The organism is Colwellia sp. SU-HH00943 (assembly GCF_057546125.1).
In genome coordinates, this window is record NZ_BAAJLW010000004.1 from 403,701 (window position 1) to 461,371 (window position 57,671).

Sequence of the window (57,671 nt, forward strand, 5' to 3'; positions counted from 1 at the left end):
AGTTAATTTATATCGTGGTGGCAGAGATGAAAGTACCTTTGGCCCACACCTGTTATTCAGCAACAACAAAGTGTCTAATAGCTCACTGGGTAAACGCAATAAAACGGGCGCAAGTATTATGTTACATGGCACCCAAGCAACTCAGATTAAAGATAATATTTTTACAAATACAGCAAAAATAGATGTTGAACATACTGTTGGCGAACCTATCACATCAGTTACAGGTAACGAGTTTACTAATACGCCTGAGCCTATGGTTGTTGAGCTGTATGCGCCAATGCCGCACACAGCTATAATCAAAAACAATCAAGTTAAATAACTTTTTAAATCATTAAGAGTAAATTACGATAAATATGAATAATTCAACAGAACAGCTAGCAACCTTATGTAGTCAAAGCTTTTCCAAGTTTTGCTATCGATTAACAGTAAGTGCATTCATGTTAGCTAGCATTATCTTTATCAGTGCTAAAGCCAATGCGAGTAAGCACCCTAATTTAGTTATTAATCAAAGTGACGTGGTCAATATGAGGGCCGCTATTACCACGCCTGGTAAATTCCAAACAGCTTATTTAGCTCAACAACAAGCCGTTGACGCTGCCATAGCTTTGCCTATGGAAGTGCCTGTACCTAAAGATGGTGGCGGTGGCTATACTCATGAACGCCACAAGAAAAATTATCAGCTAATGTTCAATGCTGGCACTATCTATCAGCTTAGTCAGGATAAGAAATATGCTAACTATGTTCGAGATATGCTATTAGCTTATGCCGAGTTATACCCTACAATTGGCTTACACCCACAACGTAAAGTTAACTCGCAAAATCCAGGGAAATTTTTCTGGCAAAGCCTAAATGAAGCCGTTTGGTTAGTATATACAATCCAAGCTTATGACTTAGTTCATGATTCCCTATCCGCTGATGAAAGAGAAACAATTGAGCAACAACTATTAAAACCCGTAGCTATTTTTCTTTCTGTAGGGCAACCATCAACGTTCGACAAAGTACATAACCACGGTACTTGGGCTGCGGCTGGCGTTGGCATGACAGGCTACGTACTTAATGAATCAAATTGGGTTGAACAAGCACTCTATGGCTTAGATAAGTCAGGTAAAGGTGGCTTTATCAAGCAAATCGAGCAATTGTTCTCTCCGCAAGGTTATTATAACGAAGGTCCATATTATCAACGTTACGCTTTATTTCCTTTTGTTACTTTTGCCAAAGCAATCGAAAACAACCAACCTGAACGTAAAATATTTCAGCAACGTGACGGCTTATTGTTAAAAGCTATCGATACTACTATTCAGCTTAGTTACAACGGCTTATTCTTCCCTATCAACGATGCAATAAAGAGCAAAGGTATAGACACCATTGAATTAGTTCACGGTGTCACTATCGCCTATGGGTTAACTGGAGATACTGGTTATTTAGATATTGCTAAACAACAAAATCAAATTATCTTATCTGGCGATGGCCTTAAAGTAGCGAAAGCATTAGACAAACAATTAGCAACCCCCTATCAGTTCAACTCAGTCGCGTATGGTGATGGCCATGATGGAAAGCAAGGCGCATTAGTTATTAAACGTAGCAACCAACTCGGCGACTCTACTGTGTTATTCAAACCAGCTGCGCAAGGGTTAGGTCATGGTCACTTCGACAAATTAACTTGGCAGTTTTATGACAATGGTGAAGAAATTGTTTCAGATTATGGCGCAGCACGTTTCTTAAACGTAGAAGCCAAATACGGTGGTCGTTATTTACCTGAAAACGAAACGTACGCAAAACATACTGTGGCGCATAATACGGTTGTGGTTAACGAAGTTAGTCACTTTAACAAAAAGGTTAAAGTAGGTAATGCAAATCACCCAACACTTAACTTCTTTGCAACGAACGAGTTTGGCTCTGTATCTAGTGGTGAAATTTCAACAGCCTACGATGGAGTAGAGTTAGAACGTACCTTGGCGCTAATTGAATTACCAGAGCTTTCTAAAGCGGTTGCAATAGATATTTTCAATGTTAAAGCAGAGCAAGCTAGTCAGTTTGACTTACCTTTGCATTATCATGGGCAGTTGATTGAAACGAACTTCGACATTAAAGCTGTGACCAATGGTTTATCAGCGTTAGGTGATGAAAACGGTTATCAGCACCTTTGGAACAAAGGGCAAGCGACACCGCAAGCCGGCTTAGCACAAGTTACCTGGTTACGAGAGTCTAGTGACGCTACGGGCAAGTTTTATACTCAAACTACTGCAACTCAAGGCGATGAAACCTTCTTTTTCACTCAGCTAGGTGCTAACGATCCTAACTTTAACTTACGCAATGAAAGTGGTTTTATTCGCCGAGTGACGAACACAAAACAACATCAGTTTGTTTCTGTACTAGAGCCGCATGGTGAGTACAACCCAAGTAAAGAGTACACATTACAAGCGACCAGTCAGGTGTCTGCATTGTCCTTAACCCAACAGGAAGAACTATCATTAGTTGAGCTAACAATTGCAGATAGAAACTATTTAGTAGTAATTAATAAAGCTGGTTCAACAACCGAATTTACATTTAATAATAAAACATATTCAATAGACGGTCATTTAGCTGTCTACGGTCAATAGGAGTTAACAACATGAAATTGCAACACGAAAGCGCTATTTTTACCGACGGTAATGAAGAGCCAATTGAAGACATCGGTGAAGGTTTGAAACGCCAGATGTTAGGCTATAACGATGAGTTAATGGCCGTAAAGATCTGGTTTGCCGAAGGGATTACTGCCTATGAGCATGCTCATAGACACTCGCAAGTAACATACGTAGTTGAAGGTGAATTTCACTTTACTATTGATGGTGAAACGAAAGTGATGAAAGCTGGAGACAGCTGTTACATTCCTCCTCACGCTATGCATGGCGCAAGTTCTCCAACTGGCGGTATCTTAATTGATACATTCAGCCCAGCTCGTTTAGACTTTTTAGGGGAAGAATAAGATGCAAGTTAAAGGATTGCGTTGGTGGGTTATTGCGTTAATCGCATTAGCTACCGTAATAAACTATATTGACCGTTCAGCGCTTAGCGTACTTTGGCCTGACATTGTAGAAGACTTATTCCCAGATGAATCAGCGCTAGAGCGTAAGCAAATTTATGCCAACATCTCTATAGTATTTATCTTATCTTATGCGTTTGGTCAGGCAATATTCGGTAAAATTTTTGACTGGGTTGGCACACGTTTAGGTTTCGTATTATCTATAGGTGTTTGGTCAATAGCCACAGCTTTACACGCACTTGCACAAGGTGCGATGAGTTTTGCAATTTTCAGAGCTATTTTAGGTGTATCAGAAGCCGGTAACTGGCCTGGTGCAACTAAAAGTAATGCCGAATGGTTCCCAACTAAAGAACGTGCTTTAGCACAAGGTATCTTTAACTCGGGTGCAGCCATTGGTGGTATTATTGCTATTCCATTAATTGCTTATTTAACGGTATTTTTTAGCTGGCAAATGGTTTTTGTTGTTATAGGTTTAGTTGGCTTATTATGGCTTATCCCTTGGTGTATTCTTGTTAAGGCACCACCAGGTGCTCACCCATGGATCACTGAAGAAGAACGTGAATATATTTTAACAGGTCAACGTACAAGCGACACAGTTGAAGAAGCAGATGAAGATGAATACAACCCAACAACAGGTGAGTTATTATCACGCAAGCAAAGCTGGGGCGTAATTATTGCTTCTGCAGCAATTGACCCTATTTGGTGGTTATTTGTATTCTGGATTCCTATTTATCTTAATGAAGTTTACGCAATGGATGTTAAGTCTATTGGTATCTACGGTTGGGTACCTTACGTTGGCGCAATGATTGGTGCATGGTTTGGTGGCTTATTGGCTCAAAACCGCCTGAAAGCAGGTTGGAATACCGATAAAACGCGTAAACTAACGATTACCTTAGGTTGTTTAATTATGCTTCCAGCATTACTTGCTATGGCAAATCCTGGCGGCCCAACAACAGCAGTAATTATTATGGCTGTTATTCTGTTTGGTTTCCAAACAGCTATTGGTAATGTACAAACTCTACCAAGTGATTTATACGGTAAAAAAGCAGTTGGTACCCTAGCTGGTTTTGCAGGTATGGCGGCCAAATTAGGTGCACTAGGCCTAACAGCATTAGTACCTTGGTTAACAGCTGACGGTAACTATACACCCGCATTTGTCATTGGTGCTTCATTAGCAATTATTGCTATGGCTGCAGTTTGGATTCTTATTCCAAAAGTAGAGCCATTGAAGAAAGTACAATAGCTCGACACTTATCGAGTAATTTTTAATTAAAGTTAATAAGGCTTTGTAAATGAAAAACATTTTTTTATTCGGCGAATGTATGGTTGAATTGATGGCATCGAAAAAAGACGATGCAAGCAATACATTAAAGCAATCATTTGCCGGAGATGTTTTCAACACGGCTGTTTATTTAAAGCGCACTTTCACTGATGTGAAAGTGCACTTAGTAACAGCGGTAGGACAAGATAATTTTAGCCAAGATATGGTTCAATATTTCGAAAATGAACATATTGGAACCGATTTTGTTTTTAAATCAGAAACAAAAATACCCGGCTTATATTCTATCCAACTTGATGATGAGGGCGAGCGTAGTTTTACTTATTGGCGAAATGATTCTGCTGCACGTCAAGTGATGCAGCACATTGATGACAATGCTACTAACGCACTTTCTCAAGGTGATATGTTTTTCTTCTCAGGTATTTCATTAGCTGTGATAGAGCCTAGTGCCAGAGCGAGTTTTTGGGTCATGCTCGAAAAGCTTAAAGCAGCAGGCGTAACTATAGTATTTGATCCTAACTATCGCGCCCGTATGTGGGACAACCAGGCACAAGCTAAAGAGCAATTTGAACAAGCTTTCACGATTGCTGATGTATTGTTACCCGGCGTTGATGATTTTGAGCAACTATACGGACTAACAACTTCTGAACAGGTTTATGACTTTTGTAAACCCTATCAATTTAGCGAGTTAGTGATCAAAAATGGTGAAGCAGGCATCTACTGCTATGCTGAAGATCAAAGCTACCATTTTCCAATAACACCTGTAGAGAACGTCGTAGATACCACTTCTGCTGGCGATTCATTTAACGGCATCTACCTTGGCGCTCGTGTAAAAGGACATGATATTACCTCTGCAGTGTCATTAGCTTCAAAGGCTGCCGGCTTTGTTATTCAACATTACGGTGCTATTGTTGATCGTGATACATTTGCTCACTTTATCGAAACACTGAGCTAAACCAACGGAATTAGACCCATAGAGTTAAGTATCTAAGTACAGCCTCAAGCTAGCATCGACACTAACTCTATTTACCTTAGTACAAGGACACATTATGAATTCATTTTCCAACTTAATGGGAACACAAACTCTGCTACCTATCATTCAGGCAAACACTGTAGAACAAGGTGTAGAGATTGCGAAAGCAATGGCTGATGCAGGTATTCACCTCGTTGAAGTAGTGCTTCGAACTGAAGCTTCTATTGATATTATCAAAGCAATCAAAACAGAACTGCCATCGCTAAAAGTAGGCGCAGGAACAGTAATTGATGAAGATATTTTAAATCAAGCCATCGCGGCTGGTAGTGATTTCATCATCACACCAACGATTTCTAATAGCTTATTAACTAAACTTGCTGACTGCGCTGTACCTGTTTTACCGGGTGTTTCAAATGCGGCAGATATTTTAATGGCACGTGAATTTGGCTATAGCCAATTAAAGCTATTCCCAGCTTCATTATCTGGTGGTGCCCCCTTCTTATCTGCAATGTCTTCTATTTTTAGAGATATCAGTTTCTGCCCTACTGGCGGTGTAAACCAAGCTAATCAACAAGACTTCCTATCATTAAACAATGTGTTTGCGGTTGGTGGTACTTGGGTAGCTAAACCTGAATGGGTAGCCGAAGGTCAATGGCACAAAATCACTGAAGCCTGTAAAGAAGCATTAGGTAGTAAGTAACATGAAATCTTTATCTGACTTAATTGAAAGCGGCTTTGTCTGTGGCGATGATTTAAGTGAGCTTTTTAACTATGCAAAAGAAAATCAATTCGCCTTACCAGCTATCAATGTTGTGGGAACAAACTCTGTAAATGCTGCCCTAGAAGCTGCGAAAGAAGTTAACTCTCCGGTAATTATCCAATTATCCTATTCAGGAGCCGCTTTTTTCATCGGCAAAGGTGTGAATTTATCCGCGATGGATGCTGCGATTCAAGGTGGTATTGCCGCCGCGAAGTATATTAAAAGTGTTGCAAAATTTTATGATATTCCAGTCGTGATTCACACTGATCATGCGGCCAAAAAACTTCTTCCTTGGATTGATGGATTGCTCCTTGAAGGTGAAAAATATTTCGAAGAGACCGGTGAGCCATTATTTAGCTCTCACATGATTGATTTATCAGAAGAGACATTAGAAGAAAATATCGAGATATCTGCGCGTTACCTTAAACGCATGTCAGCAATGAACATGACGTTAGAAATAGAGCTTGGTTGCACAGGTGGCGAAGAAGATGGCGTTGATAATACCAACATTGATAATGCTAAACTTTACACACAGCCTGAAGATGTTGCTTACGCTTATGAAAAGCTAAACCCGATTAGTAGTAATTTTATTATTGCGGCTTCATTTGGTAATGTGCATGGGGTTTATAAGTCAGGTCATGTTACTTTAACACCGATGATTTTGAAAAAATCTCAAGCCTATGTAGCTGATAAATTCTCTTTACCTCACCACCCATTAAACTTTGTTTTTCATGGTGGATCAGGGTCTGATATTGGAGATATTAAAGAGGCTATTTCTTATGGCACTATCAAAATGAACATTGATACTGATACACAATGGGCATGTTGGGAAGGTGTTCACCAGTACTATCAGAAAAAATCTAAATACTTACAAAGCCAAATTGGTAACCCTAAGGGAGATGAATTACCGAATAAAAAATTCTATGATCCTAGAGTTTGGCTACGTAAAGCTGAGGAAAGCATGAGCGAAAGACTGCAAAAATGTTTCTTAGATTTAAACTGTATTGATAGGTATATCGCTAAAAAACAATAATTGATGCCTAGTCCTTAATAGCAGAAATAACTTATTAATTATTTCTGCTATTAACCTGAACTCAATAAAACAAAAGTTTATATATTGAGTTCAGGTACGCCTTAAAAAGCTATCAAGTTAAATTCCGACCACTAAAAAGAATATCAAACCTAATCCTGTATACTTAATTTTGTTTGTTAGACTTTCTCATTCACTATTTTTGTTCATCGATATCATCTACAATTGGGCGGCTTTTCCACCAAGAAGCTAAGCTAGAGCCCGTGACATTCATTAACGGTCCAAACACTGAAGGTGCTAAGCCAAGTGTTGCGACACGCCCCATTTCTAAAGCTATTCCTGACGCAAGCCCGGTATTTTGCATTCCAACTTCAAAGGCAATACTTCGGCGCGACTTTTCATCCATACCAAACAAACGACACACGTTATAACCCAAAAGATAACCTAATAGATTATGAATAAGTGAAGCCACTAATAACAACAACCCAATCTCTAGTAATTTCTCATGTCCTGCTGCCGTAATCACGGTAATAATCAAGCCAATAGCAAACATTGAAACATAAGGCATAGCTTTATCTAACCAATCAACCTTGCCATGAAGAAAGTGATTAAAAATTAATCCTGCAATTATGGGTAAAATAACAATTTTAGTAATACTCAACATCATTGCCCAAGAATCGATAGGGATAAATTCGCCTGCAAAGACTTCCATTAAAAAAGGTGTGGTAAAAGGCGCCAATAAAGTTGCTATAGCTGTTAGCGTAACGGACAGCGCTAGATTCGATTTCGCAATATAGGCCATAACATTTGATGCTAGCCCGCTCGGAGAGCAACCAACTAAAATAATACCTGCGGCAATTTCAGGTGCAAAGTCGAATGAGTAAGCGATACTAAAACCAACAATAGGCATAATAGTAAGTTGTAATGCTAAACCTATACCAACAGCTTTGGGCATACGAACTACGCCTGCAAAGTCATTTAAACTCATTGCTGTGCCCATTCCAAACATAATAATTTGCAGCAATGGCACAATTAAGTTTTTCAAATTAAACTCACCAATCTGAGTAAAATATTGTGGAAAAGAAAGTGCTGATACCACAGCACAAATTATCCAGAAAGTGTAAGCAAACCTGCGTAACTGTTGAATTAAACTAAACCCTGTTGCAACAAAAAGACTACTAAACAGAGCAAGAATAGGATTATTACTTGTACCTAAAACTAATAGCGCAATAAAACAGGCCGCTGAAAAAGCAAGACAAGCTTTTCCTAGAACCAAACTGTTTAAGCGAAATGACTGGAAATTTGACATAGTTATTCTCTTATCTTAGGTATTATTATTTTTGGCATCGCCAGATTCCCAAGTGCTGGTTTATCAGTGTGCTCAAATCAAACAATTAAATGTTAAACAAGAATAATACCACATACCGCTGTCCTTTCACCTTCATTTACTATTGAGATATCTGACTGAGATCGCAAAGAAAATATTGAACATTGCTGTGGGCAATTAGCACTAATGTATGCTCAAATACAAGAAACTATTTAGTCAATAATCTTGATGGCGACCTGCAATCATAAAGAAACTTCTAATGCCCGTGATGCGGATATTGAATTTAAATTTCGCGCTGGAGATATTTACACAGAAACTATTAAAGGCTTTGCTACAGAGGAAAGTTGGTGCCAAGTAGAAATGTTTACTTAGTATTAAGCCATAATTTAAATCGAGATGACATCAGTGACAGATTTAAATCTACCGAAACAGGTTTTACTGCTAAGGTAGATTATACGTTTAGGTTTTAGTTAGATTTTGTTTTAAAAATAGCAAAGCTTAATGGCGCAATACTGCCCTGCTGATTTTCTTCTGACTGAAAAATCAAACTTGCTTTACTAAGTTTCGGCAGCATAGTTAAGCTTTTAGCCTTTGTTGCCGTATTAAATACCACAATTAATTGATGCTGATTTTCCTCGCCCTTATACGCTCTTTGGATAGCAAAGATGCCTGGTTTAGCTTGCGAATAGAGCGTACTTTGCTGACCAAAGCGTAGCGCGGGATATTGCTGATATAAATCCGCAAATTGCGCAAAACTTTGGTAAAACAAATGGCTAGTATCAAAATTGTTATCGGCCGTGGTTTTATCGGTAGCTAATAAGTCATCATCATTATAACTGGCAACCATAGACGGCATCATATCTTGACGTGAAGCTTGATCGCCGCCATCTCCCACAAAGCCTTGTTCATCACCATAGTATATGACCGGTACACCTCGGCTGAAGTAGAGTAAAGCATGAGCTAACAAGTTCCGCTCAATTTGTTCTTGCTCACTATAATCATGGTCACTTTCTTTTAAAAAGTACGCAAAACGCCCCATATCATGATTACCGATAAAATTAACTAACTGATTAGCATCAGTATTTTCAATATCGCTATGCGCTGTAGTATAGAGATGATCTTGTGCGAATAAATTGGCTAATTCATCAGTTCCTTGTTGATCAACCAAAGCGCTCCTAATAGCACCTTGCAGGGCAAAATCCAATACTGATGGTAGTTTGGCTTCTGTAGTGAAATAACTTAATGCCTTAGAGTCAAAGCTATACACTTCACCAAACATAAAGAAATTATTTATGCCTATTTTCCTAGCGTGTGCCATCAATGCTGGGGAAAACTCTTGCCAAAACTCAGTGTTAACATGCTTAACTGTATCAATTCGAAAGCCATCAGGTCTAAACTCATCAATAATAGCTTTGTATATATCAATCATGCCATTAACAACATGATCGCTGTTGGTATCCAAATCATCTAAACCACTAAAATCACCACGAAGTGAGCTTTCACCTTGCCAAAAAGAATCACCTTGGTTGTGATAAGCGCTTATATCATTTAACCAACTTGGGGTTTTTAACTGTTCATTTCCTTTAGGAATAATAGGCGTGTATCGGTCACCTTTAGCCATTTGTGCTAATGATTTAAAAGGGCAAGCGTCTCCTTCAACAATCCAATCTAAACCGTCTTCGCCATGACACTCTTTGTATTTAATCACATCGGCAGTATGGTTCGTGATAATGTCAAAAAAAACTTTAATATTGCGTTTATGCGCCTCATCGATAAAGTGTTTTAAATCAGCATTAGAGCCTAAGTGAGGGTCAATTTCGGTAAAGTCTAAAATCCAATAACCGTGGTATCCCGAGCTGCCTGTTTGCACAGCTTGATTACGTAAAACAGGTGTTAACCAGATGGCAGTTATCCCCATATTATCTAAATAGGGTAGTTTTTCAGTCAAACCTACTAGGTCACCACCGTGATACATACCTTTATGGCTTTTGTCGAAACCGCCTCGTGATAAAGCACGTTTTTTATCATCAGGTGCAGCCCCTAAATCATTCGATTCATCACCATTATAAAAGCGATCAGGTAAGACAAAATAGAACACTTCTTCTTGAAAGTCTCGTTGTTGATAAGGAGCGAGTTTGCTCGCTTTCGCAACAAGCTTTTGCTCAGTACTTTTAGAAGCAGTATTGTCTGAGCTATGTTCAGAACTATATGGCTCAGAACTGTATGGCCCAAAGCTATATGCCGTGTGATGACTAACCAAAAAACTTAGCGCCAATAAAGCAGAAGGTAAAAACTGTTTTTTCATTATTATTCCTTGATTTATTACGCTAGCTTTTATGATAAAACCGCATAAAAACAACCAAAAGCGGGTAAAGAAATTTCGCCATCAACAATGTCTGTTGTCTGTAATTGATGATCGTTCAACACGGTTATATTTGACGTCAATAGCTCATGTGCAAAGTGCTGTGCTTGGTTAGTAAAATTAAAACACACTAATAGCTTTTCAGTCTTCTCTTGTCTAATGAACGCCAATATATCTTGTGGCGCGTCAACAAAACTAATCTCGCCGTATAATAAAGCACTGTGAGACTTACGCCATTGTGAAAAATGACGGTAAGCATTTAATACGGAATTAGCGTCATCCTCTTGTACATTTACAGCTTTTTCTTGCTGCGCTTGTGACACAGGTAACCACGGCTTAGCTTGGCTAAAGCCCGCATTAATTTGATCATGCTGCCAAGGGTGTGGGGTACGACAACCATCTCTGCCCTTAAACTGAGGCCAGAAGGTTATACCGTATGGATCTTGCAAATCTTCATAAGCAATATCAGCTTCTGGCAGGCCCAATTCTTCACCTTGGTAACTACAAATGCTGCCTCGCAGTGATGAAATCATTGCGTATAACATTTTCGCTAAATCTGGGTTATCTTCGGCATTTTGACTACTACCCCAACGACTAACGACACGCTGCACATCATGGTTCGATATTGACCAACAAGGCCAACCATCAGCAACATTCGCCTCAAGTGATTGAACAACCTGTTTAATATAACTGGCAGAAAATTCATCGGTGAGTAAATCAAAGCTGTAGCCCATATGTAGCCTTGCATCACCTTGGGTATATTCAGCCATGGTTTTTAGTGAATCTTCAGATGAGATCTCACCTAAGGCAACCGTTCCTGGGTATTGATTTAAAAGTGCACGAATAGACTCAATAAAGGCTAAGTTTTCATCCTGAGTATTATTAAAATAGTGATATTGATAGGCATAAGGGTTTTTCTCATCAAAACCGATACTTTGCCTTAGCTCTTTTGGTTTAGCTGGGTTATCTCTTAATTGTGCATCATGGAAACAAAAGTTAATTGCATCTAACCTAAATCCGTCAACACCACGCTTTAGCCAAAACTCCACATTATCAAGCACCGCTTGTTGTACTTGTGGATTATGAAAATTTAAATCCGGTTGACTTGATAGGAAATTATGTAAGTAATATTGCTGGCGGCGTGGCTCCCATGTCCAACCTGTACCGCCAAAAATAGATAGCCAGTTGTTCGGCGCAGTACCATCTTCTTTGGCATCAGCCCAAACATACCAATCCGCTTTATCATTTTCTTTATCTTCACGACTATCAATAAACCATTGATGTTGATCCGAAGTATGACTTAGCACTTGGTCGATCATAATTTTTATATTCAGGGCATGCGCTTTTTCAATAAGCTCATCAAAGTCCTCAAGGGTGCCAAAAATAGGGTCAATATCGCGATAGTCACTGATATCATAACCAAAATCTTTCATCGGTGATTTAAAGAAAGGAGAAATCCAGATAGCATCTACCCCTAAACTTGCTATGTAATCAAGTTTACTAATAATTCCAGGTAAGTCACCTATTCCATCTTGGTTAGCATCATAAAAACTTCGCGGGTATATTTGATATATTACCGCTCCACGCCACCACATTTGTTCACTCATCCTCAAACCCCGATTATTACTTAGCTTTGCTATCATTACTTAGATAGGTTTATATCCATTCATCTAAAGCAAGAATACGTAATAAACGAAACAGGTAATAGTCTTTGCATACGTATGTATAGGGTTTTTGGTAATGCATACGTATGTATTAATAAAAAACATCAAGTAAACATCACACTAGCATGTTAATACTTGCATACGTATTCAATAAGCGGCTTGGTTATCAGAAGGGTATTATCATTAACTATGTTATCAAGTCATATAATGTATGCATTTATTAAGGATTCACTTTGCGCTTTTCTAGACCTTTATCTTTTGTGAAAACTGTTCTCATTTTAGCGGTATTTTTTCTACAAACATTAAGCTTTGCTCAGGAAAAAAACCAGTATATTAGTCATAGAATAAATAATAATACCTTAACAATAACAACCACTTTAGGTACTGTAGAATTAACAGCCTACGGTGAACAGGCTGTTGAAGTTAGCTATACAGTTACCGCGCAAAATAAACAAAGCCTCCTTGATAAGAATGCTGCAAAATTACCTTCTTTTGCTATTAAAGAATCCGCAAGCAAACAAGCATTTACTTTGGAGGAGCATAAAGAAAGCCTTCATTATATTAGCCCTAAATTAAGGGTAATAATTACTAAAGCGCCTTTTAACATTGCTTTTTACCAATACAATAAAGAAAGCAAACAGTTACTTTTGTCTGAAGAAGCAGGCTTTTTCACTGGCAGCAAAATAGAAGAGAGCAAGCATTATCAAACTCAAGGCTTTCGTTTTAATTTAACATCAAAAGAAAAACTACTCGGTGGTGGAGAACGCGTACTCGGTATGGATAGACGAGGCCATAGCATGCCGCTATATAACCGCGCACATTATGGCTATGAAACACAGTCAAATCAGATGAACTTTAGTTTACCTGCCATCATGTCGAGCAAAAAATACCTGCTTTTATTTGATAACTCCGCCAAAGGTTGGATGGATTTAGGTAAATCTGACCCCGATGTCATGCAATTTGAAGCTGTTTCTGGCCGTATGGCATATATATTTTTCGCTGGTGATAGCTACCCAGAGTTGCTAAAAAACTATGTTGATGTTACTGGCACACAACCTATGCCGCCACGCTGGGCATTAGGTAACTACGCTTCAAGGTTTGGTTATCGAACCGAGCAAGAAGTACGCGATACAGTGAATAAGTTTATTGAATTAGATTTCCCATTGGATGCATTAATTCTTGATCTTTACTGGTTTGGTAAAGACATTAAAGGCCATATGGGTAATCTAGCGTGGGATCACGATGCCTTCCCAACCCCTATCGAAATGATTAGCGATATTAAAGCGCAAGGTGTAAACACAGTCTTAATTACTGAACCTTTTGTTTTAACCACATCAAAAAAATGGCAAGACGCGAAAGATAGCAACGCCTTAGCAAAAGCTGAAAATGGCGAGCCGAAGAAGTTTGATTTTTATTTTGGCAATACAGGGCTAATTGATGTTTTTAGTCAAGATGGCAAAAAATGGTTTAATAATATTTACAAAAGCCTCTATCAACAAGGTGTCGCCGGTTGGTGGGGTGATTTAGGTGAGCCTGAAGTTCACCCAAGTGATACTTTGCATACCTTAGCCAATGGAAATGTGGTCAATGCTGATGCCATTCATAATACCTATGGTCATGAATGGGCGAAAATGGTTTATCAACAGCAGTTATCACTAGCCCCAGAAAAACGCCCATTCATTTTAATGCGTTCTGGGTTTGCTGGTTCTCAGCGTTACGGCATGATCCCTTGGACAGGAGATGTGAACCGTACTTGGGGCGGCTTAAAACCACAAGTTGAGTTGAGCTTACAAATGGGCTTATTCGGTATGGCCTATACGCATTCAGATTTAGGTGGTTTTGCTGGTGGTGAAGTCTTTAATAAAGAAATGTATATACGCTGGCTGCAATACGGAGTTTTCCAACCTATTTACCGCCCGCATGCACAAGACAATATTGCCCCAGAAGTAGTGTTTCACGATAAAGAAACGCAAGATATTTTACGTAAATTTATCAAACTAAGATATAAACTACTACCGTACAACTACACACTGGCCTATCAAAATAGTACTACAGGCCTTCCACTAATGAGACCCATGTTTTTTGAAAATGAGCAAGACGCTGATCTAATTGATAACGCTACAAGCTATTTTTGGGGAGATGCTTTTCTCGTTACCCCTGTTACTGACGCTAAGGTTGACTCAGTTTCAGTCCCTTTGCCTAAAGGTGTTTGGTTCGATTTCTTTACTGGCGAAAGACATAAAGGCAAGCAAGTTATCTCGCAAACAACTCAGTTAGAAACCTTGCCTGTATTAGTGCGCGCCGGTAGCTTTATTCCCATGATTGACGATATCCAATCTACCCAAGAGTACGACAGCAGTAAGCTAACATTACATTATTATGCCGATAATTCCGTAACCTCTGCACATTATGAAATGTATGAAGATGATGGTGAAATATTTCAAGCTATCAAGCAGGATTCTTTTGAGCTATTATCGTTCACTGCTAGCCAGAAACAGCAACGTTTGACCATAGATTTAGCACATAATAACAATAAATATAAAGGTATGCCGACTAGTAGAGAGATGAAACTAGTCATTAATAATTGGCAAGTAAAACCTAAAAGCGTAACAATTGGCAATCAAAAAAATGTAAAAAGCACTTGGCATAAAGGCGATAAAACCTTAACCATTTCGTTTCATTGGCAGCATGAACCTTTAACGCTCTCTATAGATTAATTAGGTAATCTTTAACAATGAATACAGCAGCAACGAAAACAATAAAATTAATTGCCGATATTGGTGGTACCAATATTCGAATCGCTCAAGCAGACAAAGAAAGTGAGCAAAAATTTACTCACATTGAAACTTATCGATGTGGCGAATTTGACAGTTTAGCCGACGTATTAAGTCTTTATATTGCTAATAACCAGCTTGATGGTTGCACTATCAATGCCTGTTTGGCCATTGCCTGCCCTGTTGATAATGACATTATTTCGATGACCAATTTACCTTGGCAGTTTTCTCAAGCCGAGTTAATTAGCCAGTTAAAATTAAATAGTTTAACTATGCTAAATGACTATACCGCCATTGCGATGGCCATTCCGTTATTAAGTGATGAACAAAAAGTTAAAATTGGTGGCGGTGAAACTGTATCTAATAAGCCTATTTCAGTGTGTGGCCCTGGCACAGGTTTAGGCGTTGCCAACTTAGTGCCTGTTACTATTGCAGGAAAAAGCCAATGGCACTGTGTTAGCGGTGAAGGAGGTCATGTTGATTTTGCTCCTGTAGGTGAGCAAGAAATAGCTGTATTGCGCTATCTAAATACTATTAAAGCACGTGTTTCCTATGAACAACTACTTTCAGGTTACGGCCTTGAGCAAATTTATCAAGCATTAGCTAATCAAGCCAACAGTGAAAAAACGCATTTATCAGCGCAAGAAGTTAGCAAACAAGGCATTGAAAATAGCTGCCCACTTTGTCATCAAGCATTACAAATATTTTGCCAAGCACTAGGTAGTTTTGCCGGTAATTTAGCACTAATTATGAATAGCCAAGGTGGTGTCTATATTGCTGGAGGCATAGTGCCACGTTTTATTGATTTTCTTAAAGACAGTAAATTTAGAGCACGTTTTGAAAGCAAAGGTCGCTTATCTAATATCACTGAACAAGCGCCTACCTATGTGATTACTGAAGAGCAACCAGGATTGCTTGGCGCGGCGGCCTATTTACTGCAACAGTAAAAATATCTAGAGTGTTGTTCTAGTCATGAAATTGACTGAATACGTATGTAATAGATAGCTGTTAATTCTCATTATGGGTATATTGAAGAAGTTAAATACACTTGTTCAATATACCTTTTGTTTTATATACCCCTAAATATTTTAGCTTTATATAAAACAACTCGATGTGATTAATATAAGAGTCCGTTACATGACCACAAATAATACCTGTGCTACCTCAATAAAACCTCGCCTGAGTTTCTGGCAAATTTGGAATGTTAGTTTTGGCTTTTTAGGCGTGCAATTTGGCTTTGCACTACAAAATGCTAATGCCAGTAGAATACTATCAGACTTAGGTGCAGATCTTCACTCCCTTTCATTATTCTGGTTAGTCGCACCTATTATGGGTTTGATTATTCAACCCATTGTTGGCTCAGCTTCAGACAAAACATGGAACAAGTTTGGTCGTCGTAACCCCTATATTTTAGCGGGTGGTTTAGCCGCCGCTATCGGCATGTTATTAATGCCCAATTCGGCGACATTAGCGAGCTTTATTACCCCGTTATTTTTTGGCGCTATGATGCTGGCAATAATGGATGCTTCTTTTAACTTAGCTTTCCAACCATTTAGAGCGCTAGTTTCAGATATGGTGCCATCGGAGCAGCGTAATATTGGTTACTCTATTCAGTCTTTCTTAATCAATATAGGCGCAGTATTTGGTTCTATTTTACCCTTTTTATTAACCAATGTTATTGGCTTAGAAAACACAGCCTCAGCGGGCTCTGTTGCCCCGTCAGTTATCTGGGCTTTTTATATTGGCGCAACCGTTATGCTTGGCTCAGTACTCTGGACAGTATTTAGAACGAAAGAGTATGCACCAGGTACGAATGGCTTAGCTCCATTAGATAACAATACCGAAGAACACTCCGTCGCTGAAAAGTTATCAGGCTTTTTTGGCTTAATGAAAACCATGCCTACCACCATGAAACAATTAGCCGTTGTGCAGTTTTTCTCATGGTTTGCCTTGTTTATTATGTGGGTCTACACCATGCCTGCTATTACGCAACATATCTGGGGTATTGACGCCAAATGGTTTGACCCTACTCATTTATCATCAGTTCCGGTCATTCCTGAACATATTGCACAAGCCAAAGGTACGGCTGGTGATTGGGTGGGTATTATCTTTGCCGCTTACTCACTATTTGCAGCGATAGCCTCATTAGTTATGGCTAAAGTTGCTAATAAAATTGGCCGTAAGTTAACCTATTCATTATCATTACTAGCAGGTGGCATTGGTTATTTGAGCATTATGCTACTGCAAAACCCATCGCTAACTTTAGTAAACTTAGGAATTACTCAAATTGAAGTACCCCAAGGTGCAGTATCGCTATTCTTACCTATGATAGGTGTTGGTATTGCATGGGCTGCTATTTTAGCCATGCCTTATGCGATTTTAGCGGGCTCTTTGCCAGTTAAACAAACGGGGGTTTACATGGGTATTTTCAACTTTACCATTGCCGCACCTCAAATTGTCTCTGGTATTTTTGCTGGCTGGATATTAACCGCCGTGTTTGACAACCAAGCAATCTACATCATCATGCTTGCCGGTATTTCCATGGTATTAGCAGCGCTGTCAGTATACTTTGTAAAGGATGGAGTTGAGGAAAATAACACTGTTACTCAAAGTGATGAAGTTACTGCATAAGCAAATAACCTATATACTGGGAAAGTACCGGGAAAGTACCGATAAAGTACCAAGAAAATACCGAGAATATACTGAAAAAGGCGCTATCTAGCGCCTTTTTTGTTAAGTGACTCAGGTTAACTAACACTGAAAAATAAAGGCTAATCTAACTTCCGCAAGACTTCCTGATCACAAGCTCAGGTGGAATTAAGGTAGTTGAAATCGCTTCTCCATTGATAGAATCCAATAAAGTTTCTACTAAAAGCTCACCAGCTAACTTAGTATCTTGCTTAACCGTAGTTAATGGCGGAAAGGTAAAACTAGCAATAGCAATATCATCAAAACCAACCACAGCGACTTGCTCAGGGATAGCAATATTACGCTCTTTCAATGCTCTTAAAGCGCCAATGGCGATTAAATCACTGGCAGCACAAATGGCATCAAACTTTTCTCCACTTTTAATTAACTTACAAGCAGCCTCATAACCAGCTTCCTCTGTAAAAAAGGCATTGAACTGCGCATTCTCATTTATCTCAAGATTGTTATCAGTCAGTGCTTGGCAATGGCCTTTATAACGCTCAAAAAACTCTGGCGCATGACTTGAAGCACTGCCTAAAAAGGCGAAATGTTTTTTACCTTGTTTAATTACATGTTCAGTAATTTCTTTACCGCCAAGAAAGTTATCACAGCCTATAGAAACCACAGGTAAATCTTTAACTTCAGCTCCCCAACGAACAAAATGTGTACCTTGTTCACTTAATTTGACAAGCTTTTCTTCAAAATCAACAAAGTCGCCATAACCTAACAATATCAAGCCATCAGCTTTATTACTGTCTTCAAAGTCAGCATGCCAATCATTACTCGCTTGCTGAAAAGAAACCAAAAGGTCATAGCCTTTATCGGCACAGGCTCGAGTAATACTGCCTAGCATAGAAAGAAAAAATGGATTGATGGCAGAGTCGTCATTTGTCGGATCTTCAAATAACAAAAGCGCTATGGTGTCACAATGTTGCGAGCGTAAGTTACTCGCATTTTTATCAACCTTATAATTCAACTCTTTGGCAATCGCTTGAATTTTTAGGCGGGTCTCTTCGTTAACAAGTGGACTATTACGCAGTGCTCTAGAGACCGTTGATTGGGAAACACCAGCTTGATATGCAATATCAAAAGAAGTCGCTTTTTCTTTCACTAAAGTAAATCCTAACAAAGCCAATAATAACAAGAATATAACTTACTATAACCTTGAAGTATATAGATAAAATATTGAGCGCTTTTCCAACATGTATAGTTAAATTGCCAACAATAACCGCAAACAAAAAAAGCCTAAGTATTAATCAAATACTTAGGCTTTTTATACGATATTATTTAGTTAACTTAGAAAATAGAGCCTATTTCTAAGTGGATCATGCCCATGCTAAGATCACTAGAGTGGCTTAAGTCGACCCAGTTTTGTTGATAACTTGCGCGGAAAAACAAATTGTTGTCTAGCTCATATCGAACACCTGCACCGAGGTTATAAGAGAAGCGTGTATCATTATAAGTACGTTGGTAAGTATCACAAATATAACCCCACCATGGATCCCACCAACAAACAGTATTAGGAGGTCCGTCCGCTATATTACTATCAAGATAACTCCAACCAGCACCCGCTTGCACAAATGGCGTAAACTGCTCAGTAGTAAAATTATAAACAACATTGAACTGACTATTGATCATGCTCATTTTATGTTTAACGGTATATGTTTCATCGTTATCTTCATCAATTAAGGTAGCATTGTACTTGGGTACCATTGATGTGAACTCGTAATTTATTAAGATATGTGGATTCAGGTTATAGCCTAACGAAAAGCCCCAGCCAATATCACTTTTAAAATCAACACCCGAGCCATTATCGCCATTAACATCCGTAGACTGACTGTTAAGCAGCTTAAAACTCGTTTCCCATTTTCCATCACGTCTAGATTGTTTAGCATTAGCATCATCACTCACACTTATAGACAGCAGTGCTATTGCTATGCTTATTAATACAATATTTTTCATACCATTCCTTTTGAAAATATAATTTACGTTAATTTAAAAAAATCAATTACATCCGCCGACTTACTTAGTTCCTGCTCTTGATACATACTCACCAGAGCGCGTATCAATTTTTACTTTCTCACCGATTTGTACGAATAAAGGTACACGTATTACCGCGCCTGTTGCTAATGTTGCAGGCTTACCACCTGTACCTGCTGTATCCCCTTTTAAGCCAGGATCAGTTTCAGTGATGTCTATTTCAACAAAGTTTGGCGGCGTTACTGAAATCGGTGAGTTGTTCCATAACGTAATGGTACAAACATCACCTTCTACTAACCACTTTACGGTATCTGCCACGGCTTTTTCATCTGCTGCAATTTGCTCAAACGTGTCATTATTCATAAAATGCCAAAATTCACCATCGGCATAAAGGTAGGCAAGCTCAACATCCATCACGTCAGCACCTTCAACCGACTCACCAGATTTAAAGGTTTTTTCTAACACTTTACCTGAAACAAGCTTACGTATTTTAACGCGGTTAAACGCTTGTCCCTTACCTGGCTTAACCAACTCATTTTCAAGAATGTTACAAGGTTCGCCATCAAGCATGATTTTAAGTCCAGCTTTAAACTGGTTAGTACTGAAATTAGCCATAATTGTGCTCTTTAATTAATTATCTATTACCATTAAACTACGCAGCATCTAAGGTAGAGATCATAAGTGAAATTAGAATTGTCGCAGATAATAACCCAGATTGACCCTCAATTGCATCTTTGCGATGAAATTTCATGGCAAAAAGATCTGCGCGAAGTGATAACTGACCCGAAAAAATTATTGGCCTTACTTGATATTGATGCCAGTGACTATTTACACCATTGTAAAGCCAGACAGTTATTTCCTGTTCGCGTCCCTCTTTCCTTTATTAAGCGCATGAAAAAAGGTGATTTTAACGACCCTTTGTTAAAACAAGTCATGCCCCTTTCGAGTGAGTTTATTGTCACGGACGGATTTACTGCTGATCCCCTAGAAGAGCATGATACTGTTGCTGAAGGCTTATTGCACAAATACAAAAACCGCGTTTTAATGATTGTTAAAGCAGGATGCGCCATTAATTGCAGATATTGCTTCAGACGGCATTTTCCCTACCAAGATAACAGCCCTAATAAACAGCGCTGGCAACAAGCATTAACTTATATTGCAAAACACAAGGAAATCTCAGAAGTGATTTTCAGTGGTGGCGATCCTCTCATGGCCAGCGATAGCCACTTAAGCTGGTTGGTGTCACAACTTGAGAAAATTCCACACGTTAATCGCCTACGTATTCATAGCCGTTTACCTGTCGTTATCCCGAATAGAATCACGCCTGATCTGGTAGCGCTTTTAGCAAACACACGATTGAAACCCACCATAGTGCTGCACATTAATCACAGCAATGAAGTATCTAAAGACTTTGTTGAGGCACTTGAGCTTTTACGACAAGCGAGAATTCCTCTGTTCAATCAAAGTGTTTTGCTTAAAGGGGTTAATAATAACGCCAAGACGTTGATAAATTTGAGTGAGGTTATTTATGATGTAGGCATTATTCCCTACTATCTACACCTTTTTGATCAAGTACAAGGTGCTGCACATTTTGATGTTAGTGAAGTGGAAGCCGTGAGTATTGCTCAAGAGATGTTAGCGACATTACCCGGTTTTTTAATGCCCAAATTAGTGAGAGAAGTCGCGGGCAAAGCTAACAAAATGCCGATAAATCTGACATAATCACCAACAATTTTTTGCCTACCTTTTTAAATGAAGATGACCCTATGACTAAAGCAATAGAACAACAGTTAATTGAAAATATTTCTATTATTTTAAAAAAATCACTTAGCGCTGATGCAACCTTAGCTGATTTGCGTGAACAAAAAAAAGCAGGCTTTGAAGCTGTATTCAAAAAAGATGCAGGCTTTAATTGCTCTGCCAATACTTTTCAGCCTTACGTAGAAGAAGTTGCAGACGACTTACTACGATGGCAAGCCAATAAAGAGCAGCAACAATTACTGATCCCTTTAGTCAAAAAAATAGAGCAACTATTTACTGTTTTAGCAGGGTTTGAGCAAACTCATAGCGCTTAAACTACCACGTGTTCATTAATCACTTGTAACTGACATTGATGCTGCTCAAGCAATGATATTATCGCTAAATTAATTTGATTAATTTCATTTAAATAAACATCAAAGTCAGTTGTATTAACATAAAGCAAGATATTAAGTTCAATCCCTTTTTGAGTACATGCTTTTATATGCGCCCGCTGCGGTTCAGTCGCTAGTATCTCTTGCGTTAAAAAGTAGGCTCTTAATGCTTGCAAAAATGCCTCTAAATTTGCTGTTTTTACTGACGGCGATAAATAAATGACTGGACGAAAAGCGATGCGCTCACGTTCTGAAAAGTTTTCAATTTCCATATCAACAAATTTTGCATTAGCAATATAAATAACGGTTCTATCTAAGGTTCTGATTCGAGTGGCTCTTAATCCTATTTCTTCAACCACACCGAGGTTTTTACCAAATCGACAAAAATCACCTATTTTCACAGGTGTAGAAGTATATAAAGTAATAGCGCCGATTATATTTTCTACGGTTTTTTGCGCAGCCAAGGCAATCGCCAAACCACCTATACCTAAACCAGCAAGTAATGTTGTTGCGCTAAAACCTAAGTTTTCAAACCAAATCAGCACAGTTACAACGGTAATAATAGATTTTATAACTGTACCTGCAGGCCTAAGTAAATAGACAGCCAAGGGCTTTTCTTGCTTTATAAAGCGTGCAGCTAATTTCACTTTTAATAAATCAACTAAACGAAATAAAACCCATAACCACGCAAGTGCTAATAAGGTTCCTCCTTCAGCTACCGCTTTTGATGCTAACGTTGCATTCTCTTCAGGCAATAAGTTCCTAACAAAAATAATGGTTAACAACACAGCTAGAGAGTTTTCGATAAACCCTTGAGTATCTTTCGAAACCTTGTTGTTAAAAAACTTAATAGTTTTACTGATTAACCAAGTGACTATTTTGGCAAGTATAAAAAAGACAATCAGCATGGCGAAGAAATAAACCCACTGCCACAACATTACTCCTAGAAAGCTTGCTGAAGGTAGGTTTTTTGATAACCACTCTCCCGAGGGTGTATAGGCATATTCTTTACTTAATCGAGGAATTTTATTAACGGTTGCGTTCGATATTTTCCATATTTTAACTCTGTCACCTTCCCTAGGTACTCGCTGCAATAACAAGCTTATTTTGCCTTGTTTGGTTTCAATTGAGCTGATTAACTCTCTATAACTAGGAACACGTTTTTCATCTAAGTCCCCCAGAGGGTCACTGCTAATTAAGTCGCTGTTAATCCATAAAGTACGACTTAACACTACATACAATTGACGAGCTAGCTCTTCCTTGCCTACAGCGAGAACATCGTCATGAACATTTCTAAAGTCAATATAGGCAATAGCCCGGGTATAATCCTGATTTTTTGCTGCTTCTAAAAAGCCCTCAAAGCTACTGCGAGGTTGGCCACGATTAAATTCATCCTCAGGAATATCAAACTCATCCTCTTGGTCTTTAACAATAGCGGGATCTTTTTCTTGTTTATCTTTTTCTAAAATATCTTTTAATGAAACTTTAGGCGAGTGTTGCTCTTGTGCATGAATACTGTTTACCGAAACGAGAACACTAAAGGAAACTAACAGGGCAAGAAGGAATTTCATTAATCATTTCCATGGGATAGTCAATATTGTTAGCTTACACAGGTAACGAAATAACCTCAAGATGGAAGTGAATTAGTGATTTTATTTTGGTCACATAATAAAAACAAAAAAGCTGCCGAAGCAGCTTTTTTCTAATGATGAATTCATAGCAATAACACTAGTCTTTCTTAACAATTTCGTCTTTAAAATCTTTAAAAAACCAATCATCAAGCATCCTTTTTTCATACCCTAGAAAGTCATTTCTATACTTCAAAGTACTACCCGACATAAAACTCATATCTTTTAGTTTTACGGTATCCTCTTTAACAACACTACCGTCAGCATTGACAAGTTTATAGGAGAAATTCATACGAGGAGGATATATATCTTTAACAATGCGAACTCTATGAATACCGCCAGCATGGGTATCACCCGCTAAGTCAACATTTGTTACTTCTATTTTCAACACTTGCCCTTCAGGCAAATTTTCCGCTAGCTTAGTAAAGTGCTTTTCAAAGTTATAAAAGACACGTTCACGAAACTTCTTGCGGTTATCATCACCCTCACGAATATCAGTATATTTGTTAGGTTCGGTCCAAGTTACTTCAGATGTTGCAGCATTCGCTACTCCCTGCAATGAAAAAATTGTAAACAGAACCATTAAAGTTGAAGTTAATATTTTCATAGACAATTCCTCTTGTAGTTGCGACTTATAGTAAAGCACAACCAACACTTTAGTAATGTAATAAAGTGTTAATTGGTTTGGTAAAATTGTTTCATCACGGTAGCAACAATAACTTCAGTACGTTGTTTTCTTTCTTGCTCAGATAGCTCTTCATGAGCAAAGCCTTGCACTATTCCTCGCCACACTCTTTCACCAGTATTTGCATCTTCAATATAAATCAGGAAACTGCCTTTTTTTAAGTCTTTCTGCTCGGGCAAACCCGGTGAAATACCAAATTTTTGATTAATTTTATCTTCAGAAAAATCCTGACTTAATGCCACACCAAAATCTACGTGAAAAATAGCTGATTCAGGATTTTGCGCACTCACAAAGCCATTGGTTTCTAAATCTGACACGATAGCATTTGTATAAAGTTGATAGACAGCTTGCGTTTGAGCAGGCTTCAATGAAGTCTCTTTTACGTATTTAGGCGATAGTGAAAACAAGCTTCCTTGTGAGTATTGAATTGGTAAATCCCTGACACTTGAAACCGCTAATTGGTTCGCCCTAGAGCTTTTTTCAACAGGCACTTGTACACAAGCGGCCAAAATAATAGTAGTCAAAACGAGGGTAAACAGCTTTATTGTTTTTTTCATTTCCTGATCCTAGAAATTGTATTTTTTCAAAATATTTTCAAAACATTAGCGTAATGCTATAAACATCGAAAATGTATGCACCAATACATTCTGACATAAATAATACCAATTCACTAAACTTATATATGCAACAGTGTGTAATTAAGATAACAAGAAACAGTCTGTTTTATTTATTGCTAACCTATGATTTATGTTTACTTGATTTGCATTGCAATAAATAAGGTCATAGTAAAATTTCACTATGACCCTAACTCTTTTTTAGCATTCTTTTATCTGCAATTTATGAAGGAACAATAAGCGTGATATTATTCATAATCAGACGCATAAGTTTCTTCATAACTATGAGAATACAATTCAAATAGGTTACCAAAAGGGTCTTCTAAATAAACCATTTTAGCTGGCTTTGAATCATCTTCTGGGTGATAACGCATCACATCCATTCTTACTTTACCACCATATTCCTCAGTGCGTTTCATCACAGTTTCAAAATCATCGGTTTGTAAACAAAAATGAAATATACCCAGACGATTAAAATTTACCTCGTGGCGATCTTCGCGATCTTTCATTTCAAAAAGTTCAACCCCAATGCCATCTGTAGTTAGCAAATGAGCAATGTTAAAACCTTTAAAGCCTTCACCAAAAACAGCAATACACATTCTGCCAATGGCACTTTCACGCTCTTCAATTACAGGCGTATTATCCATGACAATTTTAAGCCCCAATACTTTAGTGTAAAATTCAACGGCTTTATCCATATCACCAACCATAATACCAACATGATTCATTTTCATCACTGACTCCTAATTTAAAATTATTTACATTCTGTTTGATGAAATAAGTATACGCCCGCCTTTGAATAAAATTAAATTATCATTTATTATTATTTTAATAAATTTTTGTTATGGTGTTTTGTATGATAAATCCCAATTGGTTACACACCTTTAAAACACTCATTGATATTGGCCACTTTACTAAAGCAGCTGAAAAGCTATTTATGACACAGCCCGGTGTTAGCCAGCATATACAAAAGTTGGAACAAGCGTGTGGGCATACTTTATTAACTAGGGATAAAAAAGACTTAGCGCTGACCGAGCAAGGAAAGATTGTTTATCAATATGCGCAACAAGTCTTAAAAGGTGAAATGGATTTACTTGAACGCTTAGCTTTTGATGATCCATTCGCGGGTAGTTACCATATTGCAAGTTCTGGGGCGATTGCTTTGCAGCTATACCCGAAAGCACTTTCTTTACAAACTCAACATCCAGATCTAGTGGTTAACTATAAAGCGGCTCCTAACCAGAACATATTAGATGAAATAGCAGAAGGAGCATTAGATGTCGGTATTGTCACTCACCTACCCAATCCAAATTTATTTACTGTTGAAAAATTAGGCGAAGACACTCTATGTTTAGTACTACCCGCTGAGATTGATATAACAGCAAAGCCTGAAAACCTACTCGCATCCTTAGGACTAATAAATCACCCTGATGCTAAGCAATATTTATCTCTATATTTATCTCAATGCGAAATTCTGGAATTTAAAGGGTTAAACGTTGATGAAATTAAAGTTTCAGGCTCAGTTAATCAAATTAGTCAGATATTAGCGCCAGTCGCTAAAGGACTAGGGTTTACCGTATTACCTAAAAGTGCGATTGAAAATTCTACTGATTCCACGAAAGTGCAAGTTTACCCAGCGCCTAAAGCCGTGTTAGAAACCTTATGGCTTGTTACCAAACGAAATAGACAACTACCTGCCCGCTTCAAGATACTTATCGAGGTGTTAAAAGAAGCTATGGTATAAGACAACTTAAGCTCAGAATTATAACACTTTACTAAAGCAGCCACTCAGGCTGCTTTAGTAAATAAAAATTACAACGAGCTTTGATTTTTGGAGTTATCAACCCACCTTTTTAAAATTACCTAACTTCCAAGAACCGTCAAACCAAGGTTTAAGTGGTGAGTAGTTCCTAAAAAGCACATTGAAAGATTTTCCTTTAACGGTTTGCACCCAGTTATTGGTGTTCTTTGGTTTTGTTGCGCTAAATATAACCGTTACAGAACCATCTTTGTTAACTTCTAAACCTTCTTTTTGGCTATTGATACCAATCTTTTTACTATCAGTCTCTAAACCCGAACGTGTTTGACCTGAATACGGCATAAATGACCAAAATGCACCCGTAAAATTACCCGCAGGTACGGTAATTTCGTAGACATGATCACCCGTTAAAGCATTGCCATTTTCATCTCTAGCGGTATGGATATAGTCAGAGCCTTTACCTAGTAAGTTAACATCACCTGCTGCCGTTTTAACTACACCACCTTTATTGACCATTGCAGGAGTAATACCTGCTGCAATATAGTGAAAACGGGTTCTGTCATCCTGTACCAAGGTGCCATTAACTTTAAAGTCATAGTTTTTATGACCAAATGGGAAGTCCCATAAGTTATCACCACCCCATTTAAAAATACCTTGATCTGTTGGGAAAAATGCCAGTGTTCGAGCTTGCGCATTGGCAATAGCAGCAGATTCAGCTAAAAGCTCTTTTTCTCGCTTGCTAGGGGCAAACTTTTTACCTTTTTCAATACCAATAGAAGCAAGTGTCCCCGTTAATTCATCACCAAGGACACCTACGGGTTCATTTTGCACTATCTCATTCATCTCGTAGTAGAAGTTGATATCGTTGGCATGAACGCCGTTATAATCAACTCCTGACATATTAGTGAATATTTCTTCTTGTTCTCCATCAGCTAGCTTATAAATCTTAAGAGTTTTTAAATTAGCCACAGCCATTTTGGGCGTAATTTTATCATTAACAAACCCTCTAATAAGAAACCAGTTAGAGATAGATTTGGTTTCACGAACAATCATCTCTTTTGGCGCTTCACCCGACCAACCTTTAGGAACAATTAGGTATGTTGCGCCTTGACCTTGCTCTTCACCAAGCATACCTACATCTGTGACATATTTTTGATGTATGTCATCAATAAAACCTAAAACGCCTTTAGGTACTTTAATTACAACAGGTTCATCAACCTCTAATGGAGAGAATGCATAATAAGTCGTGGTGTTAGGGGTGAGGAACAATTGACGCGCATCAAGGTTATCTTCAGCGATTGCCACATCATTAACTTTTACACCGATATCAAGGTAGCCTCGGTTCATTGCGAGTACGCTTGCTGCTGGAATTCCGTTTAAAAAGGCAGTTTTAGCACGTGTCATAAATAAATCTTCACGTGCTTTAATTTGCGTTGCTTTATCAGGAATACCATCTGTAAACCTAAGTGTGCCCATTGTTGAAGTTTTTACTACATCAGGTGTTGTGATGGATTCAGGTACTTTGGCTTTGTACTTCACATCTGCCAATGCTGTCGTTGAAAGCCCAACACTGCTGATTAACGACATCGTAATCACATTTTTTAATAAGTTGTTCATCATTTAATTTCTCAAAAAAAGCCCACTAATCAAAGCAGGCTTGCAAAAATGGATAATGGTTATTTCACCAATTCAATATCATTTAACTCAAAACTGCCGTCACGTAGGCCTTTAGTTGGGCCGTAAAAACGGAATAGTAAGAAGAAACGGCGATCTGGCTGGGTAGGTAACCAATTCGCTTCTTTGCCTTTTGGCGCTTTTGGTCCAAAGTAGATAGTGGTGCTGCCATCTTTGTTTTTCTTCATATCCATGTTGGAGTCAACACTGCTTTTTGGCATATCACGTAAATAAGAAGCAGTTCTCAAGTCATAAACTGTCACAGCCCAAAAATCTTTTGCTGGTACATTAGGTGGAACAGTTAGTTTGTAGTTTTGGCTGCCATCTAGCCATTGACCATCAGCCGTTTCTGCTAAATCAAGATAAAACGTTGCAGAGCCATAATTTTTAACGCTTGAAATAACTGCGTAATAGATAGAGCCACGTGCACTGTAATCATAGTAGCTTGGAAATTCGTAAGTCATTTCTGTCTCGACAGCACCAGGCGGTAATAATAAACTCCACTTCTTACCTGGGTACATCCAAGGGTTTAAATGACGATGATATTGTTCAATCATGAAATCTAATGCTTGTGGTGCAGCTTTAGCAAAAGTCGCTTTTAGCTCTTTAGCCGGCTTAAATGGCTTACCTTTTTCAATACCTAAAAACTTCAATAAGCCCATCATGGTAATGTTTTGCGCTTCAACTACTTCTTCTTGAATTACCTCATGAAGTTCAGCATAAATATTTTCATCTAGAACTGGAGTAGCCTCTAAGATGCGGCCGTAAATATCAACGTAATTGTTTTTAGGTGGATTAGCTGCTTGTGCTAACGGATAAACTTTAATTCTTTTTGCAAAGTCAGCAGCCTTTTTAAGATTTTCTGCCGTGGGACCACCCTGCATAATTGGGCGTAAAATCGCAAAACCATTATTGGTACGTTGTTTATAGGTATAAGCTCTGTCAAGCAAAGCCCCTTGATAATCTTCAGGCAATAATATGTATTTTGCACCACGACCTTTATCTCGGCCTGCTGCACCAACATCATCCATTGGGCGTTGCCAAGCATCCATTAAGGTACCAAAAATTCCAACACCGTCAGCTGATGGTGGTATTTCTACTACCATAGGACCATTTTCAATATTCCAGAAAAAGCTCACATAGGGTGTAGTGTTATTGGGCGTTGCCGTTTGATACTTCCAATCTTGTACTTTACTGTTGTAGGCAATGTCGTTCATTTTAACGCCTAAATCCCAGTGAGCATCTCGATATTGCTTATAGTTGAGAATAGGCATCGCCCACACAACTGCTTCTATCGCCCGAGACTCTGCCATTTTTTCACTAATTGATTGTTCTTTTGCTTGTACAACAAACGTTGACGCGACAATCAATGTCATTGCAATTATTTTCGATAAAAAGCCCATGAGACTTTGTTTACCACTAATTAACATATCCATTCCCCTATAATCGATGTTATTCAATACACTTAACTTAAGTAACAATTTCAACACATTAGTATTAAACAAAAATTAAAAGTTTACAGTGTTATTACTATCCAAATTACGTAAAATCCTGCATTATGTTAATACTAAGCTGTAAATACTTAACGCTAGATTGTGAATAAAGTAAATTAGAGGTCTATAAACCAAAAAGGAGTTTTCATTGGCGACGAGTTTCTATTCTGGGAGCAATATATCAATTGCAGAATATGATGCAGTTTTTTGTGATTATGCAATCAACAATGTTCCTTTTGGTAACATGCCAACACTGGATATTAGTTGGATAAACAATGACAGTTTTACCTTATTAAAACGCGTAAACAACGTTGTAATGCATCAAAATGGCACCTCAACTAATGACGAGTTTATTTTTAGTCTTCCATCTTTTGATCGTAGCTCAATAGAAGAGTATATGACTCACAACGAAGGAAATTATCAAGGGTTTGTTGTGCCGCCTGAGCAGCAAAGTAATTGGTTATTCAATGCTGGCATTGCAACCAATCTATTTTCAATAAAGCAATCTGTGATGCAAGAATACTTAACTCACAGCGAAGTTGATTCATTAATGCAGCGCACAAAAAATAGCAAACGTGTTGATATTCCAATTGATGATCTTAACACTGTCAGCTACCTGTCTTCTTTGCTATTAAATCAAGCAAACAAACAGACACTTCCAATAGCCGAAATAAATGCACAATTAGAAACACTGGCATTTCACACCATGCTATTACCCTCATTTGATGCCACTAGAAGAAGAAATAAAAACAGTCGAACACTGGCAAAAGCAATATCGTTTATTAGAGAGAATTTTCACAAAAAGATTTATTTGGCACAAATTGCGACCTACGCCAATACCACCTCAAGAAACTTACAAATCATTTTTAAAGAAGAACTAGGTATTCCACCGATTGAATATATGAATTATTTCCGATTATACCAATTTCACCGTTTGCTTGATAAAGAACAAATGATTTATAAAACTGCTCACCAATGCGGTTTCACTCATCTTGGACGTGTTTCCACATTTTTTAAACAGGTATTTGGCGTTACACCGTCTCAATACGTTGAACATCCTAAAAGCAAGGGATTAGTTAGTTGGTTTGATGATACAACCAAGCTTAAATTTTTCGCCTAAACTTTTTTCTATTTACAAACTATTCCCAATTTACCACTTTATTTGAGGCCCAGCAGGAATAATGCCTGTTGGATTGATATGGCGATGTGAAAAATAATAATGCTCTTTCATATAATCGATATCTATGGTTTCACGAATACGAGGAATTGAAACCATATCCAACATAAAACGATACAAGTGTTTAAAGGCTTTTAACGGTTTTTTATTGGCTTTAAAATGCACCTCGTAAACCGCTTCAAAACGTACTAACGTTGGCAGCAAAAACAAATCTGATAATAAAATATCATCACCAAATAAGTAGCACGATTGGCTAAGGCGCTTATCAAGCATTTCCATTGCCTCAAAAAATGTCTCACTTGCCTTGTCGTATGACGTTTGATCTTTAGCAAACCCCATGTGGTAAACCTTACGATTAATGTTATCGTGTAGCCATTCATTTAGCGTTGAAATTTCACTACGCAAATGTTCAGGCGCTAATTCTATTGGTTGTTTTGCAAGGGGCAACCAATTAGTTGCCAACTCCATTGCCATTTCAGCTGAGCCATTGCCAACAATAGTGTTACTTTTTTTATCCCATAAAACAGGCACAGTAACACTGCCTGAGTAATTGAGTTTTGCTTTTTGATAAAGTGATACTAACCCATCTAGCTGGTTTATTGGATCTGGATTAGCAGAGTCAAACAACCAACCATTATCGTAGCGTTTAGCCGCCACCGACGAGACAGAAATGGCTTCGTGCAAGCCAAGGTAGTTGATAACTAAATAAGGCCGATGTGCAAAGGGACACGCATAAGACATATAAAGATGATAGCGATTGGTTTGCGGTTGCTGAGGTAGTGTAAATTCATCTACATTATCTAACTGACTAATATCACAATCAGCATACCATTTACCAAATTCCATGACTGCCATAAGGTTCTCACTTCTTAAAGAAATTACCAAAGTTATATTATATTAGTTATTGAGTATAGACTTAGTTTTGGGGATAACATTGTGAACTACAGGTAAATAAGAATATTAAAGAACTATCAATAAAAAAGCCCGAATATTGCTATTCAGGCTTTTTTAAATAAGTGATTAAGCTTACTTAGGCGTGAAGTAAATTGTTTTGTTCAAGGCGCTTTATAGTAATGTTTAGTGTTTCTAAACGAACGATGAAGCAACGAAGAAAAGGCAACTTAATCAAGCATAAATTACATCATACCCGGCATGCCACCCATACCACCGCCCATGCCGCCCATATCAGGCATTGCTGGTGCAGCGTCTTGTGGCGCATCTGTAACCATAGCTTCGGTAGTTAACATTAAACCGGCAACTGAAGCAGCAAATTGTAATGCACTTCTCGTTACTTTAGTTGGATCAAGAATACCCATTTCAATCATGTCACCGTAAGTACTGTTACCAGCATTGTAACCGTAGTTAGCTTCACCGTTACGTACTTCGTTTAATACTACTGAAGATTCGTCACCACAGTTTGATACGATTTGGCGCAAAGGCGCTTCCATAGCGCGAATAGCAACGTTAATACCGTGAGTTTGGTCTTCGTTAGCACCTTCAAGATCTTTAATCACTGTAGCAGCGCGAACTAATGCAACACCACCACCGGCAACTACACCTTCTTCAACAGCAGCACGTGTAGCATGTAATGCATCTTCAACACGGGCTTTTTTCTCTTTCATTTCAACTTCAGTTGCTGCGCCTACTTTGATAACTGCAACACCGCCAGCAAGTTTTGCTAAACGTTCTTGAAGTTTTTCTTTGTCGTAATCTGAAGAAGACTCTTCAATTTGACCACGAATTTGAGCAACACGTGCTTGAATGTCAGCTTCTTCACCAATACCATCGATAATCGTTGTATTATCTTTAGAGATAATTACGCGTTTCGCTTGACCTAAATCTTCTAATGTTGCTTTTTCAAGCTCCATGCCGATTTCTTCAGAAATCACTGTACCTGCTGTTAAGGTAGCAACATCTTGTAGCATGGCTTTACGACGATCACCAAAACCAGGAGCTTTAACTGCCGCAACTTTAACGATACCGCGCATGTTGTTTACTACTAATGTTGCTAACGCTTCACCTTCAACGTCTTCAGCAATAATTAATAATGGCTTACCTGCTTTCGCTACGCCTTCTAGCGTAGTAAGCAATTCACGAATATTTGAAACTTTTTTATCAACTAATAAAATGAACGGGCTTTCTAATTCAACCGTACCATTTTCTTGGTTGTTGATGAAATAAGGAGATAAGTAACCACGGTCAAATTGCATACCTTCAACAACGTCTAGCTCGTCGGTTAACGCTTGACCTTCTTCAACAGTGATAACACCTTCAGTGCCTACTTTGTCCATTGCTGTTGCAATGATTTGACCAACAGTTTCATCAGAGTTAGCTGAAATAGTACCTACTTGTTCAATCGCTTTATTGTCAGTAACTGGCGTTGATGTCTCTTTTAATACTTCAACTGCAGCGATAACCGCTTTGTCGATCCCACGCTTAAGATCCATTGGGTTCATACCCGCAGCAATTGATTTTAAGCCTTCGTTAACAATAGCTTGTGCTAACACTGTAGCTGTTGTCGTTCCGTCACCCGCTTCGTCATTGGCTTTAGAAGCAACTTCTTTCACCATTTGTGCGCCCATATTCTCAAACTTGTCTTCAAGTTCGATTTCTTTGGCAACAGAAACACCATCTTTAGTGATTGTTGGACCACCAAAAGATTTGTCTAATACTACGTTACGACCTTTAGGACCTAACGTTACTTTAACCGCGTCGGCTAATACATTAACGCCTTGTAGCATTTTTACACGAGCGTCATTTCCAAATAATACGTCTTTTGCAGCCATGTTATTTATTCCTATAATTTTGTTTGTTCAATAAAACAATTAATATTTAATTTATACTTTCAAGCAGAATTTTACTTAGGCTAATTCGCTCAAGAGCAAAGAAGAAGCACGGATCTGACGCTAGTCAGTGAGTACTTCTGTTGCCGCTATTGGGATGAAGTAGCGACATAAAAATATCTGTGACTATTCTACGATTGCCAAAATATCAGCTTCAGAAAGAATTAATACTTCCTCGCCATCAATTTTTTCAGTTTTAACTCCGTAGCCTTCAGAGAAAATAACTTGGTCGCCTACTTTTACATCTAATGCACGCACTTCACCATTTTCTAAAATACGACCATTGCCAACTGCCACAACTTCACCACGTGTTGACTTTTCTGCTGCGCTACCTGTTAGCACAATGCCACCTGCTGATTTTGATTCAACTTCTTTACGCTTTATGATTACACGATCATGTAATGGACGAATGCTCATTTACTTTCTCCTGAGAATTTTGAGTGTTTAACAAATTTGGTTATTTAAACCTAGTGAGTAACTTAATGGGGTTAAAATAAAACTTCACAAGTCTTTTAGTGAATTTTTTAACATTTCCCTGCTATGCAATTAATCTTTACGTTGAAAGTCTCCATCAATGGTTTCACCTTGGTGATGCTTTATAGTCTTATTTTCTGAAAATACCTCAGCATTGTCCGCCTCATTCTCGTATGTGTAGCCACGTGATTGAGTATAGGTAGAAGAGTGAAAATGTGCACTGGCACCAAAACCATTGACTTGGCTGGTTTTGATATGTTTTTGAACGGTACTTGCCAACGCTTTACGAACGCTGGGCACAAGTAATGACAACCCAATTATATCAGTTACAAAACCAGGAGTTACCAGTAATACTCCAGCAACTAATAGCATCATGCCGGTCACTATTTCATTTGAAGGCATTTCACCTTGCGCCATTTTAGTTTGCACAGACTGCATAGTTGCTAGACCTTGTTGGCGAACATATTTGGCGCCAAGCCAAGCGCTAAAAATAACAATAGCAACAGTAGGCCATGTACCAATGAGCTCTCCCACTTGTATTAGCACGGTAATTTCAATAATCGGAACAATAATAAATAGTGCAAATAATATGCGAAACATAAAGACTCCTATTTTCTTTGTAAGATATATTGGGCTGTTCGGGTCTTTTTCAAGCGTAGATTATTTTTACCGCAGTTATTACTGGTGTTGTTGAGTTTTTTTTAAGAGAATAAGGTTACCTTATAGTTACTCGAATCAACTATGGAATTTCAATTAGTATTAACCACTTGCCCAGATGAGCACAGTGCTAAAGAAATGGCTCAACTACTTGTATCTGAGCAATTAGCAGCCTGCGTAAATATTTTGCCTGAAATGACATCAATTTATCATTGGCAAGGTGAAATGCGATGCGGCACTGAAGTGCAGTTACTGATAAAAACATGCAGTGAAAAATTTACTCTATTAAACAGTCGTATTAATGAGCTACACCCTTATGAAGTAGCTGAAGTGATTGCCTTGAATATCCAGCAAGGCGATAGCCACTATTTAAACTGGATCCGTGAATATTTGAAGTAGTATTAATGAAAAAATCATCACCCATATTTTGGTTGCTTTTAAATAAACAGGCGAAGGTATTTTTTGCCATAATTTTCACAACAATTATCGCAATAACCAGCTTTCAGCCGCAGTTAAGTTATGCTCAACAATCCATTTTCGATACTTCAAGCGCGTCATTGTTTAGTAATGATGATGATTTTTTGAAAGTTGACCAAGCCTTTATTTTTAATTTCAATCAAGATAACAATCAGCTACACCTCACTTTTGATATTAGCGAAGGCTATTACCTTTATCGTCATCAATTTAAGTTTACCGGTGACAATGCACAATTTTCTGAAGTTGTTTTACCACAAGGCATAGATCACGAAGATGAGTTTTTTGGTGTACAACAAATTTTTACCGAGCAATTAAACCTAGTGGTTAATCTTGAAGCAGTTCAAGACAACGGCAGTATTACCATTCGTTACCAAGGTTGCGCTAAAAAAGGCTTGTGTTATCCGCCAACCAAGAAAGTGGTTTACTTAGATGAAGTGCTTGCCCAAAACGAACAGGGTAATTCACAAGCCGTTATATCCGCTTTAAAAACATCAGAAGAAAATACCGAAACACAACTCACTGCAGCACCGGCAAGTGAACAACACCAACTTGCTGACATGCTTAAACAAGAAAGCTTGTTATTAACCTTAGTCGCCTTTTTTGTTGGTGGCCTACTGCTTTCTTTCACACCCTGTGTTTTTCCAATGTATCCAATATTAACGGGTATTATTGTTGGCGCAGGTAAGCAGCACGATACACCGTTAACCACTAAAAAAGCCTTCACCTTGTCTTTCTTTTATGTGCAAGGTATGGCTGTAACCTATACGCTTTTGGGTATTGTTGTTGCGCTTGCAGGCGCGCAATTTCAAGCCATGTTTCAACACCCAATAGTCTTAATTGCATTGAGCGTGTTATTTATCTTTTTAGCCCTTTCGATGTTTGGCGTTTTCAATTTAGCACTACCTGCTAGCTGGCAAAATAAATTAAATAACTTAAGCAACCAACAAAAAGGCGGCTCTATTTTTGGTGTTATTATCATGGGTGTTATTTCAGGCTTAGTGGCTTCCCCTTGTACAACCGCTCCATTAACAGGTGCTTTACTTTATATATCGCAAACAGGTGACGTAACCTTAGGAGCTTCGGCACTCTATGCATTAAGTTTGGGTATGGGTTTACCTCTACTAATCTTAGGTAGCTCAGGTGGTAAATTATTACCTAAAGCGGGCGCTTGGATGAATATTATTAAAAATATTTTCGGCCTACTCTTATTAGCTGTACCAATATTTTTACTAGAGCGCTTTATTCCACCTATGGCTAGCCAATTATTATGGACCTTCTTACTGTTAGGTTCAGCAAGCTATTTTTATGTTGCTAACCAAAATTCAGCAGTAAATAAACCTCGAGGATTCGCTTATGGTTTACGCTCATTAGTCATTTTCTTAATGATGTTTGTTGGCGCCAATATGCTTTATCAACTTTTATTGCCAAGCCCTAACCAACTAGCACACAGCGACAATCAGCAAATTTCTATGCAGCATTTTACGCAAGTTGATTCTTTGGAAACGTTAGAAAGTGCTATAGCTGATGCAAATGCTCAGGGGAAAACAGTGATGTTAGATCTATACGCCGACTGGTGCATAGCCTGTAAAGAATTTGAGCAATACACATTCCCAGATCCAAAAGTGCAAGAAGCGCTTGCCAACTCAGTATTACTGCAAATAGATTTAACCGATACAGGAACAGAGACAAACGTCGCTATCATGGAAAGTTTTGATGTCTTTGGCTTACCATCAATTCTATTTTTTGATACCCAAGGTAAAGAACTTAGTCAGCAACGGGTAACTGGTTTTATGGGTGCAGATGAATTTAGCGAGCATATCAAAAGAATATTTTAACGGCTTTATATATCAGCTATAAGTGAATACACCTCGCCTAATAATTATCATTAGGTGAGGTGTAAGTTTGTTATGCCTTAGCAGCTTTTTTCTCTACGTGTGTCTTCCAAAAACCGTCTTGAATTTGGTTATCAATAAAGCGTAACAAATCAGCCTCTGGTACTGGTTTAGAAAAGTAATATCCCTGAATAATATCGCAATCGTTTTCAGTTAAACTACGTAATTGCGCCCCGGTTTCCACGCCTTCTGCAATAACCGTTAAACCTAAGTTCTTAACCATAGCAATAGTAGACATTATAATTTGATAATCGGCATGGTTTTCCAGCATGCCAAAGACAAAGCTTTTATCAATTTTAATGACATCGATAGGCATTTTTTTAATATAAGCTAAAGAAGAATAACCGGTACCGAAATCGTCAATAGCAAAACTAAAGCCTTTCACTTTAAGGTTATCCATCATCGCAATGGTATTGTCTATATCTTTAACTAAAGTTTGTTCAGTAAGCTCTAATTCAAACTGCTTCGCTGACAATGAGAATTTATCTAACAAACTCTGTAGATAATCAGGTAAGTTGATGTCAGAAAATTGTCCCGCAGACAAGTTAATGGCAATTTGTAAATCCTCTAAACCTCGATTTTTAAATGCCAAAGCCAATTCAAAACAACGGTTAATAATCCAATACCCTAACTCTATCATATGCTGAGAATTTTCAAGAATAGGAATAAAGTCTTCTGGTGAAATCATGCCACGCTCAGGGTGCTGCCAACGCAATAAAGCTTCAAATCCATATAGCTTTTTAGTTTTGGCGCATAACTGTGGCTGTAAACTCAAGCTAAATTGCTGCTTAGCAAGGGCTTGTCTAACCTCTCCTTCAAGCAATACTCGATGGGCAACGCGCTGATACATTTCTTGATGATAAACATGGTATTGAGCACCACCATTATCTTTAGCTTCATACATGGCTATATCAGCATGAGAGATTAAATCTTCGGCCTTTTCATTAACTGACTCAGTGTAAGCAATACCTATACTTGTAGAGACATAAAAGATACTTGAGCCTAACCTGATTGGTTCTTTAAACTGCATAAGCAGTTGCTCGGCAATATTTACCGCCTCGTCTACGGTGGATAAATAGCCTAAAATCAGCACAAATTCATCACCACCAAAGCGACAAGCCAAATCTATTTTACCGGCACTTAAGCGCACACGTTCCGCAGCTTGAATCAGTAATTTATCGCCCTCGCTATGACCATTACTGTCATTAACTTTTTTGAAATCATCCAAATCTAAAAATAATACGGCAACGCCATGGCCATAACGGCCAATGTTGGCAATTGACTTACGTAGCTGATAATTCAGCATATTTCTATTAGGCAGGCCGGTTAACAAGTCATACATCGCAATGTTTTCTAGCTCTTTGGTTTTCTGCTCAACTTCAATATTCAGTTGTTCTAATTCATAGCTGAGCTCTAATGCAGAGTCAGTTAATACATCTAATTCATCAGAAAATACAATAGGTCTTTTCAACTTCACTTGGCGAAACTGATCAAACTCTTTGTTTGCCAATAAAGGCAAGGCATTTGACAATCGTAATAAACGTTTAGTGAAAGGACTAGCTACAAAATAGACAAAAAAGCTTAAAACAATAAATAGGGCAGTAAGTGAAATTAAAAACTCTTGTCTATATTTAGTATTCTTTGTTTTGAAAGGGGTTACATCGTCAATTAAAGATAAATAGAATTCACGCTCATTACTTTCTGCTAAAGGTAATAAATTAATCAAATAGCTCTGCTCTTTTATATCTTTTTGTAAACCCTTTTCTAAAACACGACTTAAATCACTTTCTTGCTCTGCTTTCAATAAAGATTTTGCTAAGGGCATATTAGAGGCGGAAATAATTTCAGCCCCCTCGCCATTAGCTATCAAAGGAAAACTAACTATGGCAACATCACTATTGAGTGAGGTGTTAATGGCGTATAACATGTCAACCAATGAAGCACTCATGATAACAACAACAAATTGCCCGCTTTTATTAAGTAGCGGCAAACTAAGCAATAACTGGCAATGTTGTTGGCAATAAATTTGGTGTTGAGGCTGTTGGAACCTCAACACCTGTTCAACATTATTTTTCACGGTAAGTGGCACTTGAGAAGTTACAAAAAGTTGATTTCCTTGATCGTCAATTAACCATAAATTTTCAACATTCAAATGTAACTGCAAGCCATCAAATTGCTCTGCAAGCAGCTTTGAAAAGTCATCAAACTTATCTTGTTGGGACAATTGTGTTAATTCTGCGAAAGACTCTAACCAAACCGTTAACTTGGAACGTAAAATATCACTGTGAAGTTCAAATTGAGCTTGACCCTGATCTAAAGTATCTTGCTGATACTGTTTATATTCTTCTTGCAACCTAGACAATGACAACATTGAAAAACCAATGGCCAAAAATAGTAAGGTTGAAATAATAAGCGTCAACAGTTTAGCGGGCACACTAATAAATTTTTTAGTCATTAGTGTCTCCTAAAACCAATACATGAAATGCATTGCCCACAGATTCCAGTTTTCTCGATTATTTACTTGTGCATTTGGTAGAACAACCGGGTTAAGCCGCGCAGTACCTTCAATATAATGAAACTCAAATTGCAGTCGTAAATTATCCGCTAAATCATAAGACAACCCAAAAGTGGCATCATGTTGGTAGCCAAAGTAACTTGGTACTACCCCATTAGTATTATCCTCAAGATCATGACCGTTTTTATCATCTTTGTTGGCATAAAATCGCTCATACCTTGCCAATAACGTTAAATCTGCATTAACTTTGTACCGAGACTGAACATAAAGACCTTGCCCAATATTATCTTGATGAAAACCTTGATAATAAAAATCATTTAACACAAAACGTTCTTGCAAAATTTCTCCACTAAACTCCCATGATTCGCCTTCATAAAGCACATTAGCAATGACCCGCTGCAAGACAATATCTGAGTCAACGAACCTATCACCTTGTTGAGCAGCATGATACTCAAACTCGCTGTCTAATAGCGCCAAGCCAAATCGCCATGGTGACAAAAATGGCTGCCAATATAAGCTAGCTTGTATATCATGAGTATGTTTCATATCACCTAACGCAAGATCACTCATAATAGTTTTTGTTTGTTCATCGGAAATAGGCGATGAACCCGTACTAATATTAAAATCAAAGTCACCTAAATCATCAGAGCTATAACTGACTTTAACCGCGCCGCCATCAGCACCCACAGAAATATCACGAAAACCATCAAAATAAACAGATTGCGGCAAGATAATACTTGGACGAGTAAAGGGAACATCACGCGTACTTGAATATAACCAATGGTAATTTTTATACCGGCCTAGGTATAAATTGACTTGCCAGTTCTGACTGCTATATGCCGACCAATCAATCAGCGCATAATCAACTCTAACCCCATCGTTATAACGGTTACCACCATCAAGGTAAACAACTTGCCCTGCAAGTCTTACTGTAGGCGTTAACGTATATGAAGCATTCAAACCCAATTCGGTTAACTCCGCTGACAATGCACCATCATCATTAACAAAATTACTGCCATTAACATCAATAATTCCTTGAGCAGCAAAACCATGAACTTGAAAGTCTTCTCCATAAGACACATTAGTCACTAACAAACTAGCACACAGCATAGGTAGCAATACTAAAATACGCATGATGACGCGATGAACGTTACTTTTTAATATTGATGACATTTACTGCTCCTTTGTCGACAGTTGTTTCGGTGTAACCTATTGAACCAGGAGTTTTCATCACGGCCTCCATAAGCGCAGCCGGTGTATTCACAAGAATAGGTGCTACACCAAGGCCAGAATAAGTTAACTTATTCCAAATTCGCTCTAGTTGGTAAGGAAAAATATGCAAACGTTCTTTACTAAAACGTTGATGTATTGGGTGCTGTTTAGGTAAAACAAACACAACAATATGATGGCCGTTAGGCCATTGAGTTTGTCGCATTGTATAAATACGACGCAATTGAGATAGTGTGATGTTGGTCTCACTTACTGATGGATGAGCAATAACATCAACAGCATTAACTGTTGAGCTAAAAAAACCAAAGAGAATAAGTAAGCACAATAAATAAAGTGTTTTGATAATACAGTCCTTGCTACACCAATTATTAAGTGGGGGAATTTAATAGGCTTGGCGTTAGCTACAAGAAAAACTCAAACAAATAAATTATAGCTTATTGAAAATGTTATACAAAGATTACATTTTGCAACAAGGTACCAGAATATAGTCCTGAGTTACAACCCTTAGTTACTAACTAAAGTTAAATACAAGCAAATACTATAAAAGCACCTAAAAACACAAACTAACCAATTGAAAACAAACAAAAAATGCTTAACACCCTACTTAATCTGATAAATATAATCCTTTTAAAAACAATGATTTATTAAATTGTTAACACTTTGTAAAGTGTAGTCGATAATTAAAAAATTGCCACTTTTGGTAACAACCAAGAGATTAGACCAGTATTTTGCTGCTATATTCATCGAAATACCCCATAATGTCGCTAATATGAAAAAAAATACTTTTTTTGTTCACAGGGTTGTGATTTTATGCAATTATCAACATCAAATTTATTTTAAAGGCGTTTTTACCGAAGATGACTGCAAAATTCAAAATTTTAGTGCTAAATGGCCCTAATTTAAATATGTTAGGTAAACGTGAGCCTGAAATTTATGGTGCTCAAACTTTAACGGAAATAATTACCAACCTAACAACACAAGCTGAATCTAAGCATGTATTGCTAACTCATTTACAATCAAATGCTGAATTCGAAATTATTGAAAAAATACATCAAGCTTTCCAAGAGGTTGACTTTATAATTATCAATCCAGCTGCTTTTACTCACACCAGTGTTGCCATCAGAGATGCTTTATTGTCAGTAGCAATCCCTTTTATCGAAGTACATTTATCTAATGTGCATGCTCGTGAACAATTTAGACAACATTCGTATTTATCAGATGTGGCTACGGGTGTTATTTGTGGGCTAGGCGCCAAAGGCTATGAGTATGCGCTTGACTCAGCTATAACGTATTTAACACAGAAAAAGTAATACCATAACTGTAGGTAAAGCTCATGTTCATTGCATGGTTTCACATACAGTTATCTAACAAATATTAACAGTTAATGGCTTGTCATTAGCTTACTATTAATTTAAGAAAAACGAACAAAAAGGTATCACAATGGATATTCGCAAAATTAAAAAACTTATTGAATTAGTTGAAGAATCGGGAATCAACGAATTAGAAATTTCTGAAGGAGAAGAATCTGTACGTATAAGCCGTGGCGGCTCGATTGTTGCCCCTGCACCTGTAGTACAAGCAGCTCCGATTGCAGCAGCTGCTCCAGCGCCAGTAAGTGTTGCGCCTGCTGCTGAAGCTAGCGCTCCAGCATTATCGGGACACATTGTACGTTCACCTATGGTAGGTACTTTCTATGCGTCAGCTTCACCTGATGCACCAGCCTTTGTTGAAGTAGGCCAACATGTAAACGCCGGTGATACTTTATGTATTGTTGAAGCAATGAAAATGATGAACCAAATTGAAGCTGATAAATCAGGTGTAATCAAAGAAATTCTAGCGAAAAACGAAGATGCTATTGAATTCGATCAACCGCTATTCATCATTGAATAAGCCCAACCTAAAAGGGTCATTCCATGTTAGATAAAGTTGTTATCGCCAACCGTGGCGAAATTGCATTAAGAATTTTACGCGCTTGTAAAGAGCTTGGTATTAAAACCGTAGCTGTACATTCAACCGCTGACAAAAACTTAAAACACGTACTATTAGCTGATGAAACCATATGTATTGGTAAAGCTCCAGCACCTGATAGCTACCTTAATATTCCTATGATAATTACTGCTGCTGAAGTAACAAACGCAGTTGCGATTCACCCAGGCTATGGCTTTTTAGCTGAAAACGCTGATTTTGCTGAGCAAGTAGAAAAATCAGGGTTTGCCTTTATCGGGCCAAAAGCTGAAAGTATTCGCATCATGGGTGATAAAGTAGCTGCTATTCAAGCAATGAAAGCTGCAGGAGTTCCTTGTGTTCCAGGTTCAGACGGGCCATTAACTGACGATGAAGAAGTTAATAAAGCACATGCAAAGCGCATCGGCTATCCAGTTATAGTTAAAGCCGCTGGTGGCGGTGGTGGTCGTGGCATGCGTGTTGTACGTACTGAAGAAGAGCTGATTGAGTCAATTGCACTCACAAAAAGAGAAGCCGGCACTATTTTCAAAAACGACATGGTTTACATGGAGAAATTCCTTGAAAACCCACGTCACGTTGAAATTCAAGTTATTGCAGATGGGCAAGGTGGTGCTATTCATTTAGGTGAACGAGACTGTTCAATGCAACGTCGCCACCAAAAAGTTGTAGAAGAAGCACCAGCACCAGGTATTACTGAAAAAATGCGCGCTAAAATTGGCGAGCGTTGTTGTAACGCCTGTATCGAAATTAATTACCGTGGTGCTGGTACGTTTGAGTTCTTATATGAAAACGGCGAGTTTTATTTCATCGAGATGAATACTCGTATTCAAGTAGAGCATCCCGTTACTGAAATGATCACCGGTGTGGATTTGATCAAAGAACAACTTCGTATTGCAGCTGGCCAACCGTTATCTTATACCCAAGAAGATATTAAAATTTCAGGTCACTCTATTGAATGTCGAATTAATGCTGAAGATCCACGTACGTTTATTCCTTCACCGGGTAAAATTACTCGCTTCCATCCTCCGGGTGGTTTAGGAGTTCGTTGGGACTCTCATATTTATGCTGACTATTCTGTGCCACCACATTATGACTCCATGATTGGTAAATTAATCACTTGGGGTGATAACCGTGATGTGGCGATTGCACGTATGCGTAATGCACTATCTGAATTAGTTATTGACGGCATAAAAACCAATATTACTTTGCATCAAGATATTTTAAATGATCAAGGTTTTGTAAATGGTGGCGCAAATATCCACTATTTAGAAAAGAAATTAGCTGAATCTGAATAGAATTTAGCTTGTTAATTTCATGAAAAAAGCTCTGCACTCGCAGAGCTTTTTTGTTTCCAAGTTATTTATTATACAATAGCCTGGAATAAACGAACGAGATTAAGCATGACAGAGCAATTAACTAAACCTTTGCCACCTGCAGACGACGACTGTTGCGGTGGTGGTGCGTGTAACCCATGTGTTTGGGATCATTATTACACTGAACTACAAAAGTGGCGAATTGAACAAGCTAAATTAAAAGAACAACAAGCTCAAATCGCTCAGGAATAACTCTTTACTTGGTAATTTGACAATCATTAACCCTCTGTACAAAAAATAACAAAGCTTGACACATACAAACAGTATTCTGATGGCATCTTGATATTATTAAATCATCAAAAATTTATATTTATATTCGAGGTGCAAGATGCTAAACCAACAAAGAAATACACAGCTAGAATACACCCAAGAAGATAGAAGAACATCAGTTAATAGCTATGATAATAATTGGGATAAATTAACCCTAAGTCAGCAGTTTTCACTTTCAAGCTTAGGTCAATTTGGTTACATGTTAACTTATGTACGTATCATTGACGGTGAGCCACTTGCCATATTAGAGCTGAACAACAAACTTGCAACAATCAATGCTGAGGGGATGATTAATATTAAACCCAACATAGCTTTAAGGCATTAGTAAAAAGCAATAAAAGGAGAGACTTCACTCTCCTTTTTGTTATTTCCAAAGCTGAATAATCAAGTTATCCTCAGACACCCTAAACACTATTTATATTAATACAAAGTAATTTCCTCACCTGTGATTTCCTCGAGCATAATTAAAGAAACACATTTTATAGCCTGCATACATAACCAACAAAACAGCCTATAATTTTTTACTGAATATTTATCGACTTAATTCAATGGTAATAACAAGATGACGCCACAAGAACAGTATATGCAGGACTTTATGCGGGTTTTCGACACATTAGATCGTTGGGGCCCAGGAGATGAAAGTGAAACCTTAAAGGCATTGTCTTGTATTACAACAAAACCTGAAAATATTTTAGAAATTGGTTGTGGTAAAGGTTTAGCAACAACAGTACTCGCTAAACACTTAACAGCACAAATAACAGCCGTTGATACTGAGCCATCAGCACTAACGAGCCTAAAACAAAAGCTAAAAGATGAGTCATTAACAAACCATATTGAGCTCCTGTGTGCAAATATGAGCGAGTTACCTTTTAACAAAGCAGCCTTTGATCTTATTTGGTCTGAAGCTTCCGCCTACATAATGGGAGTAGAAAATGCCTTGTCAAAATGGCAGCCACTACTGAAGGAGCAAGGTATTTTAGTCTTTAGTGATTTAGTCTTATTAACACCTGAGCCAAGTATTGCGGTAAAGACCTTTTGGCAAAAAGAGTACCCTGATATCCAAACAGTAAAAACTAGGCGTAAACAAATTTCATCTGCTGGCTACGAGATAATATCTGACTTCACTATTAAACAGTCTTCTTGGGATAACTACTATCTACCTTTAAAAGAAAGGATCGTCGAGCTAAAACCTATTATGAAAGACTCTTCAGCACTGCAAGATATTAGCAAAGAAGTTGAATTTTACTTGAACTATAAAGCGGAATTTGGCTACCAAATGTTTATTTTAAGAAATGCTCAATTAAGTGATTAAACACAACGCAATAACTTTACAATATTTTTATCCGAACTTTTATCTTTACATTTTCCTTAATCCACAAAAAAGCCCCTATAAACTTAACATTAAATAGAGGCTCTACATTTAACTTATGATAGTAATTAATAAAGAAAAACTATTATTTTCTTATTTAATTAACTTAACAAATAATACTCTTTAGTAAGGGCTAAAACGGAATATCGTCATCAAAATCAATTGAAGGCTCTTGTGGGTTTACCTTAGGTGCGGGTTGTTGACCTTGTTGAGCATAGCCGCCTTGTTGTGGTGCTTGCTGTGCAAAACCACCTTGCTGCTGTTGTGGGGCCTGTTGAGCATAACCACTTTGTTGCGGTGGCTTGTTATAAGCTTGCTGCGGAGCTTGTTGTCCTTGCTGAGCGTAACCACCTTGTTGTGGTGCTTGCTGAGCTTGTGGTGCAAATCCACCTTGCTGTTGAGGTGCTGGTTGCTGTTGCCCTTGGAATCCACCTTGTGAGCCACCCTTGCCATCTAACATTTGCATAACGCCGTTAAAGCCTTGCAGTACAATTTCAGTCGTATACTGATCTTGACCTTGTTGGTTAGTCCACTTACGTGTTTGTAATTGTCCTTCAAGATAAACTTTAGAGCCTTTTTTCAGATATTCGCCCGCTATTTCAGCTAGTTTGCCGAACATAACAACACGATGCCATTCAGTTTTCTCTTTCTGTTCACCCGTTTGCTTATCTTTCCATGTATCTGATGTTGCAACAGTAATATTAGCTACTGCACCACCATTTGGCATAAAACGTACTTCAGGATCTTTACCTAAGTTACCAACAATAATTACTTTATTTACACCTGCCATGAAAAATCCTATTGAATATGCATAGCTAAAATAACCATAAAACAGGTTACTTTAGCGTTTTAAAAAATTTAGTAAGAGAGCAATTCTATAGGGAGAATCGATTAAATTCGAGCGCTTTTTGCAATAAACAGTTAATTATTTTTAGCTAATTGATTTTTAAAACGTTAGCTAAAAATAAAATACTTACTTTACGTATAAATGCTTCAAGAATTCGGCACGTATATGATCAGGGATTTTCTCAGATTTTTGTGCTTTATAGTCAAAATGCACCATAGCAGCAACGCCTGAAACACGTTTTTCATTCTGCTGCCACAGTTCTTGGTAAACATCAAATGAAGCACCGCCGATTCGACTTATATAGGTTCGAATTTCTATCGCTTGCCCATAGAACAATTGACCATGATAGTTAACTTCAATTTTCGCAATAATTAAATGCCAGTCATTAGGGTTTAGATCAGGCGTAAACAATTTAAAAATCGGCTCTCTGGCCCCTTCAAACCAATTTGGTACTACAGTATTATTAATATGCCCTAACGCATCGGTATCACTAAAACGCGGCATTAAAGACTGAGTAAACATAAAAAATCTCTTCTACACTTATCAACGGATACTCGTTATATTAACCTTTGCTACTACATAGTTCAGCCTTTATTCACCTCTACTGTTAAGAGTTTATTTATGAGAAAAATATTTATATTAGTTAATGTTCTTATTTGTTTAATAAGTCTACCTGTCACATCATTTGCCAAAGGTGATAAAGCAGCCCCTGATAGAGAGATTGGTGAAGGCCCCTATAAACGCTTAATTTTACGTGGTGGTACAATAATTTCTGGTGAAGGGGCTCCAGCACGTGGTCCTATGGATATCGTGATAGAGGATGATCGCATCACCCAAATCGTAAACGTCGGCAACCCTGGCGTGCCTATCATTTCCAAAAAGCGTCCTATTGCTAGAAAAGGTGATAAGGAAATAAATATTGAAGGACAGTATGTCCTGCCTGGATTTATTGATATGCATGGTCATATTGGCGGTAGCGCTGATAACATCCCTGCCGAATATGTTTTTAAGTTATGGTTAGCGCACGGCATCACCACTGTGCGGGAGCCAGGCAGTTTTAACGGCATTCCTTGGGTTATTGACCATGTTAAACGTAGTGAGAAAAATACCATTGCCGCACCACGTATCATTCCATACTTCGCTTTTGGTTTAGGCTCAGAGAAAGAGATAACTACCCCAAAACAAGCTCAAAACTGGGTTAAATCTATTGCTAAAAAGGGCGCTAAAGGTATTAAGTTTTTTGGTGCACCACCTGAAATAATGAAAGCCGCGCTTACCGAAGCTAAAAAGCAAAACTTGGGCAGTATGATGCATCATGCTCAACTTAACGTCACAGATATGAACGTTATTGACTCAGCCCGATTAGGCTTAAACACCATGGAACATTGGTACGGTTTACCTGAAGCATTATTTGAGCATCAACACATTCAAAATTATTCACCTGAATATAATTACAATAACGAACAAGACAGATTTGGTGAAGCAGGTCGTTTATGGCTGCAAGCCGCTAAACAAGGCAGTGAAAAATGGCTACAAGTACGTGATGAATTATTAGCGCTAGACTTTACCATAAATCCTACCCTGACCGTTTACGAAGCAAGTCGAGATTTAATGCGTGATATGAATGCTGATTGGCATAAAGATTATACGCTTCCTACGTTATGGGATTTCTTCCAACCCAATCGCTATGCACATGGCTCATATTGGTTTGATTGGACAACAGACGATGAAATAGCTTGGAAGAAAAACTATCAACTCTGGATGAGTTTTCTAAACGATTACAAAAACAATGGTGGCCGTGTCACCGCGGGTTCAGATTCTGGCTATATTTTCAAAATTTATGGTTTTAGTTATATTCGGGAATTAGAGCTATTACGCGAAGCGGGTTTTAATGCCTTAGAAGTCATTCAAGCTGCCACTATCAATGGTGCTGAAGCGCTAGGCATGGCAGATGAAATTGGCTCTATACGCATAGGCAAAAAAGCCGACTTAGTGGTGATTAATGAAAATCCATTACGTAATTTAAAAGTGCTTTATGGTACTGGTCACTTCCGCCTCAGCGACGATAATAAACCAACACGTGTAGGTGGCGTCAATTACACGATAAAAGATGGTATCGTTTACGATGCTAAAGCGCTGTTAAGTGACGTAAGAGAAATAGTAAAAAGCGCTAAAAAGCCATAACAAACTCTGATTTAAGCGCTATAGTTAACTATAGCGCTTAGCAATTAATGGGGGTTTATTATAGTAAATCGCAGTAACATTTCTCCTACAGCCCATCTCTTTGCGTTACTTGTTTTTCTGACAAGTTGCATATCTAGTCTCACCTACGCTCAACAAACAGAAAAACAGTGCCTTGAGCCGTCACAAAAAGTGACCTTTAAACCGCAAACCATTTTTGATGAATCCGAAAAAGGCATTATCTTTTTACACCGTTGGGCCAATGCAATTCATATCGATACAAAAGTCATTACCCTTGAAAATGAGTCAGCATTCTTTTTAGAAAAATGTCATAAAAATCATGCTGACTTAGCCGAAATTGAGCGCCACTTGCGCAGCAGAAAATATCTTCGCGATGCCAAAGTAACAGGCGATGAAATGTTGGAAAACATTACAATTACTACTTGGGATAATTGGTCGCTATTACCTACTATCAGCTTTGGCCGTCAAGGGGGAGAAAGTAAATACAGCTTTGGCATTAAAGAGCGCAACCTGCTTGGTTTAGGAATTGATGCTGAGCTAGAGTCGTACAAAAATTCACAACGTACTGGCTATAAAGTTAAAACAACTATTCCAATTTTCTCTAAAAAAAATATTGATGTTAGACTACGATTTGCAGATAACGACGACGGCACTCAAAAGTCTGCTTACCTACAAAAGCACTTTGCTGGTTTTCATACGAAAAAAGCCTACACTATAGGCTTTGATGAAGAAACACGTGACGACACAATATTTCAAAACGGCAGTGAACAAGCCATTTACCGCCATGAAATAAGTTACAAAACACTCAATTATGCATGGTTAAGTTTTAATAATGATGAAAGCTTATTAAGGTATTACCTTGGTATTACCCAAGATTATGACAACTTCTCGACAGCCAAAGAGCCATTAAATCATTACCCTGATCAAACCTTACCCCAAGACAGAGAGTTTCTTTACCCTTGGGTTGGCGTTGATTATTTGCAAAAAGATTTCAAAAAGCTCACCAACATTCACCTGATCACCCAAATTGAAGATTTCAACCATGGCTGGCAATTTAACGGCAAACTCGGTGTAGGCGATGGCAGCAAAGATAAAGCAGCATGGGCATTATTTAACGCAAACATTAGTAAAGGATTTGAACTACATAGCGATGCTTTACTGTTAATGAATCTAAACTTTGAGGGAGATATTTACCAAGAAAATCAACAACGATTGTTAATGACACTTAACAGTGAATACTTTTATCGATTCACTAAATCATGGGGTTTTTACTTAAATAATATTAATGTTATCAGCCATAACCAATATTTAGATCAACCCGTCACTATTGGTGGCGATACGGGGTTGCGTGGTTTTCCTTTGCAATATCAACATGGTGAACACAGCGTTAAGATCACCAGTGAAATTCGCTATTACCCTGAAATTAATTTATTCAAATTATTCGACCTTGCTGGTGCGGCATTTTTTGATAGCGGCAGAACATTTGGTGAGCCTTTAATGGCGAACATCGAAAATAGCTGGCTATACTCGGTAGGTGTTGGTGCAAGATTTTACTCGCCTCATTCTAGCGGTAATCATCAAGTTATCCATGTCGATTTTGCTTTTCCACAGTCAGATAACCCTGATATCAATAAATTTGAAATCAGAGTTGAAGCTAAAAAATCTTTTTAAGCCGGCTAAAGTAAGCGTTTTAAAATGCGATCTATTTGAGCAAAACGAATTCTTTTCAATAATTTTTGTGGTTTTTCAGGATAGTCACTAATAGCATCAAGCTCATCATAGTGAGTTATTTGCTTCGTATGCGCCATTATTGCGATTAACTCTGGCGCTACTTTTGTCATTAACGACTTAGATGGATTATCAAGTAAAATACCGTTTTCTAAATCCAATGACCAAGCACGTGGATTTAAATTACTGCCCGTTAATAAATGATAACGCTCATCACTGATGATACCTTTTAAATGAAAGCTATGGTGTTCATGTTGCCATAAATGCACAGTCAACAAACCTTTATCTACAAACTGCTGGTAGCGTTTAACAAAGCGCTTTAAGAGCATTTCATAAATATAAGGCACTATGCCGATAGTGCTAAAAGATTCTTCATCAGCGATATAAAAATCATTCGCCGTTTTATCACCTACCACCAAGGTAATATGTACACCACGCTTTAAAGCGTTGACAACATCACGAGCTAGAACTGGCGGTAAATTAAAGTACGGAGTGAATATCATTAACTGTTGTTGGCTTAGTTTAATGGTTTTTCGAATCACTTTATTTAAGTGATTTTTCCTGCGTCCACAACCAATTAAAGGGGTCAATGAAATAGGATCAGAAATAACCGATGACGCTTTATCTTTAGCCGCCAAATTCACCGGATAACTTGATGTCTTCACTAACGATTTTAAAGCAACAATATTACGTTTTTGCTTAGCTGGGCTTGGCAATTCATGCTCATTAAGTAAAGGAGCTAACTGAGAATTTACAAAAGTCGTCGATAAATACTGGCAAAAGCTATTTGTAAGCACTTCAGACTTTATTTGATAGTATCGATCTAATCGATATTTATCAGCTTGCTGCATATAAACATTATTAATACTTGCACCAGTATAAAACAGTACATCATCAAAAATCATGCCCTTTAAATGCAAAACGCCAAACAATTCTTTGCGTTTAACACCTATACCGTAAATACCAATTTTTTGCTGATATTTTTCTGCTAATGCGAGGTATAAAGCACGATTACCTAAACTTTCTTTTTCACCAATTAACCCTCGTTGTCCTCGATGAAAGTCGACAAATATTTTGATGTCTAAATCAGGGAAATCCGCTTTAGCTTGATACAAAGCATGCAAAATTTCTCTGCCTGCTTCGTCATCTTGCAAATAAAGTACGGTGATATAAATACGGCGACGGGCATTAGCAATTAATGACAATACTTGTTGCTTATATTGCTTGGGGGTCGAATAAACCTCGATATCACTATTGCTAACAATTAAATTATGCATTTCAAAAGTCAAAGTAAAAATCTTAACTATTAATATATTTGCAGCAGTATACGTCAGTTTTTACTTTTCTAAAGAAAATTTTATTAATTGTTGCGATAACTTATCAACCAGTTGCTATTACAGCTCACCTGATTGACCTCCCCCTTGAACGCCTTGCCTAAAATCACTAGCTCACCTTGCAAAGAAATATTTTAAATTGCCATGGCTAATTCTGCCGCTTGGCGAATAGCCCGCTTAGCATCCAATTCAGCCGCTACATTGGCGCCACCAATTAGATGCACTTTCATACCGCCGGCTTCAAGCATCGCTTGTAAATCACGGTTTGGCTCTTGCCCTGCACAGATAATGACATTATCCACCGCGAGCATTTGTGTTTTTCCATCAACCTCAATCAATAAGCCGTCATCGGTAATTGATTTATAAGTCACACCAGGGATCATCTTAACGCCATGCTTGGTTAGATTAGCTCTATGTACCCAACCTGACGTTTTCCCTAGCCCCTTACCAACTTTAGTCTTTTTGCGTTGTAATAAGGTGATTTGACGCTTAGTTTCAACTTGCTCAAAGAGCTTGTCAGTTTTTAAAGCACCAGACTCTTGATAAGATTTATCAACTCCCCAATTTTTGAGCCAAGCTTCAGCATTAGTGGTGAGGGATTCTCCTGATTCAGCAAGATAGGCTGACACATCAAAACCAATACCACCGGCTCCAATCACTGCAACTTTTTCACCTACAGGAACTTTATCGCGCAATACCTCAAGGTAAGTTAATACTTTAGTGTGATTAATACCGTCAATATCAAGTTGTCTAGGCTTGATACCTGTCGCTAAAATAACCTCATCAAAACCTGCAGCTAACAAGCTTTCTGCACTTTGTTCACTGTTTAAATGTACCTTGATGTTATGTAAAGCAAGTTGCTTATTAAAGTAGCGTAAAGTTTCATAAAACTCTTCTTTACCCGGCACTTGTTTAGCAACATTAAACTGACCACCAATTTCACTACCTTTATCAAATAGCTCAACCTGATGCCCTCGTTCACTGGCATAAACACTAAAAGCCAATCCTGCAGGGCCAGCGCCGATTACCGCCAATTTCTTATTAGCTTTTGAAGGTTCAAAGTTAAGTTCAGTTTCATAACATGCTCTTGGATTCACCAAACAAGAAGCCCGTTTTTGCTGAAAAACATGATCTAAACAGGCTTGATTACAGCCAATACAGGTGTTAATTTCATCTGACTTATTGGCAGCTGCTTTATTCACAAAGTCAGCATCCGCTAAGAACGGGCGAGCCATTGAGACCATATCCGCTTGTCCCGATGATAATATTTCTTCCGCCACTTCAGGGGTATTAATTCGATTCGTGGTGATGAGCGGCACCGACACTTCTTTTTTCATTCGCTCGGTAACCCAAGTAAATGCGGCTCTTGGTACTGAAGTGACTATAGTTGGCACCCGAGCTTCATGCCAGCCTATACCGGTATTAATTAATGTTGCGCCAGCTTTCTCTACCGCTTTTGCCATGGTTACTACATCTTGCCAACTATTCCCCCCTTCCACTAAATCCAACATAGATAAGCGGAAAATAATGATAAAATGTTCACCTGCTTTTTCTCGTACGGCTTTAATCGTTTCAATCGCTAAACGCATTCTGTTTTCAATACTACCACCCCATTCATCATCACGTTGATTGGTGCGAAGACAAGCAAACTGATTAATTAAATATCCTTCACTGCCCATTATTTCAACGCCATCATAACCCGCTTTTGCTGCTAGTTTTGCTGCATGAGCATAGTCATTAATAGTCGATAAAATTTGTCTTTGAGACATTGCTTTTGGGGTAAATGGTGAAATTGGTGATTTGATTTTACTCGGTGCAACGCTAAAAGGATGATAGGCATAACGGCCAGTATGTAATAACTGTAAACATATTTTTGTGGGATATTTATGCACGGCTGCTGTGACTTGTTTATGTTTACTCACATGCCAAAAATGTGAGAGTTCACTGCCAAACGGGGCAATTCTACCGCGTTTGTTTGGACTAACACCACCGGTAACAATTAAACCAACACCACCTTTTGCGCGTTCTTCATAGAAAGCGGCAAGTTTAGCAAAGCCGCCTTTTTCTTCTTCTAAGCCAGTATGCATTGAGCCCATCAAAGTGCGATTAGCAAGTTGTGTAAACCCTAAATCTAATGGCGCCAATAAATGTGGGTAGGCACTTTCAGTGTTGTTATCAGTCATGTTTGCTCTCATCTATCTTAAATGGTCTAACCAGTTATGATAATTTACTCACCTTTAATCAATATTACAAGTTAATTTTGACACCTGTCAGATTAAATAAAAACTTATACGGAATAATCATTAATAGTAGTAGAATCTTCAACAATGCTAAGACAATATCCCACATTAAAATGAACACAGAGCTTATTAATAAAAATACATTAGTTGAATTAATTATCGGTAAACTAAAACAGGAATTAGCTCAAGCAGTTAGCGCAGCTAATGAAGCCCATGCGGCGGCCGTTGACGATGAGAGCGTTGCTGAAACGCAATACGACACCTTAGCGATTGAAGCAAGTTATCTGGCTGAAGGCCAATCAAGAAGGGTGCAAGAATTACAAGCGGCAATTAATCATTATCAGCATTTAAATGTCGGCGAATTTAATGAAGACAAACCGATAGATTTAACCGCTTTAGTGCAGTTAGAAGCTGATCAGCAAAATAATCATTGGTTTTTTATTGGCCCTGCGGCAGGAGGGTTTCGTTGCCAAATATCAACTCAACATATCACGGTGATCACCCCGCAATCACCGATGGGATTGGCACTGATAGGTAAATATCAAGATGATGATATAAAAGTAATGCTGGGGAAAAACCAACTTGAAGATTATATAATACTTATCCGGTGAGCAAACTGTAGGCATACAACTGTCAGGTTTATTTACATTTTATTAACAAACACACTCTGTATAAAAAATAAGCACATATAATTCAATAACTTTGATTTTATGGAATAAATTTTGCCTGTATTTGTGCGAATTAAATTCACATAAAACAAAGGAACTGATTATTATGAATAAACTAAGAACATTGCTTACCCTAGTGCTTTTACTCTCTCCATTAGGCGCTAATGCAACATTAATCACCAATGTCGATCTTATTGACGCTAATCGTTTTGAAATATCTATGAGTGGCACTATTGAAGGGCCAACACCTCACGGTGCTACTTGGCTTTTTATTTTGTTAAATCCCTCTGCTGATCCTACAACCTGTGGTAGTAACATATGTACTGCTCTTTATGAGTCAGGAAACCTGCAAGAAAGTGGTGGTAATCACCCAAATAATCAATGGGTAGCTGATTATTTGGGCGGCCCACATATTCAATTTAATTGGGGTAACTATCTTTCTCCAGGAAATACAATTTCAGGCTCCAGTATTTATTCAATTTCTACGGGCCATGGAATGACAATGAGTGATTTGGTCGACGCTAAAGTATATTGGGGATTTGACCCACTTATAAACAACGGCGTATTCCAAGGCACCTTAACTGCAAACGGGATTATTGGTGATGAAGTCGACGCATCAATACCAGAGCCATCGACATTAGCTATTTTTGCAATAGGTGTAATAACTTTATTATCACGTCGATTAAAAAAACACGCTTAAATTATTAAGTGTTATAACTACAAAGGGCTTTAACAGAGATTACTCTCAATAAAGCCCTTTTCGATCTCTTACTTCAAATACTGATGAATCAATGTCATATCAAGTGTTATTAATGGCATTGCACACTTGCTGAGGTAACTTGATTATCGACAAAGTAAATATCACTTATTGATAATATCAAATCGTCTGATGTTGATAAGGAAATAGGCGATACAAGCTTCTCTAATTGAACTCCATCACTTTCAAAACAATTAAGCGCAACTGAAAGATCATGCCATTGCCCTTTAGGTAGTTGAGACAAATGTTTAGCTATATCAATACTTTTCTTACAGCGCGGTTGCTCATCACCCATGTTTTTACATTCCATTGACAATTGAACATCATTCGTAATGTCACTATCTACTTTTAAATTTATCACTAATGCTGAAGACGCTACAGGTGTCAGTGTACGTTCCATAGTATTACCTTCAATTAAAGAGAATTTAACCCCTGCATTGCTATCACCCGTTGTCGTTAACCTAAAAGCATCCTCTTGCACCACTTTATCTGTAGTTCGATAAGACACACCAGCTAATGAAGCTGCGTTAGACTCAATAGCTAACTCTTGATTATTCGAGGTTAACATCATCTGCCATGGTTGCATGACCTTGCCAGCAAAAACCTTCAATGTGCCAGAATCACTTGTCACTACATCAAACGTTTCTGATAAATCATCAGCCAGTAAGTTGTCATCTGAGTAGCTCAAACCAAACCCATAAGGTAATAGGGGCTGATAGTCTTGATCAAATCGATTCACAACTTGCATTGGCGATTTAGGCCATGAGAAAGATAACTTACCGACGAAATCATTCTGTACATCACCATTTTCAGTGGTAAGTAAGACCTCTGCAATGGCTTTTCCTTCTGAGCCCGGTAGCCAAGCTGCCACAAAAGCATCACTGGCGTTTAGCTCAGCATTAACCCACATTGGACGTCCACTGATAAATACTGAAACAACTGGAATACCTTGCGCTTTGAACTTTTTCAATAAGGCTAAATCACGTTTCACACCTGCTTGATAAGCTAGATTTTCTCTATCGCCCTGACCTTCAGCGTATGGCTCTTCACCAAATACAACAATAGCAACATCAGGTTTTTGCGTATAATCGCCTTGCTCACTCAATGCTATGACACCACCCGCAGCGTTCACTTGCTCTGCAAGGCCATCATAAATTGAACTGCCACCAGGGAAGTCAGTGTTTTGATTATTGGTACCTTGCCAAGTAATTGTCCAACCACCAGATTGTTTACCTATATTATTAGCCGCATCACCCGCCACTAAAATATTCAACTTAGGGGAAAGGGGTAATAAATTAGCTTTATTTTTCAATAGCACTAACGATTCTCTTACCGCTTGTCTAGCTACCGAGCGGTGTGCTTCACTGCCTATTAACTCTGTTTTTCCAGAAAACTGACGTTTAGCTGGGCTAGGCTTTTCAAATAAACCTGCGCGAATTTTCACTCGTAAAATACGGCTTACTGCATCATCAATACGTGCTTGAGAAATTTCTCCACGCTCAACTTGTGCAATGGTATTTTCATACAAAGGTTTCCATGCATCAGTGGGGACCATAAAAATATCTAACCCCGCATTAACCGATTGCGGACAGCTTTCATTCGTACAACCTTTAACTTGCCCATGACCATTCCAATCACCAACAACAAAGCCATCAAAACCCATTTTTTCTTTTAACACTGTAGTAAGTAAATACTCATTGCCATGATTCTTTTTACCATGCCAGCTATTAAAAGAGGCCATTACTGATTGTGAGCCTGCCGCTAAACCACTCACATATCCTTGAGCATGAAGCGCAAATAAGTCTTGCT

General features: G+C 38.1%; 51 protein-coding genes (2 of these 51 cut by a window edge). 27 read left to right on the forward strand and 24 right to left on the reverse strand.

What is annotated here, in order from left to right; genetic code table 11:
* The 7 genes from AC27GZ_RS13290 to fbaA form a co-directional block, all read left to right on the forward strand.
* Window positions 1-319 carry the final stretch of a chondroitinase-B domain-containing protein gene (locus AC27GZ_RS13290; RefSeq protein WP_487095703.1) on the forward strand. Its footprint begins 1,877 nt before the window's first position, so the window shows 319 of its 2,196 coding nt (coding positions 1,878-2,196); its start codon lies beyond the left edge, outside the window; its stop codon occupies window positions 317-319.
* Between the two features lie 118 nt (window positions 320-437).
* Window positions 438-2,600, forward strand: coding sequence for a heparinase II/III domain-containing protein (locus AC27GZ_RS13295; RefSeq protein ID WP_487095856.1), 2,163 nt, complete (start codon window positions 438-440; stop codon window positions 2,598-2,600).
* 17 nt (window positions 2,601-2,617) lie between these two features.
* The gene (locus AC27GZ_RS13300) at window positions 2,618-2,965 is read left to right on the forward strand and encodes a cupin domain-containing protein (protein ID WP_487095857.1); all 348 of its coding nucleotides are present in this window, start codon (window positions 2,618-2,620) and stop codon (window positions 2,963-2,965) included.
* A 1-nt stretch (window position 2,966) separates the two neighbouring features.
* Window positions 2,967-4,265, forward strand: coding sequence for an MFS transporter (locus AC27GZ_RS13305; protein ID WP_487095705.1), 1,299 nt, complete (start codon window positions 2,967-2,969; stop codon window positions 4,263-4,265).
* 49 nt (window positions 4,266-4,314) lie between these two features.
* Window positions 4,315-5,256: a sugar kinase gene (locus tag AC27GZ_RS13310; protein WP_487095706.1), complete on the forward strand. Its 942-nt coding sequence runs from the start codon at window positions 4,315-4,317 to the stop codon at window positions 5,254-5,256.
* 94 nt (window positions 5,257-5,350) lie between these two features.
* Window positions 5,351-5,974 carry a bifunctional 4-hydroxy-2-oxoglutarate aldolase/2-dehydro-3-deoxy-phosphogluconate aldolase gene (gene eda / locus AC27GZ_RS13315; protein ID WP_487095707.1) on the forward strand — a complete coding sequence of 208 codons (624 nt, stop codon included), beginning with the start codon at window positions 5,351-5,353 and terminating at the stop codon, window positions 5,972-5,974.
* Window position 5,975: 1 nt separating this feature from the next.
* Complete coding sequence (gene fbaA, locus AC27GZ_RS13320; protein WP_487095708.1) at window positions 5,976-7,067, forward strand: class II fructose-bisphosphate aldolase; 1,092 nt, start codon at window positions 5,976-5,978, stop codon at window positions 7,065-7,067.
* A gap of 193 nt (window positions 7,068-7,260) precedes the next feature.
* Here the strand turns inward: fbaA and AC27GZ_RS13325 are convergent, their stop codons facing one another.
* A complete protein-coding gene (locus AC27GZ_RS13325) occupies window positions 7,261-8,373 on the reverse strand; it encodes a bile acid:sodium symporter family protein (RefSeq protein ID WP_487095709.1) in 1,113 nt (370 codons plus the stop codon).
* A 246-nt stretch (window positions 8,374-8,619) separates the two neighbouring features.
* Between AC27GZ_RS13325 and AC27GZ_RS13330 the strand changes: the two genes are divergently transcribed.
* The gene (locus AC27GZ_RS13330) at window positions 8,620-8,763 is read left to right on the forward strand and encodes a hypothetical protein (protein ID WP_487095711.1); all 144 of its coding nucleotides are present in this window, start codon (window positions 8,620-8,622) and stop codon (window positions 8,761-8,763) included.
* A gap of 94 nt (window positions 8,764-8,857) precedes the next feature.
* On the opposite strand, the gene AC27GZ_RS13335 is transcribed toward AC27GZ_RS13330, so the two are convergent.
* Together AC27GZ_RS13335 and AC27GZ_RS13340 are read right to left on the reverse strand one after the other, a co-directional pair.
* A complete protein-coding gene (locus tag AC27GZ_RS13335; RefSeq protein WP_487095712.1) occupies window positions 8,858-10,696 on the reverse strand; it encodes an alpha-amylase family glycosyl hydrolase in 1,839 nt (612 codons plus the stop codon).
* A 29-nt stretch (window positions 10,697-10,725) separates the two neighbouring features.
* Window positions 10,726-12,360 carry an alpha-amylase family glycosyl hydrolase gene (locus AC27GZ_RS13340; protein ID WP_487095713.1) on the reverse strand — a complete coding sequence of 545 codons (1,635 nt, stop codon included), beginning with the start codon at window positions 12,358-12,360 and terminating at the stop codon, window positions 10,726-10,728.
* 290 nt (window positions 12,361-12,650) lie between these two features.
* On the opposite strand from AC27GZ_RS13340, the gene AC27GZ_RS13345 reads away from it, so the two are divergent.
* From AC27GZ_RS13345 to AC27GZ_RS13355, 3 genes are all read left to right on the forward strand, one after another.
* Window positions 12,651-15,134: a glycoside hydrolase family 31 protein gene (locus AC27GZ_RS13345; protein ID WP_487095714.1), complete on the forward strand. Its 2,484-nt coding sequence runs from the start codon at window positions 12,651-12,653 to the stop codon at window positions 15,132-15,134.
* Window positions 15,135-15,151: 17 nt separating this feature from the next.
* Entirely contained in the window at window positions 15,152-16,138 is a 987-nt protein-coding gene (locus tag AC27GZ_RS13350; RefSeq protein ID WP_487095715.1) for a glucokinase, read from the forward strand.
* Between the two features lie 190 nt (window positions 16,139-16,328).
* Window positions 16,329-17,822 (forward strand): MFS transporter, encoded by a 1,494-nt coding sequence (locus AC27GZ_RS13355; RefSeq protein WP_487095716.1) that lies wholly within the window; start codon window positions 16,329-16,331, stop codon window positions 17,820-17,822.
* Between the two features lie 145 nt (window positions 17,823-17,967).
* On the opposite strand, the gene AC27GZ_RS13360 is transcribed toward AC27GZ_RS13355, so the two are convergent.
* The 3 genes from AC27GZ_RS13360 to efp form a co-directional block, all read right to left on the reverse strand.
* Window positions 17,968-18,990, reverse strand: coding sequence for a LacI family DNA-binding transcriptional regulator (locus AC27GZ_RS13360; RefSeq protein ID WP_487095717.1), 1,023 nt, complete (start codon window positions 18,988-18,990; stop codon window positions 17,968-17,970).
* 185 nt (window positions 18,991-19,175) lie between these two features.
* A complete protein-coding gene (locus AC27GZ_RS13365) occupies window positions 19,176-19,841 on the reverse strand; it encodes a porin family protein (protein ID WP_487095718.1) in 666 nt (221 codons plus the stop codon).
* A 60-nt stretch (window positions 19,842-19,901) separates the two neighbouring features.
* On the reverse strand, window positions 19,902-20,474 hold the full coding sequence (efp, locus tag AC27GZ_RS13370; protein ID WP_487095719.1) for an elongation factor P: 573 nt from the start codon (window positions 20,472-20,474) through the stop codon (window positions 19,902-19,904).
* Between the two features lie 66 nt (window positions 20,475-20,540).
* On the opposite strand from efp, the gene epmB reads away from it, so the two are divergent.
* Both epmB and AC27GZ_RS13380 read left to right on the forward strand, forming a co-directional pair.
* Window positions 20,541-21,581: an EF-P beta-lysylation protein EpmB gene (gene epmB, locus AC27GZ_RS13375; protein WP_487095720.1), complete on the forward strand. Its 1,041-nt coding sequence runs from the start codon at window positions 20,541-20,543 to the stop codon at window positions 21,579-21,581.
* Window positions 21,582-21,625: 44 nt separating this feature from the next.
* A complete protein-coding gene (locus AC27GZ_RS13380) occupies window positions 21,626-21,934 on the forward strand; it encodes a hypothetical protein (protein ID WP_487095722.1) in 309 nt (102 codons plus the stop codon).
* On the opposite strand, the gene AC27GZ_RS13385 is transcribed toward AC27GZ_RS13380, so the two are convergent.
* The 4 genes from AC27GZ_RS13385 to AC27GZ_RS13400 form a co-directional block, all read right to left on the reverse strand.
* Window positions 21,931-23,562, reverse strand: a complete 1,632-nt coding sequence (locus AC27GZ_RS13385; protein WP_487095724.1) for a mechanosensitive ion channel family protein — start codon at window positions 23,560-23,562, stop codon at window positions 21,931-21,933. The two genes, AC27GZ_RS13380 and AC27GZ_RS13385, sit on opposite strands and share 4 nt — an antisense overlap.
* A gap of 157 nt (window positions 23,563-23,719) precedes the next feature.
* Window positions 23,720-24,226 (reverse strand): DUF3016 domain-containing protein, encoded by a 507-nt coding sequence (locus AC27GZ_RS13390; protein ID WP_487095725.1) that lies wholly within the window; start codon window positions 24,224-24,226, stop codon window positions 23,720-23,722.
* Window positions 24,227-24,294: 68 nt separating this feature from the next.
* A complete protein-coding gene (locus tag AC27GZ_RS13395) occupies window positions 24,295-24,861 on the reverse strand; it encodes a DUF4136 domain-containing protein (RefSeq protein ID WP_487095726.1) in 567 nt (188 codons plus the stop codon).
* Between the two features lie 305 nt (window positions 24,862-25,166).
* Window positions 25,167-25,652 carry a VOC family protein gene (locus AC27GZ_RS13400; protein WP_487095727.1) on the reverse strand — a complete coding sequence of 162 codons (486 nt, stop codon included), beginning with the start codon at window positions 25,650-25,652 and terminating at the stop codon, window positions 25,167-25,169.
* 122 nt (window positions 25,653-25,774) lie between these two features.
* Between AC27GZ_RS13400 and AC27GZ_RS13405 the strand changes: the two genes are divergently transcribed.
* The gene (locus AC27GZ_RS13405; RefSeq protein ID WP_487095728.1) at window positions 25,775-26,662 is read left to right on the forward strand and encodes a LysR family transcriptional regulator; all 888 of its coding nucleotides are present in this window, start codon (window positions 25,775-25,777) and stop codon (window positions 26,660-26,662) included.
* Window positions 26,663-26,758: 96 nt separating this feature from the next.
* On the opposite strand, the gene AC27GZ_RS13410 is transcribed toward AC27GZ_RS13405, so the two are convergent.
* Window positions 26,759-28,297: a DUF1254 domain-containing protein gene (locus AC27GZ_RS13410; RefSeq protein WP_487095729.1), complete on the reverse strand. Its 1,539-nt coding sequence runs from the start codon at window positions 28,295-28,297 to the stop codon at window positions 26,759-26,761.
* A 56-nt stretch (window positions 28,298-28,353) separates the two neighbouring features.
* A complete protein-coding gene (locus AC27GZ_RS13415; protein ID WP_487095731.1) occupies window positions 28,354-29,781 on the reverse strand; it encodes a DUF1214 domain-containing protein in 1,428 nt (475 codons plus the stop codon).
* Window positions 29,782-29,992: 211 nt separating this feature from the next.
* Here AC27GZ_RS13415 and AC27GZ_RS13420 point away from each other — a divergent pair, with 211 nt between their 5' ends.
* A complete protein-coding gene (locus tag AC27GZ_RS13420; protein WP_487095733.1) occupies window positions 29,993-30,964 on the forward strand; it encodes a helix-turn-helix transcriptional regulator in 972 nt (323 codons plus the stop codon).
* A 30-nt stretch (window positions 30,965-30,994) separates the two neighbouring features.
* Here AC27GZ_RS13420 and AC27GZ_RS13425 read toward each other — a convergent pair whose 3' ends face one another.
* The 4 genes from AC27GZ_RS13425 to AC27GZ_RS13440 form a co-directional block, all read right to left on the reverse strand.
* Window positions 30,995-31,876 (reverse strand): glutathione S-transferase C-terminal domain-containing protein, encoded by an 882-nt coding sequence (locus AC27GZ_RS13425; protein ID WP_487095734.1) that lies wholly within the window; start codon window positions 31,874-31,876, stop codon window positions 30,995-30,997.
* A gap of 281 nt (window positions 31,877-32,157) precedes the next feature.
* Complete coding sequence (gene groL / locus AC27GZ_RS13430; RefSeq protein WP_487095736.1) at window positions 32,158-33,807, reverse strand: chaperonin GroEL; 1,650 nt, start codon at window positions 33,805-33,807, stop codon at window positions 32,158-32,160.
* A 183-nt stretch (window positions 33,808-33,990) separates the two neighbouring features.
* Window positions 33,991-34,281, reverse strand: coding sequence for a co-chaperone GroES (locus tag AC27GZ_RS13435; RefSeq protein ID WP_487095738.1), 291 nt, complete (start codon window positions 34,279-34,281; stop codon window positions 33,991-33,993).
* Between the two features lie 129 nt (window positions 34,282-34,410).
* Entirely contained in the window at window positions 34,411-34,938 is a 528-nt protein-coding gene (locus AC27GZ_RS13440) for an FxsA family protein (RefSeq protein WP_487095739.1), read from the reverse strand.
* 141 nt (window positions 34,939-35,079) lie between these two features.
* On the opposite strand from AC27GZ_RS13440, the gene cutA reads away from it, so the two are divergent.
* Together cutA and AC27GZ_RS13450 are read left to right on the forward strand one after the other, a co-directional pair.
* Complete coding sequence (cutA, locus tag AC27GZ_RS13445; RefSeq protein WP_487095741.1) at window positions 35,080-35,394, forward strand: divalent-cation tolerance protein CutA; 315 nt, start codon at window positions 35,080-35,082, stop codon at window positions 35,392-35,394.
* 5 nt (window positions 35,395-35,399) lie between these two features.
* On the forward strand, window positions 35,400-37,307 hold the full coding sequence (locus AC27GZ_RS13450; RefSeq protein ID WP_487095743.1) for a protein-disulfide reductase DsbD: 1,908 nt from the start codon (window positions 35,400-35,402) through the stop codon (window positions 37,305-37,307).
* A gap of 70 nt (window positions 37,308-37,377) precedes the next feature.
* On the opposite strand, the gene AC27GZ_RS13455 is transcribed toward AC27GZ_RS13450, so the two are convergent.
* From AC27GZ_RS13455 to AC27GZ_RS13465, 3 genes are read right to left on the reverse strand one after another with little or no spacing between them, the layout of a single operon-like run.
* The gene (locus AC27GZ_RS13455) at window positions 37,378-39,819 is read right to left on the reverse strand and encodes a putative bifunctional diguanylate cyclase/phosphodiesterase (RefSeq protein ID WP_487095745.1); all 2,442 of its coding nucleotides are present in this window, start codon (window positions 39,817-39,819) and stop codon (window positions 37,378-37,380) included.
* A 9-nt stretch (window positions 39,820-39,828) separates the two neighbouring features.
* The gene (locus tag AC27GZ_RS13460) at window positions 39,829-41,052 is read right to left on the reverse strand and encodes a hypothetical protein (RefSeq protein ID WP_487095747.1); all 1,224 of its coding nucleotides are present in this window, start codon (window positions 41,050-41,052) and stop codon (window positions 39,829-39,831) included.
* Window positions 41,030-41,434 (reverse strand): type 2 periplasmic-binding domain-containing protein, encoded by a 405-nt coding sequence (locus AC27GZ_RS13465; RefSeq protein ID WP_487095748.1) that lies wholly within the window; start codon window positions 41,432-41,434, stop codon window positions 41,030-41,032. The genes AC27GZ_RS13460 and AC27GZ_RS13465 overlap by 23 nt, the downstream gene beginning before the upstream one ends.
* A 532-nt stretch (window positions 41,435-41,966) precedes the next feature.
* Between AC27GZ_RS13465 and aroQ the strand changes: the two genes are divergently transcribed.
* The 6 genes from aroQ (at window position 41,967) to AC27GZ_RS13495 (ending at window position 46,029) form a co-directional block, all read left to right on the forward strand.
* Window positions 41,967-42,419, forward strand: coding sequence for a type II 3-dehydroquinate dehydratase (aroQ, locus tag AC27GZ_RS13470; RefSeq protein ID WP_487095749.1), 453 nt, complete (start codon window positions 41,967-41,969; stop codon window positions 42,417-42,419).
* Window positions 42,420-42,549: 130 nt separating this feature from the next.
* The gene (accB, locus tag AC27GZ_RS13475; RefSeq protein WP_487095751.1) at window positions 42,550-42,999 is read left to right on the forward strand and encodes an acetyl-CoA carboxylase biotin carboxyl carrier protein; all 450 of its coding nucleotides are present in this window, start codon (window positions 42,550-42,552) and stop codon (window positions 42,997-42,999) included.
* 23 nt (window positions 43,000-43,022) lie between these two features.
* Window positions 43,023-44,369, forward strand: a complete 1,347-nt coding sequence (gene accC / locus AC27GZ_RS13480) for an acetyl-CoA carboxylase biotin carboxylase subunit (protein WP_487095752.1) — start codon at window positions 43,023-43,025, stop codon at window positions 44,367-44,369.
* Between the two features lie 105 nt (window positions 44,370-44,474).
* On the forward strand, window positions 44,475-44,639 hold the full coding sequence (locus tag AC27GZ_RS13485) for an oxidoreductase-like domain-containing protein (protein ID WP_487095753.1): 165 nt from the start codon (window positions 44,475-44,477) through the stop codon (window positions 44,637-44,639).
* Window positions 44,640-44,775: 136 nt separating this feature from the next.
* A complete protein-coding gene (locus tag AC27GZ_RS13490; RefSeq protein ID WP_487095755.1) occupies window positions 44,776-45,042 on the forward strand; it encodes a hypothetical protein in 267 nt (88 codons plus the stop codon).
* Window positions 45,043-45,279: 237 nt separating this feature from the next.
* Window positions 45,280-46,029, forward strand: a complete 750-nt coding sequence (locus tag AC27GZ_RS13495; protein ID WP_487095756.1) for a class I SAM-dependent methyltransferase — start codon at window positions 45,280-45,282, stop codon at window positions 46,027-46,029.
* A gap of 190 nt (window positions 46,030-46,219) precedes the next feature.
* On the opposite strand, the gene ssb is transcribed toward AC27GZ_RS13495, so the two are convergent.
* Together ssb and AC27GZ_RS13505 are read right to left on the reverse strand one after the other, a co-directional pair.
* Complete coding sequence (gene ssb, locus AC27GZ_RS13500; RefSeq protein WP_487095758.1) at window positions 46,220-46,876, reverse strand: single-stranded DNA-binding protein; 657 nt, start codon at window positions 46,874-46,876, stop codon at window positions 46,220-46,222.
* 183 nt (window positions 46,877-47,059) lie between these two features.
* Entirely contained in the window at window positions 47,060-47,455 is a 396-nt protein-coding gene (locus AC27GZ_RS13505) for an acyl-CoA thioesterase (RefSeq protein ID WP_487095759.1), read from the reverse strand.
* Window positions 47,456-47,554: 99 nt separating this feature from the next.
* Between AC27GZ_RS13505 and AC27GZ_RS13510 the strand changes: the two genes are divergently transcribed.
* Window positions 47,555-49,117 carry an amidohydrolase family protein gene (locus AC27GZ_RS13510; protein WP_487095760.1) on the forward strand — a complete coding sequence of 521 codons (1,563 nt, stop codon included), beginning with the start codon at window positions 47,555-47,557 and terminating at the stop codon, window positions 49,115-49,117.
* A 189-nt stretch (window positions 49,118-49,306) separates the two neighbouring features.
* Window positions 49,307-50,806: a hypothetical protein gene (locus AC27GZ_RS13515; protein ID WP_487095761.1), complete on the forward strand. Its 1,500-nt coding sequence runs from the start codon at window positions 49,307-49,309 to the stop codon at window positions 50,804-50,806.
* Window positions 50,807-50,811: 5 nt separating this feature from the next.
* On the opposite strand, the gene pssA is transcribed toward AC27GZ_RS13515, so the two are convergent.
* Both pssA and AC27GZ_RS13525 read right to left on the reverse strand, forming a co-directional pair.
* Window positions 50,812-52,152 carry a CDP-diacylglycerol--serine O-phosphatidyltransferase gene (pssA, locus tag AC27GZ_RS13520; protein ID WP_487095762.1) on the reverse strand — a complete coding sequence of 447 codons (1,341 nt, stop codon included), beginning with the start codon at window positions 52,150-52,152 and terminating at the stop codon, window positions 50,812-50,814.
* 179 nt (window positions 52,153-52,331) lie between these two features.
* Window positions 52,332-54,380, reverse strand: coding sequence for an oxidoreductase (locus AC27GZ_RS13525; protein WP_487095763.1), 2,049 nt, complete (start codon window positions 54,378-54,380; stop codon window positions 52,332-52,334).
* Window positions 54,381-54,550: 170 nt separating this feature from the next.
* Here AC27GZ_RS13525 and AC27GZ_RS13530 point away from each other — a divergent pair, with 170 nt between their 5' ends.
* Both AC27GZ_RS13530 and AC27GZ_RS13535 read left to right on the forward strand, forming a co-directional pair.
* Window positions 54,551-55,048: a hypothetical protein gene (locus AC27GZ_RS13530; RefSeq protein WP_487095764.1), complete on the forward strand. Its 498-nt coding sequence runs from the start codon at window positions 54,551-54,553 to the stop codon at window positions 55,046-55,048.
* Window positions 55,049-55,211: 163 nt separating this feature from the next.
* The gene (locus AC27GZ_RS13535; RefSeq protein ID WP_487095766.1) at window positions 55,212-55,805 is read left to right on the forward strand and encodes a PEP-CTERM sorting domain-containing protein; all 594 of its coding nucleotides are present in this window, start codon (window positions 55,212-55,214) and stop codon (window positions 55,803-55,805) included.
* Between the two features lie 109 nt (window positions 55,806-55,914).
* On the opposite strand, the gene AC27GZ_RS13540 is transcribed toward AC27GZ_RS13535, so the two are convergent.
* Window positions 55,915-57,671 carry the 3' portion of a glycoside hydrolase family 3 protein gene (locus AC27GZ_RS13540; protein WP_487095767.1) on the reverse strand. The gene runs 823 nt beyond the window's last position, so the window shows 1,757 of its 2,580 coding nt (coding positions 824-2,580); its start codon lies beyond the right edge, outside the window; its stop codon occupies window positions 55,915-55,917.

Excerpts from the sequence above, each read along its gene's own strand:
- ssb (WP_487095758.1), bottom strand. The coding sequence starts at position 46,876 with ATGGCAGGTGTAAATAAAGTAATTATTGTTGGTAACTTAGGTAAAGAT.
- AC27GZ_RS13400 (WP_487095727.1), bottom strand. The coding sequence starts at position 25,652 with ATGAAAATGAATCATGTTGGTATTATGGTTGGTGATATGGATAAAGCC.
- AC27GZ_RS13425 (WP_487095734.1), bottom strand. The coding sequence starts at position 31,876 with ATGGCAGTCATGGAATTTGGTAAATGGTATGCTGATTGTGATATTAGT.
- AC27GZ_RS13395 (WP_487095726.1), bottom strand. The coding sequence starts at position 24,861 with ATGAAAAAAACAATAAAGCTGTTTACCCTCGTTTTGACTACTATTATT.
- AC27GZ_RS13535 (WP_487095766.1), top strand. The coding sequence starts at position 55,212 with ATGAATAAACTAAGAACATTGCTTACCCTAGTGCTTTTACTCTCTCCA.
- AC27GZ_RS13335 (WP_487095712.1), bottom strand. The coding sequence starts at position 10,696 with ATGAAAAAACAGTTTTTACCTTCTGCTTTATTGGCGCTAAGTTTTTTG.
- AC27GZ_RS13510 (WP_487095760.1), top strand. The coding sequence starts at position 47,555 with ATGAGAAAAATATTTATATTAGTTAATGTTCTTATTTGTTTAATAAGT.
- efp (WP_487095719.1), bottom strand. The coding sequence starts at position 20,474 with ATGGCTAATTTCAGTACTAACCAGTTTAAAGCTGGACTTAAAATCATG.
- AC27GZ_RS13330 (WP_487095711.1), top strand. The coding sequence starts at position 8,620 with ATGGCGACCTGCAATCATAAAGAAACTTCTAATGCCCGTGATGCGGAT.
- AC27GZ_RS13490 (WP_487095755.1), top strand. The coding sequence starts at position 44,776 with ATGCTAAACCAACAAAGAAATACACAGCTAGAATACACCCAAGAAGAT.
- AC27GZ_RS13410 (WP_487095729.1), bottom strand. The coding sequence starts at position 28,297 with ATGATGAACAACTTATTAAAAAATGTGATTACGATGTCGTTAATCAGC.
- AC27GZ_RS13385 (WP_487095724.1), bottom strand. The coding sequence starts at position 23,562 with ATGAAATTCCTTCTTGCCCTGTTAGTTTCCTTTAGTGTTCTCGTTTCG.
- AC27GZ_RS13340 (WP_487095713.1), bottom strand. The coding sequence starts at position 12,360 with ATGAGTGAACAAATGTGGTGGCGTGGAGCGGTAATATATCAAATATAC.
- AC27GZ_RS13450 (WP_487095743.1), top strand. The coding sequence starts at position 35,400 with ATGAAAAAATCATCACCCATATTTTGGTTGCTTTTAAATAAACAGGCG.
- AC27GZ_RS13415 (WP_487095731.1), bottom strand. The coding sequence starts at position 29,781 with ATGTTAATTAGTGGTAAACAAAGTCTCATGGGCTTTTTATCGAAAATA.
- AC27GZ_RS13325 (WP_487095709.1), bottom strand. The coding sequence starts at position 8,373 with ATGTCAAATTTCCAGTCATTTCGCTTAAACAGTTTGGTTCTAGGAAAA.
- cutA (WP_487095741.1), top strand. The coding sequence starts at position 35,080 with ATGGAATTTCAATTAGTATTAACCACTTGCCCAGATGAGCACAGTGCT.
- aroQ (WP_487095749.1), top strand. The coding sequence starts at position 41,967 with ATGACTGCAAAATTCAAAATTTTAGTGCTAAATGGCCCTAATTTAAAT.
- AC27GZ_RS13305 (WP_487095705.1), top strand. The coding sequence starts at position 2,967 with ATGCAAGTTAAAGGATTGCGTTGGTGGGTTATTGCGTTAATCGCATTA.
- AC27GZ_RS13365 (WP_487095718.1), bottom strand. The coding sequence starts at position 19,841 with ATGAAAAATATTGTATTAATAAGCATAGCAATAGCACTGCTGTCTATA.
- accB (WP_487095751.1), top strand. The coding sequence starts at position 42,550 with ATGGATATTCGCAAAATTAAAAAACTTATTGAATTAGTTGAAGAATCG.
- AC27GZ_RS13455 (WP_487095745.1), bottom strand. The coding sequence starts at position 39,819 with ATGACTAAAAAATTTATTAGTGTGCCCGCTAAACTGTTGACGCTTATT.
- AC27GZ_RS13440 (WP_487095739.1), bottom strand. The coding sequence starts at position 34,938 with ATGTTTCGCATATTATTTGCACTATTTATTATTGTTCCGATTATTGAA.
- AC27GZ_RS13350 (WP_487095715.1), top strand. The coding sequence starts at position 15,152 with ATGAATACAGCAGCAACGAAAACAATAAAATTAATTGCCGATATTGGT.
- eda (WP_487095707.1), top strand. The coding sequence starts at position 5,351 with ATGAATTCATTTTCCAACTTAATGGGAACACAAACTCTGCTACCTATC.
- AC27GZ_RS13460 (WP_487095747.1), bottom strand. The coding sequence starts at position 41,052 with ATGTCATCAATATTAAAAAGTAACGTTCATCGCGTCATCATGCGTATT.
- AC27GZ_RS13495 (WP_487095756.1), top strand. The coding sequence starts at position 45,280 with ATGACGCCACAAGAACAGTATATGCAGGACTTTATGCGGGTTTTCGAC.
- accC (WP_487095752.1), top strand. The coding sequence starts at position 43,023 with ATGTTAGATAAAGTTGTTATCGCCAACCGTGGCGAAATTGCATTAAGA.
- AC27GZ_RS13530 (WP_487095764.1), top strand. The coding sequence starts at position 54,551 with ATGAACACAGAGCTTATTAATAAAAATACATTAGTTGAATTAATTATC.
- AC27GZ_RS13295 (WP_487095856.1), top strand. The coding sequence starts at position 438 with ATGTTAGCTAGCATTATCTTTATCAGTGCTAAAGCCAATGCGAGTAAG.
- AC27GZ_RS13405 (WP_487095728.1), top strand. The coding sequence starts at position 25,775 with ATGATAAATCCCAATTGGTTACACACCTTTAAAACACTCATTGATATT.
- AC27GZ_RS13435 (WP_487095738.1), bottom strand. The coding sequence starts at position 34,281 with ATGAGCATTCGTCCATTACATGATCGTGTAATCATAAAGCGTAAAGAA.
- fbaA (WP_487095708.1), top strand. The coding sequence starts at position 5,976 with ATGAAATCTTTATCTGACTTAATTGAAAGCGGCTTTGTCTGTGGCGAT.
- AC27GZ_RS13505 (WP_487095759.1), bottom strand. The coding sequence starts at position 47,455 with ATGTTTACTCAGTCTTTAATGCCGCGTTTTAGTGATACCGATGCGTTA.
- AC27GZ_RS13525 (WP_487095763.1), bottom strand. The coding sequence starts at position 54,380 with ATGACTGATAACAACACTGAAAGTGCCTACCCACATTTATTGGCGCCA.
- AC27GZ_RS13390 (WP_487095725.1), bottom strand. The coding sequence starts at position 24,226 with ATGAAAATATTAACTTCAACTTTAATGGTTCTGTTTACAATTTTTTCA.
- AC27GZ_RS13310 (WP_487095706.1), top strand. The coding sequence starts at position 4,315 with ATGAAAAACATTTTTTTATTCGGCGAATGTATGGTTGAATTGATGGCA.
- groL (WP_487095736.1), bottom strand. The coding sequence starts at position 33,807 with ATGGCTGCAAAAGACGTATTATTTGGAAATGACGCTCGTGTAAAAATG.
- AC27GZ_RS13380 (WP_487095722.1), top strand. The coding sequence starts at position 21,626 with ATGACTAAAGCAATAGAACAACAGTTAATTGAAAATATTTCTATTATT.
- AC27GZ_RS13485 (WP_487095753.1), top strand. The coding sequence starts at position 44,475 with ATGACAGAGCAATTAACTAAACCTTTGCCACCTGCAGACGACGACTGT.
- AC27GZ_RS13355 (WP_487095716.1), top strand. The coding sequence starts at position 16,329 with ATGACCACAAATAATACCTGTGCTACCTCAATAAAACCTCGCCTGAGT.